The sequence below is a fragment of the Pseudomonas sp. GL-RE-26 genome (assembly GCF_019956275.1).
GTDB classification, from domain to species: Bacteria; Pseudomonadota; Gammaproteobacteria; order Pseudomonadales; family Pseudomonadaceae; genus Aquipseudomonas; species Aquipseudomonas grandcourensis.
Genome location: NZ_JAHBDI010000001.1, coordinates 113,195 through 170,865 on the forward strand (window position 1 = coordinate 113,195; position 57,671 = coordinate 170,865).

The following is a 57,671-nucleotide window of genomic DNA, read 5'->3' on the forward strand; positions in this document are numbered from 1 at the left end:
AAAGCCTCGCGGCCTTTACGGGGGCAAATTACCGGTCTCCGGGGGTGTTGGACTACGTCAACTTCTTGCGGGCAACACAGATGTGTACCAACGACGTGCGAGGGATGGCGGTGGCCTTCGAACGTGCCGTCTTCAATGTTGCGTTCAACAACAGAGATGATCATCCCAAGAACTTTGCCTACATCATGTCGCAAGACGGTCAGTGGAGACTGTCGCCGGCTTACGACGTGACCTTCTGCGAGGGGCCAAGTGGGTATCACCAGATGGATGTGATGGGGGAAGCCCTGTCGATTTCCCGCACGCAAATGCTTCGACTTGCCGAGGAAGCCGAGGTGCCCCCGGACGCTGCAGGAAGAGTGATTGACGGCATTTGTGATGTAGCGAGCCGGTTTGCAACCATCGCCGAGAATCTATACCCACGCGCTATTACTCAAGACACTTTGCGCACGGTCCAAGACCGCATCGACCAGAACGTGGCTCGGCTACACCACATTCACGCGGGCAGCGGTCGTCGGTGAAGATCGGGAGGAGCTTACGGGACTCAACCCTCAGCAATTGCAACCGATCATTCGTCGACTCGAGGGCCTCGGTCTGATCGAAGGATCAAATTTGACTTCTCGCGCTAACCCCCTCCTGAAAGCCAAACGGTTGCTTCATGGGCAAACAAAATGTCTTTGGCTCGATGGTCAATATAGGTGGTACTCATTTTGCGCTGGGCGATCTGCTGGTCGAGGAAACGCTCCAGGGCGTCACGGCGGTGATCGTCGCGTTCGGCGCGCTGTTTGCTCAGGCCTGGCTCAAGCAGCGCCGGATGCGCCTGCAGGTGCTCGCGCAAAGGGTCAAAGCCGCTCAGTTCGAGCAGCTTGGCGCTGCCCTTGCGCACACCGTTGCGCAGGGTGGTAAACGAGGTTGCGAAGGTGGCCGGCACGGTCCCGAACAGCGACTGCAAGATCTTGCCTATGGCCTGCTCGCTCACTTCCCTCTGTGTGGCGCTTTCGGCATGAGTCAGCAGCACCACTAGGTGGCGCTCCAGATCCGGGCGACGGCGCTTGAGTTCGCACAAGAAGGTCGTTTCGATTTGTTCGAGCGTGGCAGTACACAAGTTGTGCACGAACAAAATCACATCGGCATTGGCCAGGCCCAACCACGCGAGTCGGTCATCCTCATCGCAGGCGTCGATCCCCGGGGTATCCAGATAGAAGCGTCCTTCATGCTCCAACGCCAGTAATCGCGTGGTTGCCCGTATCGCCTTGGTTTCAAAGACTTCCGTTTCGACATGCCCGGTCAGGCCGTTGAGCAGTGCGCTCTTGCCAGCATTCATCAGTCCTCATACGGCAATCCGCGGCGCCAGGCCAAGGCTTTTCGCCTCTTCCAGCTCCGTGCGCAGGCGGCAGAAGTCAGGGTGTTGCTGGGTAAGCTGGATCAGCAAGTCGTCGTCCGACACCTTTCGCTCCATGTATTGGATCCCGTTTGCTGCATAGCATGGCGATGAGGCGGCTAAGTAGCAACTGGCTACTAGTCGGCCAAGCGCAGGCTCTGCATGGGGCAATCATGCCACTGGTACCCGAATAGCCCAGAAGCGAATGGAGTGTACGTGCTCCATACGATGCACGAAGGATTACGGTGTCACGTCTGTTAGAGGACTGGTCAAGCCTCCAGCATCCTAGGGGTGAGCTGCCGACTTTCTGGCAGCGCTTTGAAAAGCGTCGGAGTGAGGTCTGAATTCAGCTTGGCAAGCTACACCTGCGATCCTAATTGCACAGGAGGTATCACTCGGTTGCTCACGCACTTGGGCAGAGGAGAGCATCTTCGACCTACCTTCATTCCGCGGTGTTTGGGAACAGCAGCGGGTGAGTTTTTGAGAGGGGGACTGTTGGACCTCAGGCTGGGGGCATCGTTTTCAAACCATCCAAAGCATGCCCTCAGATATGCCCCCGAGTGTAGCAATCCACTGGAAGTGGATGGATCTCCATAGTCTATGAAAAGGCAGAAATGATCAGCTGAACAGCCTGCCCGGCGACGCCTAGAGACTCTCAGGGTCGCCAAAGAACATTTTGACTTGGCTCTATGGCGGTGGTTTAAGGCCGAAAAAACTTAGCGATGCCCCCACTTTTGCCCCCACTCGGACCCAGAACACGAGCGACCGAAACGGGGGGGCTGACTGAGCCCGAAAACTCTTGAGTAGTCACTAAGATCACGGCGAGAAAGTCAGATCTGACAGGCACCCATAAAAAAGCGGGTGACTGTCAGATCCAGCAGGGCTCACTGCATCAAATTCCTAGCGCGTCGAAGGGTAAAATGCTGATGTTTTTTTACCGGGCGGCAAGTATTCAGTTAATCCCTGGAACCACATCACTTCAACAAAGTCACCGCGGATAACCAAGTCCTCTTTACGCAATCCTGTCAGAAATGCATCTTTACTATCTTTGGCAGACAGAATGGCGAATCCCTTTGCTGCATCTCTGAACGACAGGGTGAATTTTGGCTTTTCAGTCAAACCGGTAGAGGATTTTATCTTGCCGTTTTTAAGGGTGAAGTAGCGACCCACTCCGTCATGCGTTTGGATTTGAAAGACCAGCTCCTTGCCTTTAACGTATTTTGCACAGTCAGGACTTTTTTTGATTGTTCTCTGTAATAGCTTGGTCAACGCCCATAACAAAAATTTAAACTTCAGCATGGTGAGCTTGCTCCGCAAGGGGGGACTCGTTGAGGAATTGAATGGCGTGTTTGAGAAAACGCTCAGGGTATTGGAATTGAGCACCATGACCGGCATCCGGGTACAAGAACAGTTGGGCGTTCGGGATGTTCTGAGCCATGTACCAGGAATTGACCGTTGGAACCATAACGTCATTCATACCGTTCAGAATGAGCGTCGGCTGTTTGATCTCGCGCAGATGATTGAAAGGATCGTTCGGGTCCAGCTTTGGCAAATAGTACATATTCGCTTCGATCTGGGCCTGTATCACTTCAGGAGAGCTGGGTGGGTCCTGGTCGACACGCTGATGGCGGCGCTCCCAGAAATCACGTCCGGCCTGCTGCGCCGCCGCGGATCGACCGAAGAACAGAAACAGAAAGTCTTCGAGGGTCGGAACGGGGCGCGGTGCAGCTTCCAGCACTCCAGGGTCTGAATCCGGATTACCGCCACGAGGTCCAGTGCCGAGCAGCATGAGCTTGCGCACGAGGTCGGGATGGCGTCGTGTCAGGTCCTGGGCTTGAAAACCACCGAGTGAGAAACCTAAAACATCGACCTTGGACAGGCCTAGTGCGCGGATCACCGCAGCAGCGTCGTCGGCCATATGTTCGATCCGGTTACGCGGTTTGCCGGAAGAAGAGGCAATTCCACGACCGTTGTAGAGGATGACCTCGCGCCCCGCAGCCAAGCCATCCGTCATGAGTGGATCCCAATGATCCATACCGCCGCGGAAATGTTGAAGAAAGAACAGAGGGGGCTGGCCTGTCGTATTGTTGCCCCAGCGGCGATAGGCAAATTTATCCCCGTCGACTTCCACGAAGCGAGTGGGGGCGGTGAAATGGGTGTCGGTCATTGGCGTCTTCCAGAGTGGTTATTGTGGCGATCGATGCGAGCGAGCCTCGGGCTCAGGCCCGTGCGCGCATGCGCCGCGTACGGAACGTGCCCCAGCCGCTTTTCATCACTGATTTTGAAAACGCCCACAACCCACTTTCGTTGGGGCGCGGATCACCGCCATTGGCGATTCGTTTGAGCTGCAGCGTGTACCAGAAGATTTCCATGACGCCCATCTGATCGATTTGCTTGATGCCTGTGGTGATCGGCCGTACACGTTGCGAACTGTCCCGCCCTTGCAGTAGGGCCGCCGGTGCCTCGGGATCAATGGCCAATAAGCGCGCGAGGCCAATGACATCGAGCGCTTCGCAACGCAGCGCAGCGTTCATGGCGGCGGCACTGCGAAAACCGCCAGTGACCATCAAAGGCACCTTGATCGAGGCGCGCACCTTTTCAGCAAACTCAAGAAAGTAAGCCTCACGTGCTACGGTGGACGCTTTTTTCGTCTCCTGGAGCCCGCCGCTCATGGCTGGAGCCTCATAGGTGCCCCCCGAAATCTCAATCAGGTCGATGCCAGCTTCGGCAAGTGCATGAATCGTCGCCATCGATTCCTCTTCGGTGAAGCCTCCGCGCTGGAAATCTGCTGAGTTCAACTTGATGCCGACGGGAAATTCGGCACCGACCTGGCGGCGAATCTCGGCGTAAACAGCCAACACGAAACGTCGACGTTTTTCCGGGCTGCCACCCCATTCATCCGTACGCCGATTGTGGTGTGGCGAGAGGAACTGATTGATCAGATAACCGTGTGCGCCGTGGATTTGCACGCCGCTGAAGCCGGCCTCCTTGCAGATGGCCGCGCTGCGTCCAAAGCGCCTGATGATGTCTTCGATCTCGGCCGTGGTGGCTTCGCGTGGGGTCTCGAAGAGCGCGGCCATGTCCTCGCGAAAGGGGACGGCCGATGGCGCGAGGTTGCTGGCATTCAAGCCTTTGGTCGACTGCTTGCCGGGGTGATTGAGCTGCACCCAGATCGCCGCTCCCTGCTCGGTTGCCGCACGGGCCCACTGGCGGAGCACAGGCAGGTCCGCTTCATCTTCGATTACCACGTTGCCTGGTTCACCGAGCGCACGCCGGTCGATCATCACATTTCCGGTGATGAGCAAACCAATGCCGGAGGCGGACCAGCGCCGGTACAACTCGACCAGTTTTAACGTCGGGTGATTGTTGTAGGTACCCAACGTTTCGCTCATGGACGCCTTGGCGAGGCGGTTGCGAAAAACGCTGCCGTTCGGGAGTTGTAAAGGCTGGTTCAGCAGATTTTCTTCAGGCGAGGCGGCGGTCATGGTGAGTTCTCAATAAGGGCTGTTTCATGATTGAAGGGTGTGCAGCGGGATGGAGTCCGATACCCGCCGGGATTGAGTGTTTTTCAATGGGATGTACGACATGGCATGCTCGGTCAGCGCGGTAATCGTCAGGCTTGGATTAACCCCGAGATTGGCGCTGAGCATCGAGCCGTCGCAAACCAGCAAGTTCTGATAGCCGAAGACCCGGTTCTGTACGTCCATCACGCCGCGCTCCGGCGAGTCCGCCATCGCACAGCCGCCCATGCAGTGGGCCGTGGTCGGGATGTTGAACAAGATCTCGGACAGAAAGGTGGTGGGTATGCCACCGAGCGCTTTTGCGCCCTTTTCGGCAAACGCGTTCGCCTCTGGAATGAAGGTCGGGATGGGACCACCCTCGCTGGCGAGCTGTTTTGCGAATGGCCAAAACCAGCGACGCTTGAGCCGCATGTCGAGAGACGCATCCACTGCCTGCATCACCAGCAACAACATGGTCTGACGGGCGAAACCGGCGGGGTTGTGCACGAGCAATGCTTGCAGCGGATGTTTGAGCAGCGTCCACAGCCAGGTCAATATTCGCCTCCACCCCGGGCGTCCGCCGCACAGCAAGGTCATCATGAGGCCAATGGCGTCCGAGCCTTCCGGGTAGCGCACGACTCCGATATGTGTGCGCTCATCGAGATAGATGCTGCCACCCCCCGCCAGTCCCGGCGACATGCTCTTGTCCGCGGCCGGGAAGCGTACGCCAATAAGGGATTCGGCATTGGTGCGCACACGTTTTCCGAGGTCGTCGCTGATGCGCGGCAGCGACCCTTTTTGCTTGAGCCGGAACAACAATTCCATTGTGCCCAACGACGACGCGGCGAAGACCACGCCGCGGCAGCGAAAGCTGCGGCGCTGCTTATCGAACCAGGTGGTCGAGCACTCAGTGAGGACTTCATAGCCGTCACTGCCGTCCTCCTTGCCGTTGATCGGCCGCACGTCCACCACCCTGGTTTCGGCAAAAACCTGGGCGCCACGTTTTTCTGCGAGATAAAGGTAATTCTTGTCGAGTGTGTTCTTGGCGTTGTGCTTGCAACCCATCATGCAGCCACCGCAACCGGTGCAAGTCCCGCGCGCCGGGCCTTCACCATTGAAGTAGGGATCCGGGTAGCTCTTGCCGCCTGCTTCTCCGTCGGGAGCGAAGAAGGCCCCTACGCGGGGGGCGTGAAACGTATGGCCCACGCCTTGCAAATCTGCCATTTTCTTGAGGCGTAGATCAGCCTCGCCCATGATCTTGCTCTCGGTCACGCCCAGCATCTTCTCCGCTGTGGCGTAGTACTGCGGCATGATTCGTTTCCAGTCCGCCAGGCCGGCCCAGGAACCCTCATTCCATACGCTATCGCGCGGTGTCAGCAAGGCGTTGGCATAGGTGATGGATCCGCCACCGACTGCGTTGCCGCTGACGATCATCACGTGACGGAACAGGCGCATGTTGTAGAAACCGAACATCTTCAGCCCGGGTCGCCACATCCAGCGCCGCGCGTCCCAGTTGGATTTTGGAAAGTCCTCGGCCGTCCAGCGTCGGCCCATCTCCATTACGCCAACGCGGTAGCCCTTTTCTGTCAGCCGGAAGGCGGACACGCTGCCACCGAATCCGGAGCCGATCACGATGTAGTCGAAATCGAAAGATGGATTCATTGCGTGCTGCTCAGGCAAGCACTGCGTAGAGGCGTGAAAAAACTGGTCATGCCGGTCTCCTTATTTTTGTAATGGTGCTGCGGGCACTGGTTGCAGGAGTGATTCTTTCAGGATGACTATACCATTCGTATATTCTCATAGCTATACGAACAGTATAGTATTATTAAGCTGTAGACGTAGACGCAGGAAGGGGCAAATCAGAAACGATAGGTTATCTGTGTACCTATAATGTGCGCGCTGTTGTCGTATTTTGCGCTGTAGCCGGGCTGTACGCCGGTTGTATTTGCCTGGCTGACGGAGGTGGTTGATTCCCATAGATAGCCGTAAGCCAAATCGATGGTCAGGTCGGTGTTGGGAGAGAACCCTATACCCAGCGTCACAGCTTTTCGGTCGCCCACGGGGAGTCGGACGTTTCGATCGGCGTTGCGGGCAGGTGATGGATCGTAGGCGAAGCCGCTGCGCAACAGCCATTGCGGGGAAAGTTGGTAAGAGGCCCCAATAGCCATCGACCAGGTGTCATGTAATTTAAAGTCATCTCCGAAGCTGTTAAATCCCAATTGCTGGCCCAACGGCGGTACTCCACTATTAACGGCTTCGATCCTCTGAACGCGGCTCCATCGGGTCCAGGTCGCGCCCAGGTAGCCAGTCCAGCGCTCGTCAAAGTGATGGGTAAACGATGTGTCCAGCGACTCTGGCAACGTGATGTCTATTTTATTGCTGTATTTGCCATCGAGACCGAAAGCACTTGGCGAGTTGCTCACCTGCGTATGGCCGTTGACGTGAAAATCAAGTTTTGAATGATAGGTGATGCCCCACGTGGTGGAATCATTCAGGTCGATCATCAGGCCGAAATTATAGCCAACGGCGTTATCGTTACCCTTGATAGTGATCTTCGTGTCGGTGCCCCCATTGAGCTGCCCTGTGGCCAAGTAGGTTTGCATATTGTTTTCGATACGGTTCAATGTCAGCCCGCCTCCGACAGAGACATGATCACTGATGCGATAAGCAACGGCGGAGTTCAGGGTTTTAACTTGAACCTTGCTATAGGAGCCATGGTAGCGTCCCTGGAACGAACTTTCGTAATCGTTCACAAGGCCATAGAGCGCGTACAAGCCCAAGCCGAAAGTGAAGCGTTCGTCAATCGGTATGGATAAATAGCCAAAAGGGATTGTCGTCAGGGGTACGGAATCTCCTTTGTTGGTGCCTGGCGCCTCGCCATGAGCGTTTTTAATATCGCTATTGACCTTGAACAACGCGAACCCTCCGCTCACTTCCCTGCGCTTTATCTTGCTCAGGCCGGCCGGATTTCCATAGACAGTACTCGCATCCAGAGCAGCGGACGAGCGCCCGGCATAAGCAGTTCCGGCGTTGCTGACGCTTTGCTCGTTAATAGATAAACCATTGGCTAAAGATAAAGTTGCCTGCCCACAGATAGCCAATGACAGAGTGGTTATGAACAACGCTCTGCTTGACTTGAGTATCAGGGTGGACCCTGTCTCAAGATGACGTTTCAAACGCAGTACTGATTTCTGGGAAGGGCGAAGCGCAGAAAGATATTCATGGTTCATCTGGCGGTACCTGTTGTTGTTGTTGTTGTTGTTGTCGGGATGAATAGAAATTGTGGGCGGCCGTATACATCAACAGTGCCGGCCGGGCTGGAGTAGGGAGTGTTAATTGGATCTTGCAGACTCGTAGTTGTTTTTTAGTTGCAAAGCCCTCTCTGGAATATCACAGGCTCAGACGATTGCCCTATTTATATATCTTGGGGTTGCAAGTTGCGTTGATGGAAAGAAGAGCCTTGCCTGGCAGGCAAGTACCCTCGGGCCAGACGCGGGTACAAGGCTGCAAGCAACTCGCTGATAAAGAGGCAATGACGGATGCCGGGCGGGCAAGTCCCCCTCGATCCGCATGGCGCGAGGGAAGGGGGAAAGGCCGGCAGTCCTAGGGCTTGTATTCGAGTACTTTGCACACTCGAGTGAAGGCTGGCCGATCCCCTTGCAACAGCTTTGCATGACCTTCGCGAAGGGCGCGAGTTGGCGTGATCTGGCGCAGGACTAATGCAATGAAGGTTTCCATGTCGCATTGTATTTTGACGTCGATGGGCTCTTCGCTCGGCCCGGAGCGTGCCAACAGGTTCCCGTCGTTGACTCGAATATGGAAGACTTCCGCCCCCACCTGGAACTCGTACAACTCCTGCAAACCGGCGCTCGCTGCCGAATCGTTCGAGCCTGTCAGGCACAGGGCTATGAGCTCCGCACGAGCACTGGACGGATCGATGCGTTCGTCGATCGGCAGGCTCAACCCCCAGAATCCCAGCGCGATCACCGGCTTGCGTAGTTGCTCGCCCAAGTCCGTCAGTTCGTAAGCGGGCGTGGCGGAAGGTGTGTGCAGGGTGACTTGTTGAATGACGCCGTTCTGCACCAGCATGGCCAGGCGTTCGGACAGTCGGTTTGTACCCATTGCAGGCAGGATCGCGAGCAGATCCTTGAAACGCTTCGGACCTAACAGGAGTTCGCGAATCAAGAGCAGCGTCCAGCGATCTCCGAGTACGTCGAGCGACCGGGCTAAGGGGCAGAGTTGACCGTAGGTTTTGTTTGTCATGGCGCATTGTACAAAATTCCGCTCAGTTGAAATACAGTGAAAAGCCACTGCTGCCTCAAGTCGAAGGAATTGGGCGATGCTCCAGGCCCTTGGACGGCTGATCTCACGGTCGCTTTCATGTATCGCTCACTGAACAGGTTGAGTCATTCTTATTGATTTCACTATACCGTTCGCTTTGTGGTTGCGCTATATAAAACGTATAGTTGTGTCGTGAGCCTGTCCGTTATCGCGCAATGCGTTGGACGACCCAGCGGGTCAGAGCCGCAGGCGCGAGACGTGTAGCGAACGACAGGAATCCGGCTTGCATGCCGACTGTCCAGTGGGTCTTGTGGATTCGTCGTTTCGACGTCGCGCAAGCCCACACGGTCGATGCGACGTCGTGCGACGTGAGCCGGATACCCAGCGATCTGGCGCTGGGGATACGACCGTAGTCATCAGCCATTGCGGTCTTTACGAAGCTCGGCCAGATATCGCTCACGCGAATGCCGAACTTTCCCCATTCGAGGTCGAGTCCTTCGGTGAATCCGCGCACGGCGAACTTGCTCGCCGAGTAGGTTGCAAGTTCAGGCTGTCCGTAGATTGCGGTGGCAGAGGCCATATTGATGACATGAGAGCAGGGCGTGCCTCGCAGGTACCGGAAGGCGCTGTGACAGCCGGTGATCATTCCCTGAACGTTCACGTCAAGCATTGCCTGGTGTCTGGTCAACGGTACAGCTTCAAATTGCCCGGCGGCGAGAATCCCGGCGTTATTGAGCAACACGTCAAGCCGCTGGCCGCTATGTGCCCAGAAATCCACAAGCGCTTGCTTCCAGGCTTGGGGATCGCTCACGTCGAGCGCACCGCAGACGGCGTTGCCCTCTCCCAGGGTCGCGGCGACCGCGGCGACACCCTCTGAATCGATATCGTATAGCCCCACGAACCAACCGCGCCGCGCAAACAACTCAGCGCAGGCGCGACCGATTCCCGAAGCCGCGCCTGTGACGAAGATGGCTGGTCTCCATTCAGGAAGAAGGGATTCAGTCGGGTTTCTGGCTGTTTGATTGCTCTGTACCACAGTGATGTGCGGTTTCATTTCAGAGATTCCCTTCAGAAGCTGAGCATTGAGGTTTTGTGTACAGGTCAGTGCATATTGCGAGAGTAATATAACGGTGTTATGTTTTGCAATAACAGTGTTATCTGTCTCTCTGGCTGATCTGATGACTGGTCAGGAGGTGGAAATACTGATGGGAGCGCTTGCTCTCTACGTTTGTCACCGGAGGATCCAATAGATGACGAAGATGCATACACCGCCCGAGTACCTTGATATGGAGTCCCGTGGCTCTGTGTTGATTGCGCGGCTGGATGGAGGTCCACACGGGCTGATGGGGTTGGACATGGCCAATGAGCTTGCGGCGCTATTGGACAAGCTGGAGTCCGATACCGCGGTAACAGCGGTGGTGCTCACCGGAACTCATCCTGAGCGTTTCATCGGTCATGCAGACGTTCGTTGGCTGCAGGAAGGTGGAAAGAGTATCCCGTCGGTCGGGCGCAGTACGGCCTCGGCGATCGCTCGAACCGCCAAGACCGTTCGCGGTATTGCGCCATTGGCGTCAGCTGCGTCTCTGACACCGCTGGATGGCGGGATGCAACTCGACAAGCTGCACGACACTTTTTTACGGATGAACCGCAGTGGTGTCATTTTCGTCGCCGCGCTGAATGGATCTGCGCTGGGACTTGGCAGCGAGCTCGCGCTAGCGTGTGACGTCCGCCTGATGGCGGATGGCGATTTCTTCATCGGGCAGCCCGAGGTGCTTCTTGGAATCCTTCCCGGTGGCGGAGGCACTCAGCGATTACCACGACTGGTCGGCGCCCATCGCGCGCTGATGCTGATGCTTGAAGGTCGGCCGGTGTCGCCACAGAAGGCGCTCGAAATAGGATACATCGACGAAGTGGTTGCTTCAGATGCGCTGCTTGATCGTGCCGTCAAGCTGGCCGGGCATCTGGGTTCCCGACCCAAAGGGGCGATTGAGGCAGTCAAGCGAGCCGTGTACTTCGGCGGGTCAGCCACCCTCGACGAGGGGCTGCATATGGAGCGTACCGAATTCATCAAGATCTCGCCGACCGAGACTGCGCAATCGCTCATGGTTGAATACCTTGAGCGCACCGATCGGGACGGCAACGTGCCGTTCTACAACCCGGCCATTTTCGAGCAAACCCTTGAGCAAGGCTCCTTGCCCCTGCAAAACGGGGGAGGGAGGAAATGAATCAAATGTCACCGCTTACCTACCCGTTCACTCGCCAGGATGTTCGCTTTGACTCGGGCGAAACCTATTGTTCAGCCTGGCTCTACCTGCCGGTCGGCGTAGAGAAACCGCCGATTGTAGTGCTCGGACACGGACTTGGTGCGGTTCGCGAGATGCGCCTCGACGCCTTTTCCGAGCGATTCGCTGCTGCGGGAATCGCTACATTGGCCTTCACCTACCGTTATTTCGGAGACAGCGGTGGTCGGCCCAGACAATTGATGTCTGTGAAGCGGCAACTGGCTGATTGGGATGCCGCGCTGGACTTCGTCAAAGGTTGCGCAGATGTCGATGGGCGGCGGGTTGCCGTATGGGGAAGCTCGTTTGGGGGAGGGCATGCAATCACGGTGGCCAGCCGACACCCCGAGTTACTGGCGGCTATCAGCCAGTGCCCCTTTACCGACGGTCTTGCTTCAGCTGCCGCGCTGGGTGTGAAGGGTTCGCTGCAGGTAACGCCGGTGCTCCTGCGTGATTTTGCAGCCAGGCTACTGGGTCGCCCGCCCGTGATGGTGCCAATCGCTGCCGTTCCCGGTCAGCCAGCCTTGATGAATGCGCATGATGCCCTGCCGGGTTATCTGGCCTTGGTGCCGAAGGGGATGGTGTTCGTCAATCACGTCGCCGCACGGGTGCTCCCGGAAATCATGGCTTATCGACCCGGACGCTCCGCCTCCAAGGTGAAGCTCCCCATCCTGTTTTGCGTCAGCACCACTGACACCGTCACGCCACCGGAACAGACGATCGCCTTGGTGCGCAAGGCGCCGCATGGAGAAACCAAACTCTACGCGGCGGGGCATTTCGAGTTCTATATGGGCGACGCGTTCGAAGAACTGGTGAAGGATCAGACTCAATTTCTGACGAAACATCTACTCGGCTCTTCAGCCAATTGATTCAAGCGTTTCCGTCACTTTCAGAGAGAACAACAATAATGTGCTTTTCCAAACTTTCAGATTTGCGCGCGGTGACAGAGCCTGATGGTCTGTGCATCGCTGACGACAGCAGCAACCTGACTAACCGGCAGTTCCATTCCAGAGTCCTCGCGGCAGCGGGAGTATTCGCGGACAGGGGGGTGGGCGTTGGAGACGTCGTTGCTATCATGTTGCCCAACCAGGTGGAGTTTGTGGTGGCGATGTTCGCCGCCTGGCGTCTGGGGGCGGCGGTCACGCCGATCAATCCTGGGCTGACCAGCAAGGAAGCCACTCATCAACTGGTTGATTCGGGGGCGAAGCTGCTCATCAACGCCAGCGGCGAAGTCATAGTCCCGAATCTGCAGTCTCTGCCTGTCGCCACTCTGGAAATGGGGGCGTCCTACACCGGTGTACCCTTTGAAGAGCCTGGCGCACTGGCATTGTTGATCTACACCAGTGGCACTACCGGCCTGCCGAAGGGCGTGATGCTCGATCACGCCAATATTGAAGCCATGTCGGAAATGGGACGAAACTCACTCAAGGTCACGGCAGCAGACCACTGTTTATTGATACTGCCACTCTTTCACGTAAACGGCATTGTGGTGAGCACTCTTGTCCCGCTATCAAGCGGTGGTCGGGTTTCGATTCGCAAGCGATTCAACGTCGACACGTTTTTTGAGGATGTCGAGTGGCTTCGACCCACGTACTTCTCTGCAGTGCCAACCATCTACGCAATGCTTAACGCGTTACCTCGTGAGGTAAAACCTTATACCTCCAGTCTTCGGTATGGCATCTGCGGCGCGGCGCCTGCATCGGCGCAACTACTGAAAAAATTTGAAGCTCGCTTCGGTTTTCCGCTGCTTGAGGGATATGGCCTGTCCGAAGGCACGTGCGCTTCGACCATCAACCCCTTCGACGGCCTACGCAAGGTCGGTACGGTCGGGCTGCCCTTCATCGGGCAACGCATTGCAATCGCCGACCCGAGCGGTGTGCATTTGCCGCAGGGCGCCACTGGCGAGGTACTGGTTCAAGGTCCTAACGTCATGCGCGGTTACCTTGGGAAGCCCGAGGAAACAGCGAAGACCATCGTCGATGGCTGGCTGCACACTGGCGACATTGGCCGGATCGACGAAGACGGTTATCTGGCCATTGTCGGGCGCCTTAAAGAGATGATCATTCGCGGAGGCGAGAACATCTATCCGAAGGAGATCGAGGATGTGTTGTTCGAATTTTCGGGGGTTCTTGAAGCAGCAGTGATTGGTGTCCCTCACGAGACCCTTGGCGAAATTGTTGTTGCCTACGTCGCGTTTCGTACGGGATTCGCCGGTACCCAGGAGGGCTTGAATGAGCACTGCACTGACCGGCTGACGCGTTATAAACGACCTTCCACGATCAACATCATCGACAGCCTGCCAAAGAATGCCGTGGGCAAAGTCGACAAGTTGAGACTGCGCAAGATGTGGACCGAACCTGTCGATTGACAGGTAATTACCTGATGGACTTTAGGCGAAAAGCAACCGGCACGTAGAAGGGGACACATCATGAAAAACGCAGACTTCGACTGGCTGGTGATCGGATCGGGATTTGGCGGCAGCGTCTCGGCGCTGCGCCTCGTGGAGAAAGGCTATCGCGTCGGGGTACTTGAGCGCGGCCGTCGCTATCGCGACGAAGACCTTCCCAAGTCGGCCTGGCAGTTCAACAAGTATCTGTGGGCACCCGCATTGGGTTTGAAGGGCATCATGCGCATGTCGCTGTTTCGCCATGTCTTTTTTCCCAGCCAGTCGGGTGTCGGTGGCGGTAGCACCGTGTATGGCGGTGTGTTGTACCGCGCCAAGCCAGAGTTCTTCAAAAACGTGCAGTGGCGCGCGCTCGGTCACTGGGACAGGCTATTGCAGCCTCACTACGATACGGCCGAGCGCATGCTTGGGGTAAAGACGGTGCCATTCGACTCGACGAACCAGCAATTGGCCCGGGAGATGGCGCAACACTTCGCAACCGAAGACACATTCACCCGAGCACCCACCGGAGTGTTCTTTGGCGAACCGGGCAAAACCGTCAAGGACCCCTATTTCGGTGGGGAAGGGCCTGACCGTACCGGGTGTATACGTTGCGGCGCCTGTATGGTGGGATGCCGCGTCGGTGCCGTGAACTCGCTGGTGAAAAACTACCTGTGGTTCGCAGAGAAACGCGGCGTGCAGATATTGGCAGAGCGCGAGGTTGTTGATGTGAACCCAATCGGGGCAGCCGATGGCAGTGACGGCTACCGTGTGACCACCCAGCGCCCTGGCGCCTGGTTCGCCCGTGATCGCCATACTTACACCGCCCGCGGAGTGATCTTCGCCGGCGGGGCTCTCGGTACCAACGAATTACTGGCCAACTGCAAACACGGCGGCTCGTTGCCCCGGGTCAGCGATCGTCTTGGTGAACTGGTGCGCACCAACAGCGAATCGGTTCTGAACGTGCGCCTGCCCGAGGACCGCAAAACCTGGAACGATGTCACCGCCAGCAGCAGTGTGCACGTCGATCAGGATACCCACATCGAGTTTCTCACCTATGGTCGCAACGCGGACTTCCTGAGCTTGCTTTGCACGCTATTGGTCGGGAAGGGTAACCGCGTGACGCGGCCGTTGAAGTGGCTGGGGAATATCGTGTTGCACCCGGTGCGATGGCTCAAGTCAATGTGGCCAAGGGGCTGGAGCCGACACATGGTGATGCTGCTGGTGATGCAGACATTGGACAATGCGATTGCACTGCGTCCCAGGAAGCGTTGGCTGGGCCGCGGCTATCGCCTCGTCACCGAGCAGAACCGCAAAAAGCCAAATCCGACGTATATCGAGATGGGTAATCAGGCCGCTCAGTGGTTGGCCAGGCACACGGGCGGTATCGCCCAGAGCAACGTACTGGAAGCGCTGGGCAACATTCCGACAACAGCCCATGTGCTGGGAGGCGCCGTGATCGGCGCCGATGCCCAACGCGGCGTGATTGATCAGAACCTTCACGTTTTCGGTTACCACAACATGTTGGTGTGTGACGGCGCTGCGATGCCTGCAAATCCCGGGGTTAATCCTGCGCTGACCATCACGGCACTTGCCGAGTACGCCATGGCGCAGATTCCACAGGCCCGCAATAACGAAGGTGTTCATGAGCGAGGTGAAGCGGTCGCTACGAAACCGTCCAGTGGCGTGCCCGGCCAACCTGATAATCAGCGCGTGGCCTCGATACAGATCCCTATCCTGTTGCACATATGAGCACTGAGCCGCAAAGCATACGAGCATCTGTCATGACCGGTCCCTTCTCTGCATGAGCGAACCGGTTGACCCAACCTCTGAACATGCCGAGTGGCTGCGTACTTGAACTGAAATACTGTTCGCACCGCGTGACTGCATGGTTGCGCGGTTTTTTCAAGGTTCTAGCGCAGTTGCCGACCCGGCAATGACGCCAGCAGTGGAAGATTCCACTTTTTCGCGCTTCGCTCCCAAGCCGACAACAATGTTGTTACACGTCGCTACCAGGATCTGCGAAGCAGGATTTTCCATACCTGAGAAGTGGCCAGCGAGTTCGAGCATGATGAATCCATGCGCGGCACTCCACAGCTGTGGCGCGATGAGAGCAGGATCGATTTTGCGAACGCATTTGGCATCAACCAAGCGAGCGCACGCGTCGATCAGAATCGCGTATGTCGCCTTGAAGGCTTCCGATTGCCCATTTGCAATCGATGTCATGGTACCTCGTGAGGGGCTATATCTGCCGTCAATCGAAAGACCAAACATCAAGTCGTACAGATGGGGATTGCTTCGTGCAAGGTCTCGGCAAGCCAGGAGCATCGCACATAAGTCGGTTATCGGATCATCCGTGATTGGCACACGCTTGAAGACTGCAGCCAACCGCTTGAATCCCTCGTCAGCGACTGCTTGTAGAAGTTCCGGCACTCCGCCGAAGTGTGTGTAAACCCCCATCGTCGACAGGCCGGCTTCGCTCGCTACCGAACGGGCCTTGACTTCGGACGGGCCGCTGGTCGCAAGCACACGGATGGTTGCCTCGACGAGGCGGGTGGGGGCATTAGGGAGTGAGTTATCAGTGGTCATGTTGCAATACTGCCATAACGGCGTTATGTTTATCAAATAACAGCGTTATAGATCTGCAAGCGCTCAATCATGAGGATTCAGACAATGCGTACGCTCAAAACAGGTGTCTTTGGACTCACCCTGGCAGCAGCAATCATGTCATCGGCACTGTGGGCAGACGACAATTCGCCGGTTGGCCTGTGGCAAAACATCGACGATGTCAGTGGCAAGCCGAGGGCGTTGATTCGAATCACCGAATCCAATGGCACTCTGAAGGGCATTATCGAAAAAGCGTTTCCCGCTCTCAAAGAAAATCAGAATCCGAGGTGCGAGAAATGTGAAGGCGTGAACAAGAATGTGCCGATTGTAGGCCTGACCGTTCTGACCGGTTTGCGAAAGGATGGCGAAGAGTACACCGGTGGCCAAATCCTAGATCCGGATAACGGCAAGGTCTATAGCAGTAAAGTCTACCTGACCGACAACGGCAAAAAGCTCAGCGTGCGCGGCTACATTGGCGTGCCGGTATTAGGGCGCTCACAAACCTGGGTACGCCAGGAATAAGGAAGCACGATGAAAGCATTCATTATCGAACGCTATGGAAAAAAGGCTGCGTTACGGGCGACCGAAATACCAGAACCTGAATTGGGCAAGGATGATGTTTTTGTCCAGATCCATGCGGCGGGTGTAAATCCTCTGGATTTAAAAATCCGAGACGGTGAGTTCAAAATGATTTTGCCGTATCGCATGCCGCTTATTCTGGGTAATGATTTGGCTGGGGTCGTCGTACGGGTCGGCTCAGGCGTGCAGCAATTCAAGGCCGGTGATGAGGTCTATGCACGGCCCGATGACAATCGAATCGGTGCATTCGCCGAATTCATTGCGATCGATCAAGGCTCGCTGGCGATCAAGCCGAAAGGTCTCACCATGGAAGAAGCGGCTTCGATCCCTCTGGTTGGTTTGACCGCGTGGCAGGCGCTGGTCGAAAAAGCGAACCTGAAGAAAGGTCAAAAGGTGCTTATCCATGCGGGCTCCGGTGGCGTGGGAACACTGGCCATTCAGCTGGCCAAACACCTGGGGGCGACCGTCGCGACGACCACAAGCACGGCGAATGTCGAATGGGTGAAGCGTCTCGGTGCGGATATCGTGATCGATTACCGCAAAGACGATTTCGAAAAGATCCTGCACGACTACGATGTGGTCTTGAACAGCCTCGGCACAGAGACTCTCGAAAAATCGTTACGCATCCTGAAGCCGGGTGGAAAGCTCATCTCAATCTCTGGACCACCGGATGTGGACTTTGCGAAAAGCGCTGGATTGTCCGGGTTCCTGAAACTGGTCATGCGTCTGTTGAGTTATGGGATCAGGAAAAAAGCCAAGCGTCGTGGTGTCAGCTATTCATTTCTTTATATGAGAGCCAGCGGTGAGCAATTGCGCAAGATTACCGCGCTCATCGATTCCCGGGCCATACGCCCGGTGGTGGATCGGGTTTTTCCATTCGAATCGACCCCGGATGCCTTGGCTTATGTTGAAACCGGCCGGGCAAAAGGCAAGGTCATCGTCAAGGTAAAGTAACGAGACGACGTCCATGTTCGAAAACTTCGAAACGCACCGAATTACCGCAGGTGATGTAGAAATTGCCTGTGTTGCAGCGGGTACAGGCGAACCCATACTGATGCTCCATGGTTTTCCGCAGACCATGGCACTCTGGGCGCGTATCGCACCTGGGCTGGTCGCGCGTGGCTATCGGGTTGTCTGTGCTGATTTGCGTGGGTATGGCGCATCGTCTAAGCCGCCGGCTCAACCGGATCTGTCGAACTACGGATTTCGCGCCATGGCTGCGGATCAGGCCGAATTGATGTGTGTGCTCGGGCATGAACGGTTCCATCTTGTTGGACACGACCGTGGTGCGCGCACTGCATACCGGATGACACTGGATTATCCAGACAAGGTGGCGAGCGTCACGCTAATGGACATCGTTCCTACGGCTGTGATGCTGACAGATCTGCGCAAGGACGTAGCCCACAGTTACTGGCACTGGTTTTTCCTTTCTCAGCCCGCACCCTTCCCGGAGCGCATGATTGAGGCAGATCCCGATTTCTTCTTCGAGAGTTGCCTGTTCGGCTGGGGTGCCGCAGGGCCGGAGGATTTCGATGCAGACCAACTGGCGGCGTATCGGAAAGCCTGGCGTGATCCGGCGACGATCGCTGGGTTTTGCAACGATTATCGCGCCACGCTCACTGTGGATCTGGAGGACGATTTGTCAGGCTCCGGACGACGTATCACCGCGCCCGCGCTGATTCTCTATGGCGCCTCGGGTGCGATGGCCAAGCAATATGATTTACCCGCCACTTGGGTGGATCGCTGCACAGTGATGGAGGCCTCTGCGATAGTGGGCGGACATTTTTTTGCTGATTCCCGGCCAGACGAGGTCGTTGAGCGAGTCGCCGCATTTTTGGCAAGCCATCCCTTGCAGTCTTGCTGAAAACTTCCCTGCTCGGGATTGCCGCTGAGGCAACGACTACGTGGACTGCGACGGTGACAGTGTCGCGAGAGTTTTTTCGCGGCAGACCTCCAGAATCTCATCCGTCAGTGGGGAATCATCCGGGCAAGCCCGCGACAACACGACTGCGCCGATCACATGGGCAAGCATGTCGATCATCTGTGCTCGTACTGTGTGCGGATCCACGTCGCCCAGCGAATCCCCAGGCTCAAGGGCTGCCAGCAAGCTTTCGATCCCGTCGGCAAACGTTGCCTTGATCTCCTCTGACTGACGCGCAGCGTCCCCGCAGAGGGCTGCCATCGTGCAGCCAACGTTGCGGCCATCACGGTGAGCCCGTGACATGTAAATATTGACGAACTCGGTGACGTCGAGGCCTGCGCTATTGACCAGACTCTGCGAAAGCCCGTTCGCCGCTGCTTCAGCCATCAAATCGGCTTTGGAGCGAAAGTGCTTGTAGAACCCGCCATGGGTGAACCCGGCAGCGGCCATCAGTTCCGCCACCCCCACACCGTCATAGCCGCGTTCACGAAACAGGGCGGAGGCCGTCTCGACGATGTGCGCTCGATTCGCTTGTGCCTGCGCTTTGGTGACTCTCATACCCACATGCCTCTTTTGAATCTGCTGACTGTCAGGCGGTCAATATACATTGATGTCAATCATAATCAAAGTTATTGACGGATAAGATTATGATCGACATCATAACGGCTCGCTAACTTTGGAAGGGCTCAGGCCATGAACGCCGCCCACCTGAAAGCGCCGATTGTATGGCGATGCACACTCACAACAACGACCATCAGTCAACGTGGGAGAAACAAGGCATGACCGAAAAAACTTTATTTGAGCCCTACACCCTCGGCTCCCTGGCGCTCTCCAACCGGGTGGTCCTGGCGCCGCTGACGCGCAACCGCGCCGGCGCGGGCTTCGTTCCAAGCGAGTTCGCTGCAACGTATTACAGCCAGCGGGCGTCGGCCGGCCTGCAGATTTCCGAGGCCACACAGATTTCTCAGCAGGGGCAGGGCTACCAGGATACGCCCGGCATCTACTCGCAAGCGCAGATCGACGCTTGGCGTGAGGTCACCGATGCCGTCCATGCGAAGAACGGGAAAATTTTCCTGCAGTTGTGGCACGTCGGACGAGTTTCGCATGTTGATCTACAGGAGAACGGCGCCGCTCCGGTGGCGCCCTCGGCCATTCGGGCCGCAACCAAGACGTTCGTCAACAACAGCTTTGTCGACGTTTCCGAGCCTCGGGCGCTGGCGCTCGACGAACTGCCCGGGATCGTCAACGATTTCCGCCAGGCCGCAGCAAACGCTATTGCCGCAGGCTTCGATGGCGTCGAGATCCATGGCGCCAATGGCTATCTGCTGGACCAGTTCGTCAAGGACGGTGCCAACGTACGCACCGATGCCTACGGCGGGTCGATCGAAAATCGCGCTCGGCTGCTGCTGGAGGTGACGGCAGCAGTGGTGGGTGAGATCGGCGCCGAGCGCACCGGCATTCGTATCTCGCCGGTTTCGCCCACCAATGGTGTCTCGAGCAGCGATCCACAGGGGCAGTTCGACTACCTCGTCGATCAGCTCGACGCCTTGGGCATCGTCTATCTCCATGTCGTCGAGGGCGCGACCGGCGGGCCGCGCGAGGTCGCACCGTTCGACTTTGATTCCCTGCGCCGGCGATTCAGGAACACCTACATCGCCAACAACGGTTATGACCTGGATCTCGCTACCTCCCGGCTCACCGAAGGCAAGGCAGACCTCTTCGCGTTCGGGCGCCCATTCATTGCCAACCCCGATCTGGTGGAACGTCTGAAAACCGCAGCGCCGTTGGCGTCGTTCGATCCGACCACGCTGTTCGGTGGTGGTGCTGCGGGATACATCGACTATCCGGCCCTCGGCGACGCCAGTGCCCTGTAACACTGGCGCGGTGTCGACTTTGAACGTTGCATGCCCGACATGGGTTCACCTGATCAAGAGAGCAAATACATGACTACCCATCCCGCAGTCCTGATTACCGGCGCTTCCTCCGGCATCGGCGCCACCTATGCCGAGCGCTTGGCACGTCGCGGCCACGATCTGGTGCTGGTTGCCCGCGACAAAGTCAGGCTGGAGACGCTTGCGGCTCGCCTGCGTGAGGAACACAGCGTCGCTGTCGATATCCTCCAGGCCGATCTCACCCAGCCCGGCGACTTGGCCGTCGTCGAGACGCGCCTGCGCGATGATTCGCGCATCGGCATCCTCATTAACAACGCCGGGGCAGCCCAGTCTGGCAGCTTCATCGAGCAGACGACCGACGATGTCGCTCGACTCATCGCGCTCAACACAACCTCGTTGGTGCGACTCGCCAGCGCTATCGCCCCTCGGCTTGCGCAGGCTGGTGAAGGCGCGATCGTCAATATCGGCTCAGTGGTTGGTTTGGCGCCGGAGTTCGGCATGTCGGTCTATGGCGCCACCAAGGCCTTTGTGTTGTTCCTATCCCAGGGGCTGAGTCTGGAACTCGCGCCCAAAGGCGTCTATGTCCAGGCTGTGCTTCCTGCCGGTACCCGCACGGAGATTTGGGGGCGTGCGGGCATCGACATCAATGCGCTGCCGGAACTGATGGAGGTGGGTGAGCTGGTGGATGCCGCGCTGGTGGGCTTCGATCGGCGTGAGCTTGTGACCATCCCGCCACTGCATGACGCCAGTCGCTGGACCGCTCTGGATGCCGCGCGACAAGCGCTCATTTCAGACATTAGACAAGCGCATGTAGCAGAGCGGTATCGCACGCCCTCGTAAGTATTCCGACGACGCGCAGGGGTAGGGGCGTCATCACTTTCAATCGACATAAAGCAGACCGGGACCTCCCCAGATCAGGACTCCCGGTCCACATCAGACGCACGGAGTAAACAATGACCCATTCCGACACTCACCTTGGATCGGGTACGTCCTACGTAACTGCCGTGAACCGCTCGATCAATGTCGCAGGGACCGTGTTTGCCTACCGTGACCTGGGGCCTCGCAGCGCAGTGCCGCTGATTCTTCTTAACCATTGGGGGGCGGTATTGGACAACTTCGACCCGCTGATCATCGATGGTCTTGCCAGTAAGCATCGCGTCATCGCCACTGACTACCGGGGCATCGGCGCATCGGGAGGAACAGCGCCCCTGACCATTGATGAAATGGCGCGGGATGCTATAGCCCTGATCCACGGGCTGGGCTTGGAGAAGGTTGATCTAATCGGTTTTTCCCTTGGCGGATTCGTGGCACAGGACATCGTGCTCAAAGCCCCCGACCTGGTACGCAAGCTCATTCTGGCGGGTACGGGGCCGGCGGGCGGCAAAGACATTGACAAGGTAGGGGCGGCATCCTGGCCCTTGATGATCAAGGGGTTACTGACGCTGCGGGATCCGAAGTTCTATCTGTTCTTCACAGCCTCGACCAATGGTCGCCAAGCCGCGAAGGCCTTCTTGAAACGACTGAAGGAGCGCAAAACGGATCGGGACAAGGGACCCACACCAAGTGCCTTCTCGCGACAGTTGAAGGCGATCAAGGCGTGGGGGCGGCAGGCACCCCAGGATCTCGGCAGTATCCGGATCCCGGTTCTGATCGCCAATGGTGATAACGACATCATGGTGCCGACAGTGAACTCTACTGATATGGCCCGCCGCATCCCGAACTCGCAACTGATCATTTATGAAGATGCCGGACATGGTGCGATTTTCCAGAATCACGCCAATTTCGTAGCGCAGGCGCTGGCTTTTCTCGATCCCGAACATCCTGACAAAACGTTACCTGACCTGCACTAGTTTTTCAGTTGCGCGAGGCGTTGGTGCCTTCAGTTGATTTCGACCCGCAGGGTCATTGAGGAGAATATGATGTCGTTCAAAGCACTGCTCGCAACAAAGACAGACGATAAGATTTCGGCCAGCGTAGTTGATATGCATGAGCGAGATCTCATGCCTGGCGACGTTACCGTCAAGGTCGACTATTCAACCGTTAACTACAAGGATGCGCTGGCGCTGAGTGGATACGCCGACGTCATCAAGCAGTTTCCATTGATTGCCGGGATCGATTTTGCCGGCACCGTCGAAGCCTCGGCTTACCCCGGCATCAGTGTGGGGGATCGCGTAGTCGCCAATGGTTGGGGGTTGAGCCAGACCCATCACGGCGGATTTGCTCAGAAGGCACGTGTAAAAGGCGAGTGGCTGGTCAAGCTTCCGGACGTATTCTCGACCAAGGACGCAATGGCTATCGGCACGGCAGGCTACACGGCGATGCTGTCGGTACTGGCGCTGGAACATGGCGGTCTCACACCGGCTCGCGGTGACGTCCTCGTCACTGGCGCCAATGGCGGAGTCGGCTCGATCGCGATTGCGATTCTCTCCGGTCTCGGCTATCGCGTGGTCGCATCGACCGGGCGCGTTGAGGAGCAAGATTATCTGACCCGTCTAGGTGCGGCGCAGATCATCGATCGCCGAACGCTCTCTGCCCAGGGAACACCGATAGCGACTGAAAAATGGGCTGGTGCTGTGGACTCGGTCGGCAGTCATACGCTAGCGAACGTATTGGCGCAGACCCGGTATCGCGGTGTGGTGACGACCTGCGGTCTGGCTCAGGGTATGGATCTTCCAGGGTCGGTGTTGCCCTTCATCCTGCGTAATATAACCCTTGCTGGCATCGACTCCGTCAATGCCCCGTACGAGTCCCGAATCCAGGCCTGGACGCGCCTGGCAAGCGATCTCGATCTGAGCAAACTCGCGCGCACGACGCAGGTGGTGGGTCTGGCGGAGGTGCCCGCGGTGATCGGCCGAATGTTCGAAGGCAAAGTCCAGGGCCGCGTAGTGGTCGACGTCAACGCGTGACCATGAGCTCCATCAAGTGGAGGCAGACCGCGTTTTCACGCGGTCTGATGGATGGCGCTCTTTTTATTGGTTCAGTGGCTGATCTTCTTGAATCTTCGTTCCGATGCATCGATCAAAGACGCCGGTCAGGCCATCATCATCGCCGTAGTACGAGTGTATGCAGGCATCGATCCACTCTTGGCGATCAGCCAGGCTCCAATCGATCGTATATCCCGTATTGAGGATGATCCATTCAAAGAGGATCCGCTGGGTCCGGCCATTACCCTCCCTGAAGGGGGGCGCAACATTGATCGTGCCGTAGGACTCGGCTATGGACGCAACAAGCAAGTGGCGGGGGTACCCTTCAAACCAACCCGCATTCGCAATCTTGGAAAGTTCCTTTCCGATTTCCTTCTCGATGAACTCCGGGCTACAGAATCTAGTGTCGCCTTTGCTGATTGCGAGTGTGCGGATCTTTCCAGCCCACTCGTAAACTTCAGCAAACAAAGTGCGGTGGATCCGCTTCAGGGTAGCTACGTTGTAAGGGGGGTCGACGAACTCCAGTCGCGCCAAGGCGACTTCGTTGAGATAGCGCTCAGCCTCATCAAGGTCATCGGCGTCATGCAGGTCGAGCAGGTTTACTAGAACCTCGGTGCCCGGATAGCAATCCGGGGCTTGGTCAGTGCCGTATTTGTCGTGACTCAAACTTTGACGTGCCGCACAGCTTTAAGGGCAGCTTCTCGGGTAGGGAGTTTGATGTCGCCATCATTTGGAGAAGGCACGAAACCTTCCAGGCGCAGGCTGGCGGCGAAATTGGCCTTGCGGTGCTTGGCGAACCACGCCTTCTTGGTCTGCAGACTCAGCTTTTCCATTTTCGGCACCCCAATGTCAGTGCCTGGCAAGTATAGCTGATTGAGTCCCTGATCAGGGGCTACCAAGTCAGCATCGCATACTGATATGAACCACTCAACCCAGTCGATGTTCATGAGCAATCCACCGTTACTGCCGCCCAAGCCTCATCGCGCGCAAGGTCCTCCACTGCGGCGATAAAGGTGTACTCGGTATGTCTGAATGTACCGGAGGAAGCTGGATTTGATCGGAGGTGCCCGGAGGATAAACCCCCTGTATTTATTGGCTTGTGCGGCTGAAGTGCTCGGTTATGTGAGACTGTCCGGATCCCCACCGTTGCGCTGAAAGCCTCAGGCCGGTCTATCGACTCGCAGAGAGTCCGGTCGGAGCTATCCTCATCAATAGCGTGCTTGGCCTTAGGCTGGGGGCATCCTTTTCAAACCATCCAAAGCATGCTCTCAAATATGCCCCCGAATGTAGCAAACCACTGGAAGTGGATGGATCTCCATGGTCTATCAAAAGGCAGAAATGATCAGGCTGAACAGCCTGCCCGGCGACGCCTAGAGACTCTCAGGGTCCCCGAAGAACATCTGAATCCGCGACCGCAACCAGCGCTCCCCCGGATCATTATCCTGCGACCCGCGCCAGGCCATATGCAGTTCGAAGCTGCGCACCGGCAACGGTGGATCTTCGGCCCGCACACCGCCCGCGGCGGTCAGTGCATCAGCAGTGTAATCGGGCACCGTAGCCACGATGTCAGTGCCCGCGAGCAGGGTACTCAACCCGTTGAACTGCGGCACGGCGAGCACCACATGACGCTTGCGCCCGAGCTTTTCCAGTTCTTCATCGATGAAGCCGCTGAGGTCGCCGGCGAACGACACCAGAGCATGGGGGCGAGCGCAGTAATCATCCAGGCTCAACGGCCCCGGCATGGTGTCGGCACGCAACAGCTTCGGTTGGCTGCGGCGCAGTACCTTGCGCTTGGCGTTGGCCGGCAGGTCGGTGGTGTAGCTGACACCGATGGATATCTCACCGGATGCCAGCAACCCCGGCATCAGGATGTAGTTGACCCGGCGCACCACCAGCACAATCCCCGGCGATTCGGCACGCAGGCGCTTGAGCAGCATTGGCAGCAAGGCGAACTCGACGTCGTCCGAAAGGCCGATGCGGAACACGGCGGTACTTGTGGCAGGATCGAACTCGGCCGCACGGCTGACGGCGGTGGAAATCGAATCCAGCGCCGGCGAGAGCAGGGCGAAGATCTCGACCGCCCTGGCGGACGGCTCCATGCTGCGGCCGGTACGCACGAACAAAGGGTCATCGAACAGGCCGCGCAGGCGCGAGAGCGCCGCACTGATGGCGGGCTGGCCGAGGAACAGTTTTTCCGCAGCACGGGTCACGCTGCGTTCGTGCATCAATGTTTCGAAAACGATCAACAGGTTCAGGTCGACACGACGCAGGTCATTACGATTCATCTGGAGTCCTGGCAGAGTCAGCAAGCTTGACGTGGGCGGCCATATGAGAACAATGGCCAGCAGGAATATTACGGGGAAAGGCTGGTACTCTGCACCGAGTAATTCAGTTTTTCCTACACAGGCTGCTTCGGTTTCTTACGACATTTGACGATGTTGCCGCCGCTGCGGAATCAATGACAGGCATGTCGACTATTAATAGCCACAGATAGTGTTGGGTTGAAAGCCCAGCTAGAGTTCAAGGCATTAGAGGTTCATTTGGCGAGGTTTGCGATGTCCCGCACGATCCGTTTTCACAAGTTTGGTCCAGCCGAGGTGCTCAAATGCGAAGAGCATGCGACGGCTCTGCCTGCGCCGGGCGAAGTGCAGGTGCGCGTCGAGGCGATTGGCATCAGCTGGTATGACACTCTCTGGCGCCAGAACCTGGCCCCGTCCCATGCCCGTCTGCCTTCAGGCCTGGGCCAGGAGATGGCCGGTATCGTCACCGCTGTCGGCGATGGCGTCGATGACCTGGCGGTCGGTGACAAGGTCGCCAGCTTTCCGGCCCAAAGCCCGAACGACTACCCGGTCTACGGCGAGCAGATCGTTTTGCCGCGCTCGGCAGTCACCCGTTATCCGGATGTGCTCAGCCCGATTGAAGCCAGCGTGCACTACACGCCGTTGTTGATCGCCTATTTCGCCTATGCGGATCTGGCACGGGTCAAGCCCGGCCAATTCGCCCTGGTGACTGACGCGAGTCATTGCGCCGGACCTTCGTTCGTACAACTGGGCAAGGCCTTGGGTGTTCGAGTGATCGCCGCGACCAAGACCGCGGAGGAACGTGAATACCTGCTGTCGCTGGGTGCCGATAAAGTGATCGTCACCGAGGAAGAAGATCTGCTGATGCGGATCAACAAGATCACCGATAACCGTGGCGTGGACGTGGTGTTCGATGGTTTGGGCGGTCCGCAGATGTCGTTGCTGGGCGATGTGCTGGCACCTCGCGGCAGCCTGGTGCTGTACGGCCTGCAAGGTGGCAACCAGACGCCTTTCCCGGCCTGCGCAGCGTTCCAGAAGAACATTCAGTTCTTCGTGCACTGCATCGGCAACTTCACGGGCAAGCCGGAACTGGGCATCACCCAGGACCAGGCCGCACTGCAACGCGCCTTGCGCGACATCAATCAGCTGACCGCCGACCGCGTTCTGCTGCCGCTCAAGACTCGGGTCTTCCCGTTTGCCGAGTTTGTCGAAGCACACCGCTACATGGACGAATGCCCATGTCGCGAACGGGTCGCGCTGCTGGTCGAACCGGCCTAACACTCACCCAACAGCCCTCCCAAGAGTCCGTGCCCGCACGGACTCTTTCGTTTGCGCCCCGAAATCCGTCGATCCGCAGGCCGGTCCAGCAACTGAACTGGTTTTTGCCCGTAATCTGTAGCTTCTAATCAGCCACTAAGCCCTGATAATTGAATGATTACTTTCATCTCAAGGAATGAGTCATGGCTGGGTGTCAGGCTGAAACTTTTCACTGTGCGCCATCGGTGCAAATCTCCAAATTAGTTGGTTGTTGTTTAGTTGCCAAAAAGACAGCGACAACTTCCTTCCTTATTTCTTGTATTAAGTGTCTGTGGGACTTTGTCGGATATTTCCTAGGACTTCGACTTCAAGCGAGCAAACCCTTTCCAGCCGGGCGCTACAGCCTCGCCATTGTCGTCAAATCGAGGGGGTGTTGCGATCGTTTCAAATGATTTCAAGAAAATTCAAGTGTTAGCATTTGGCAATAAAGTCCATGACTCCATTCGTGCAGACAGTCCAACGGGATTTGCTGTCTGCACGATATTGAACTTACGAGTATCAGGTAAATAAAGATGACCAGCATCCATGACCAAGCGATGAACTATGTCTATCAACAAGTGCTGCAGCGATTGCTGGGTTTTTTCTCCCGTGCCGAACGCACTGCATTGCAATTGTTGATTCAGCGCCTGGCAGTAGCGGCCGGGGGCATGGAGCGCATTGGCGATTACAAGGTGTTGGCGATCCAGTCCGGGGCCCGTGACAACTGCTACACCCTGGCGCTGTTGCGTGCTGCGCAGTTGACCATCGCCACGCGGACGCCGGCGACATTTCAGTTGCGCATCGCCTCGTTGCGATTGAACGGGGCAAGTGGCGCAGCCGTGGAAAACATGCACCGGACCAACAGCGCATTGTTTGTCTATGACGATCCCCGGGTCGAGGTGTTGATGGTTGATGATCGGGAAGTCTTGCCGTTCAACCACCTGACGCCGATCTCCGACGCCGGTCGCGAGTCTAGCCGCCTGAACCTGTTGATGATCGGCCATCGACGGGAATGGCGCGACGGGTTCGACCTGTGGGATGACGGTTATCTGGCCACGGGAGAGTTCTATGGACAAATCGCCCGCTGGGACGCTGGTGTCGACGCCTTGCTCATCAGCGACACGCCGCGTCAGCAGAAGCAGTTCATCGAGGGATTGAAACGTGCCGCCACCAAGGCCGGGCTCCAGTTTTCCCACACGGGTGAGCCCGGTTATGCGGGGTTGTTTACATTGCTCGATGAGCTGGGCAGCGACTGTTATCACGGGTTCTACGCCGATTACGGCCAGGCCCCATGGCGTCCGCAAGAGCGTTTTGAGACCTGTCGTCGTACGGCCTGCATCGACATTCACGACCTGCTGGTCAGCAACCTGGAAGAGCGCTGGCCATTGCTGACTGAATTTCTCGGCTTCCAGCCAGACGAACTGTCCGCGCAGATCAGCGACAACGAATTCGTCAGTCCATCGATCACCGCGCACGTCCGAGGGTTGCATGCGTGCTTCGTGCAGAATCGCAATTACGAATCCGGTGTTGCGCAATACCTGCAACGTGCCTTGGTGATGATGCGTCGCAAGCGTTTGCCCGAGCGCTTGTGCGAGCAGGCCATCGAGCAATTCGGCAATCCGGCGATACTGACCGAATTGCGCGCCCGGGCGGCGGCCGAGGCGCAAAAGAACCTGGGCCTGAGCGAAGCACAACTGGTGTGCCTGCTGTTTGCGCCCTTTATCGAAAAAGGTGCGGGGCTCGAGCGATTTCTGCGTCAGTGCCATCCGGGCATGCTGGTGGCCATGCCCGAGTTGCACAAGGCCATGCAGGGGCATCCGGTGGCCGAACAAATCATGCAATGGATGATTGATGTCAGCGGACTGCCCGTCAGCCTGATCGGCCAGCTTTACCGCATGGAGTGGACGCCCGCAGGCGATGGCGGGGCGCCTGAAGCCATCATCCAAAGGGCCGCATCGCAAAATACGCCGGACGATCCTGACGCCGGCATGACGTCGGTGGATGAATGGTCAGCGGGTCACTGAGCGTGGGCGGATTTTCAGCCAGCGTGGTTGGCCTTCGCCCATGAAAGGTCCACGAGAAACGGATTTCGCCTATCAGGCGGTTTATCGATACCTGGTCAGCCTGATCAACGAGTCTGAAGGGGATTCGCGCATCCGCCTGCCGTCGCTGCGGCATCTGGCGGAGCGTCTCAATGTGTCGATCTCGACCATTCAATACGCCTATTCGCTGCTGGAGAAAGAAGGGCGGGTCTATTCGGTGGCCAAGTCCGGTTACTACGCGTTGCCGGTGTCTTCAATCAACCCACAGGACAGCGGCAGCGACCTGCTGGAGGCGGTCTATGTGAATGCCAGGCGTCCGGGGATGCTGGTGCTGAGCGCCGATGAACCGGCGTTGTTGCAGCCACTCGACAGTCCTTTGTTGCTGCTGGAGCGGGAGTTGTTGCGCCAGTACCCCCGCCAGCCGCAGTCGCCTTCGCAGCCTTGCGGCGAACTCGAACTGCGCACCGCCCTGGCAGCACGCTACACCACGTCTCCCATGCGTTACTGGCACGCCGATGATGTCTACATCGGCGCCGACCTTCGCGGTGTACTGGAAATCCTGATCGCCGTGCTGGGCTTGAAAGACGCCACGGTGGTGGTCGAATCGCCGTGCGACTGGACGATCCTGCGTTTGTTTCAAGCCGCTTGCGTGCGGGTGATTGAACTGCCCGTGCAAGCCGATGGTGGCCTGGATCCGGAACGGCTCAACATGCTGCTGGATACCGAGCCGGTAAGGCTGGTGATGCTGTCCTCGGCCCTGAACATGCCCCGTGGCAGCCTGGCGCCTGACGAAAACAGGCAGGCCATCGCCCGGCTGTTGGCCGCGCATGACAGTTGGGTGCTGGAAAACGACTGTTATGGCGAACTCGGATTCGACCTCGGCTGCGTGCGCTTTCGAGACTTGCTGGACCCTGAACGGCTGATGGTGTTTTCCACGTTCGAGAAAATCATCGGGCCTGAAGCACCCTATGGTTATCTGCTTTCCAGGCATTTGAGCGCTGAGCTGCAACGGCACTTTCTACTGCGTTCCTTTCGTCTTTCACCGATTCGCCAGAAAGCCATCGCCCGCTTGTACAGCAGCGGTCGCATCGATCAACACCTGCTGGTGCTGCGCCGGCTGCTCAAGGAGCGCAAGTGTCAAATGACCCTGTTGTTGCAGGAGCGATTGGGTGATGCCTTGCATTTCGTCGAACCAGAAGGTGGCGCAACGATCTGGGTGCGCTCGTTGCGTCGGGTCAATGTCCGTCGTGTGTTCCAGCGCCTGCTGGCGCATCAGGTGGTCATCGCGCCGGGCGAGCTGTTCAGCCTCCACGGACTGTACGGGCAGCATTTGCGCCTGAGTCATACCTTCGGCGGCGATCACAACCTGGCGGCCGCGCTGGGACTGCTGGGGGATGCGCTGCGCCTGGAATCAATCGAGTGAGTGAGTGAGACAAAAAATAACAACCTCCACTGTATTGGATCGATCTCATCGCGTTGCGGTCAAACTGCCAGTAAACTGCGACCCAATTCCTGAACCACTCTATTCCAGAGGTTTTGCATGACACTCAGTCCTTTTGCGGGTAAACCGGCACCGGCACAATTGTTGGTCGACATCCCGCGACTGGTAACGGCCTATTACACCGGCCAGCATGATGCCGCGATTTCGACCCAGCGCGTTGCCTTTGGCACGTCCGGGCACCGGGGCAGCTCGTTCGACTTGAGTTTCAACGAATGGCACGTGCTGGCGATCAGTCAGGCGATCTGCCTGTACCGCGAAGCTCAAGGCATCGATGGCCCGCTGTTTGTCGGCATCGACACCCACGCGCTGTCCACGCCGGCCGGCGCCAGCGCCCTCGAAGTACTGGCGGCCAACGGCGTGACCGTGATGATCGCCGAGGGTGACGAGTATACGCCGACACCGGCCATTTCCCATGCGATTCTCTGCTACAACCGCGGTCGCACCAGCGGCCTGGCAGACGGCATTGTCATCACGCCGTCCCACAACCCGCCGCAAAGCGGTGGCTACAAGTACAACCCAACCAACGGTGGTCCGGCCGATACCCACATCACCAAGTGGATCGAAGCCAAGGCCAACGAACTGCTGGCCAACAAGCTCGCCGGCGTCAAGCGCATCAGCTACGAGCAGGCACTGAAGGCCAGCACCACCCATCGTCACGATTACCTCAACACCTATGTCGCCGACCTGATCAACGTGATCGACTTCGACGCCATCCGCGACGCCAAGCTGCGCCTGGGTGTCGATCCGTTGGGTGGAGCGGGGGTGCGCTACTGGTCGGCGATCGCCGAGCATTACCGCCTGGACCTGGACGTGGTGAACAAAGAGGTCGACCCGACCTTCCGTTTCATGACCGTCGACTGGGACGGCCAGATCCGCATGGACCCATCGTCCAGCCACGCCATGCAAGGCCTGATCGGCTTGAAAGAGCGCTTCGACGTGGCATTTGCCTGCGACCCGGACCACGACCGCCATGGCATCGTCACGCCGTCTGGTGGTTTGCTGGCGCCGAACAACTACCTCGCCGTGGCCATCGACTACCTGTTCCAGAATCGTCCGCAATGGCGCGCCGATGCCGCCGTGGGTAAAACCGTGGTCAGCAGCGGCCTGATCGATCGCGTGGCCAAGCGCCTGGATCGCCGCCTGTACGAAGTGCCGGTCGGTTTCAAATGGTTTGCCGATGGCCTGTTCGATGGATCCCTCGGTTTCGGCGGCGAAGAAAGCGCCGGTGCCTCGTTCCTGCGCAAGGACGGCGGCGTCTGGAGCACCGACAAGGACGGTTTGATTCCGGCCCTGCTGGCCGCCGAGATGACCGCGCGGACCGGTCGCGACCCGAGCCAGGCGTACCGTGCCTTGACCGATGAACTGGGTGAGCCGTTCTCGGTGCGGGTCGATGCCAAGGCCAATCCGGAGCAGAAAGCGCTGTTGAGCAAGCTGTCGCCGCAACAGGTCACCTCGACCCAACTGGCAGGCGAGCCGATCCAGAGCATCCTCAGCCACGCACCGGGCAATGACCAGGCCATTGGCGGCCTCAAGGTCATGACCGAGAACGGCTGGTTCGCGGCGCGCCCATCGGGCACGGAAGACATCTACAAGATCTACGCCGAAAGCTTTGTCAGCGACGACCACCTCAAGCAACTGGTGGCCGAGGCGCAAACACTGGTGGATGGTGCCATTTCCGCGAAGTGATCGCGGGCACTGTGGTGAGTGAGAACTGTGGCGAGGGAGCTTGCTCCCGCTCGACTGCGAAGCAGTCGTAAATCCAGACGATGCGGTGTTTCATGAAACCGCGTTTGCCGGTTTCAGGGTCGCTTCGCACCCCAGCGGGAGCAAGCTCCCTCGCCACAAATGATTCACATGTAAAAAGGGGCGACCATTCACGGTCGCCCCTTTTTTTGTGCCGTCCGGCAATTACCGAATCAAGCCAGATCCACCAGAACAATCTCGCTGTCCTCGATGGCAGTCACTCGCAAAACCTGCTCATCAGCAACCGCGACACCATCTCGAGCTTGTGCACGCAAGCCATTGACTTCAATGACCCCAGTGGCCGGCACCAGGTACGCACGACGCCCCTTGTCCAGCGGGTATTCGGCAGACTCGCCGGCCTTCAGGTTGGCCGCTACCAGCCGGGCATCGGCGCGAATGCGCAGGCTCTGATCGTCGCCATCCTTGCCGCTGGCCAGGGTGACAAAACCTTCGCGGTTGCCCTTCGGGAACGGCTTGGCGCCCCAGGACGGGGCCAGGCCGGACTCGTTCGGGATGATCCAGATCTGGAAAATCCTGGTCGGCGTCGCTTCCAGGTTGTACTCGCTGTGGGCGATCCCGGTACCGGCACTCATGACCTGGACGTCACCGGCTTCGGTGCGGCCCTTGTTGCCAAGGTTGTCCTGGTGGGTAATGGCGCCTTCACGGACATAGGTGATGATTTCCATGTCCCGGTGCGGGTGTTGCGGGAAACCGGTGCCGGGAGCGATCACGTCGTCGTTCCAGACTCGCAGGTTGCCCCAGTTCATGCGCTTGGGATCGTAGTATTCGGCGAACGAGAAATGGTGGTGAGCATCCAACCAGCCGTGGTGAGCGCCGCCGAGGGAGTTGAAAGGTCTGAGTTCAAGCATGATCGTCTCCAGAAAAGGTTCGTCATGGGGCCAGGTGCCTGAGCCACGAAGCGAGACCGGTGAGTGATGACGGCCATCATCCAACAGGCAACAATCGATAAAAAGCGTAAAAAATGCAGCATTCCCATCGAATGGATTGATATAAAACGAACTCGAAAGTTTCTCATCCAGCTTTCACTTCATCGCATAAGCCAATGAGTCATAAGCAATTGACTAGAACTCGACGGCAAATGCAGACACCATAGCGCTCAACAGCCTCACACCCTGGAGTCAGTCCGCGTGCCGCAACACACCCCCGATCTTCCGCCTGAACTTCGCCCCCTGGCCGAGATGCCGCTGGTCAAGCGATTGCTCGCCCGATTCTTCGGCTACAGCCTGACCCGCCTGCACGCACAGCATCGTGCGTCGTGGTTGCATGGCCAGGCCGACGGATTTCGCAGCGGTCACAGCGCCGGGGTCGATTACGGCTACAAGGAAGGCAAGCTCGAAGGCCTGGAGGAGGGTCGGCAGGTCCTGCTGATCCGCGACTCGCGCAGCACTGAACACCGACCGCCGAATGTCGATGACCTGCTGTTCGACGACTGGCGCCTGCCGTTGAGCGCCGAGTTGAAGAAGCGCATGAAGGCCGATGTCGTCCGGTTGTTGCCGGCCCATGCCCAACCCAGTGCCGCACAGTGGAAAATGATCTTCAGCGACACACCGTCCACCTCGGTGATCGCGGGTGCCGGTGCAGGCAAATCAACCACCCTGGTGCTGCGTATCTTACTGTTGACCCATTACCTGGGCTTCGAACTGAGTTCGATGACGGTGGTGACCTTCACTCGTGAATCGCGCAAGGACTTCATCAACAAGCTGATCGAACTGTTTGCGCTCTGGGGCCGCGCGATCAGTTTCAAGGAGGCGCGGGATCTGGTGCGCACCTTTCACTCGCGGATCCTGCCGATGGTGCGCAGCCTTCCGGGTTTCGAGCGCCTGCAGGCTTTCGAGAACCTCAGCCTGCGGGCCGCACAGGGTGATAATGAGGCCGATAGCAATCCGTTCGATCTACGGATCAACGACGCTCAACGCCAGCAGCTCAACGCCTGCTATCACCGTCTGCACAGTGACGATGAGCATTTTCGCGAGCTGATCAAGCCATTGTCCCGGCATGCCCTGCAACTCAAGGAGCTGGAGCGCGATCACCCGGATGTGCAGAAACGCATGGGCGTGACCGAACTGGCGGCCAAACGCGATGAAGAACTGTGCGATGCCATCGAGGACCTATGGTTTCGCGCAGGTGCCTGGCCCATCAAGGGCATCGAACCGAATCGCCAGTCGTTCGATATCAACGGTTCGACGTTCCATTGTCACGGCTACATCCCGTCCCTGGATGCCTGGGTGGTACTCGGGTTCGATCCTCGGGAAAACCCGCAGGTCACGCGACCGAACGCCAAGCTGACGGTGCGCGCAGAGTGGGCAGTAAAGCGCACCCTGTTTCAAGCTTTCTGTCGTAAGCCTTTGATATGGCTTGATAGTTACGAGTCATCAAAGCGCGTTTTGGCCTCGCTTGCCGGCGATGCCAGTGCCGGGCCGGGCTTCGATTACAAGGTCAAGGGCGAGCTCGCTTCCGCACCGCTGCTCGATTGTTTTGTCGCCGCCGCCGGGTTCATCGAAAACCTCGGGCTGGACGTGCCGGGCGCCGTGGCTCAGATGAGTTTCGCCAAGGACGATCCCGACCGATTCTTCTTCGAAGCCTTGAGCCTTTACTGGCGGGCGCTGGAAGATCACTTGCTGGATCAGAAGCCGCCGATCATGACCTACAACCGGATGTTCGCCTTGTTCAGCGAGCATTCGCCGGAGAACCTCAAGCTGCTCGGCGATGAGCTGCTGCGGCCGCTGTCACACCTGATGATCGACGAATTCCAGGATGTCTCGCCGCAAATCGTCTCCTGGATCAGGGCCAGCCTGGCAGAGATCCGCAGTCGCGGACCGGCCATGCACGTAGGGCGCGGAGCCCAGCGTTCCTCGCTGCTCTGTGTGGGCGATGACTGGCAGTCCATCTATGGTTGGCGCGGCAGTTCGCCGACCTACTTCATGGAGTTCAACAAGGAGTTCCCGTCGCCGAGCACCACCAAGGTCATGCTCAGCGACAACTACCGCAGCCACCAGCACATCATCGATGCCGCCGAGCACATCGTGCGTGCAGCACCGGCGATTGCCGGGAAAAAAGCCAAGGCCAGCGGTGAACCCAAGGCATTGCTGCCGGTGAACGTCCTCGATCGTGATGACCAGGGCATGGCCCAACGCCTGATGGAGCATTACCGCAAGGGTGATTCGATCTTGATGCTTTATCGAAGAAGTAGCGATAAGGCATTGATAGAACAACATATTCAGCCAGTACTTAATGCTGATTCGAGCTTGCCGTATGAGGCTCGCAGGCTCAAGCAACTGACCTATCACAGCGCCAAGGGCCTCCAGGCCGATGCAGTGTTTTTGCTAGGCGATTGCCAGCACCTGACCAGCTCGCCTTACAAGAATCAGGTTTACCGGATGGCGGGCCTGGGCAAGGCCGGTGACAGCGAACCCTACGACAACGCCCAGAAGGACGAGATCCTGCGGCTGGCGTACGTGGGTATAACCCGCGCCGTCAGCCATTGCTACTGGTACGTCGACGCCCAAGACACCCAGGCCGCGAACATGCCCAAGGCCTCCGACCGGATCGGCAAGGGCAAGGCGTTCTTTGTCGACCATCGACAGGGCAAGGCTTCTGCTTGAGCCCAATATTTCGACAAGATGGGCATTCGCCAGATGGCGAACATGCAGAGTTCAACCTGGTACTCCCAATGCGGCCTTGACGCGAGCAAGCTCGCTCCCACTGGAATTGGTGCTGGTCGAGATTTATGAACAACACCGGATACTGTGGGAGAGAGCCTGCTCGCGAAGGCGTCAGCCTGGGCAAACATGTTCAGTATCAGAAACAGGTCAGGACGCCTTCGATGCTTTAACCAACGTAACCACTCACCGACGCATCTGTTTTGATCCCGGCGACAATGATTCGAGCATCGCTCTGCACAGCGACACTGGTCGTCACATTGGGTGTGTCTGCCGCGTTCGGGTCACTTAAACCCGTGGGAGTGAAGGTGGTGTCTACGCGGCCATCTTCAGTGATTCGGCCGACTATGCATAAGCGTTGATCTATTTCCCCTGCAACCACGATCGATCCTTTCGAGTCAATGTCTGCCGAGTTCCACTGCAAGCTCCGAAAGGGGAACTGGGTAATGAATTCATTGCCGTTATTAAAGGTGTTGTCCGAAGTTCCGTTACTGAGTGTCCTTGTCACCCATCCTCGCTGAGGGCTCTTTGTCACTGTGCCGACAGCAATCAGTTTGTTATCGGGTTGTGCAAGCACTTTACTGAGCCTGATCGCACCTTCGGGGGACTCAAATGTTTTGATACCTCCTGTTCCAAACGTCGGGTCGATCTTGCCATTGGAGGTGAATCCGGCCAGAAAGGCATGACTGGATGTATATCCGGCCAACACGATTGTGCCGTCAGTCTGTGTTACCGCGCCGACCGTTGTCGTGTTTTCGTTATTGTGCCGAAAGTAGACGTAGCCTCGCCCATCAAGGTCTTTGTCCAGCTCACCATTGAGTGTCAATTGAATCAACAAGCCCCAATTGCGGTAAGGCCCCGGGGAGCTGTTGTTGACGGCAAACAGGATTTTCCCGGCCTTCGCTTCGGCGTCGTTCAGGGGAATCGGGACACTCGATTCAACAGGCAATGTAGGTGGCGCTTCTTCAAACCTGAAGGTGCCAAACACCAGATTCGGTGTTCCATTGCTATTGAAAAGCGCCGCAGCAGGGTAGTGGGGACCTAGCGAGGATTGTCGTACATCTCCCGTTACCAGAATGCTGCCGTTGTCGATTATGGTCAGGGCTCTTACAGTGGGGAGGGTTGTATCTGCGCCAAAGCGCCCTGTCGCATAACCTGTTCCGTCTGGTCCGAATGATCTGTCCAGCAATCCTGTCTTGTCGAGGCGAAACAGTGTGAATGCGCTGGAACCATTGCTGATGGCGCCGATGATTTTTCCTTGATTAGCGCCTTCAGCTTTCAAGACAGCGATGGCTTCTACTTTTGTACCTTGCAATAAGATAGTGCCGTTTTGATTGTCGCCAAAACCGGGGTCCAGGCTGCCGGATTGATCCAATGTTCGAGCAGCATCTTGAGTCGTCATGACTTCACTCCATCCGATGAATTTGCATGCCGTGGCACGGCAGTGCTCATTCAGCCCGCCCATCGATACCCTGTAAACGCTCAGAAGTGACAGTTGACGCATGACCATTTTTGCGGGGGGGGATACCACCAGTTCGCCCACAAAAAAGCCCACCTGACGTGTAATGCTGTTCACTTAAGGACGAACACTGTATCTGTGGCGAGGGAGCTTGCTCCCGCTGGGGCGCGAAGCGGCCCTAAAATGGGACTGCTGCGCAGTCCAGCGGGAGCAAGCTCCCTCGCCACAGGTTACTTATTGCTCGCTCTATCTCTTAAATGAACGGTATTGCACCTGACGTGGGCTTTTTTGTGGACGTTCAGCCTTCAGGCATAACTCCTGAGGGCTTGTGGTGGTACGAAGGCTTCAAGTTCATCCTCCACCGCTTCGATTATCAGTTCTACATCCGCAGCATTCATGACGGTGGCGCACGGAATACCGGCAATGGCGATCATGGTCTCGCCAGTGGCACGATCAAAAAGACGGGCAATCATGCTGCCCGGCGCGTCCATGCTCGCCTCGAAACCCATGGGATGAAAATGCCAGCGCATCAGCTGGCAGGCGTTTGGAAACGTAACCTTACTGAACCCTATATTCATGTGTTGCCCGCCTTCATTATCGAGCGCGTCCGTTAGCTCATGGTAGGAGGGAAGAACCTTCATTGGTTCAACCAGTGACAGTTTTTAAAAGTAGCATCCGGATGTGAAAATAATGTGGAGTTTTCAGGTCGTTTGGCGATTGCCGCTGTTTTTTTTGATCCGGCTCACGCTTATCGGCCGATTGCGGGCGCCCGCCATCATCGGTTTAGTCGTTGAAGACAACGCACAAGTTGGGCAAGCTCGGTGTTTTCCCGCAGAGATGTTCAATGCACGCCGATGATGATGGCCCGCTGCAAACCCAGGCCACGGGCGAGACGGTCATGCGCTATCACTTGCGCTGGAAGCACCGGGATCTGGATGGCGTCATGACGCTTTATCACCCCGAAGTCCAGTACAACGATTTCTTCCAGAACAAGGTCATGGGCCTGGCCGAGTTGCGCGAGTATGTGCGCAGCAGCATGCCCCGGGATCCGGATGAAGCGCTGGAGCATTCCGACCGCATTCGACTGGACGGCAACACGGCGTTCATTCAGTACCGCATCACCCTGCGCGGCGGTGAAGGGCTGGTGTCGTTTCGCGCCAGCGAAGCGATTACCGTCAAGGACGGGCTGATCTGGCGGGTCAATGAATATGCGTCATTGGTGCACGAGCAACCCGGCAGCAAAACGTCCGGCAATCAGCGCCCGGCGGTCAGCCGGCTCGGCCTGTCGCCGCGCCAATTGAGCTTTATGGCCGATGACCTGCAGCAGTATTTCCAGGGTCAACAGCCTTATCTGGACCCGGAGCTCGATCTGCAACGGGTGGCGAAGGAGTGTGGCTACAGCCGCAACCAGATTTCCTACCTGTTGAATCAGGTGCTGGGCCAGAGCTTCTACCGCTACGTCAACCAGGCGCGCCTGCAACATTTGCTCGCAGCGCTGGATGCCGCGACGCCGCCAGTGCGCATCGATGAGCTGGCCTTCGCTGCCGGATTCAATTCGCTGTCGGCGTTCTACAGCTGTTTCCGCCAGCACACCGGCCAGTCGCCCAAGGCCTACGTCAAACAAATTTCTTTGCGTGCACGCGCGCAAGACAGCGCCTGAGCCCACGCACTAGGATCGATGCCATCGAAGTTTGAGTGGCGGAGTCTTGCATGCCGGCGTGGCGCACTATCAGTTTGTGGATGGACCAGCTCGACGAGCCTCTGTTGGCGCGTCCTGCGCTGGAGCGGGACCTGGATGTCGACGTGGCGATCATCGGCGCGGGCTACACCGGGCTCTGGACCGCGTACTACCTCAAGCAGCACAAACCAGACCTGAACATCGCGATTGTCGAGGCGCAAACCGCCGGTTTCGGCGCGTCGGGGCGCAATGGTGGCTGGCTGATGGGCAATTTGCTGGGTGAAGATCGCCTGTTGGCCAACCTGTCGGCCGAAGATCGCCGTGCCTCCTACGATTTGTTGCACAGCATTCCGGATGAGGTGGAGATTGTCCTCGAACGCGAGGGGATCGACTGCGATTACCGTAAAGGCGGGGTGCTGTATTGCGCGGCGCGCTATCCGGAGCAGGAGGCCAGCCTGCGTCACTACCTGGACGATCTCCACCGGCAGGGCCTCAACGACAGCCACTATCGCTGGCTGACCCCGGAACAACTGGCGCAACAGATCCGCATCGCCAAACCCTACGGCGGCATCTACGCGCCGCACGTGGCGACCATCCACCCGGCCAGGCTGGTACGGGGGCTGGCCCGGGCGGTGGAGCGCCTGGGCGTCAGAATCTATGAAAACAGCCCGGTCACCCATTGGCAGTCCGGCAGCCTGCGCACGGCGAAAGCTTCGGTGCGTAGTCGCTGGGTGGTGCCGGCGGTAGAGGGCTATTCCGTCACGCTGCCGCCATTGGGGCGTTTCCAGATGCCGGTGCAGAGCCTGATCGTCGCGACCGAGCCCTTGTCGGCGGCCACCTGGGACGAAATCGGCCTGAGTCGTGGCCAGGCGTTCAGCGAGGCCAGTCGCCAGGTCACCTACGGTCAGCGCACCGCTGACAACCGACTGATCTTCGGCGCCCGTGGTGGCTACCAGTTCGCCGGCAAGCTGCGGCACGACTTCGACCTGACCACTGACGAAATACAGCTGCGGCGCTACCTGTTCGGCGAACTGTTCCCGCAGTTGAAGAACGTGCAGATCACCCATTCCTGGGGCGGCAACCTGGGCATGTCCCGGCATTTCCAGCCGCACATGCTTTGCGACCGGGCCAATGGCATTGCGCTGTCTGGCGGTTATGGCGGGGAGGGCGTTGGTGCCAGCAACCTGGGGGGCCGCACGCTGGCCGACCTGATCCTGGGACGCGACACCGATCTGGTGCGCCAGCCGTGGGTCATTCCCCAGCGTGGTCTCGATGCATTGCGGGCCTGGGAGCCGGAGCCGATCCGCTGGCTCGGCTACAACGCGATCATCCGCAGCTTTGTCCATGAGGACCAGACCCTCGCCAACCCGGCCACTGCGCCCTGGCGGCGCAAGCTGGCCAGCGGGGTGGCCGGTTTCATGGAAGGTTTCATGCACTAAACGGCACGCTCCTCATCTACAGGCTATATCGACAGGTATTCCCATGAGCATCACGCAATTCAAGAACACCGCAACCCTGAAACTGGAAGAATCCAATCCGGTCGCCGTGCCCCTGGGCACCCCGGTGGCTGTGGCGTCGACCACCAGCGTCGAACGCGACGACGGCGTCGAGACGGGCGTCTGGGAATGTACCCCCGGGCGCTGGCGTCGGCAGATCGTCGCCCAGGAATTCTGCCACTTCATCCAGGGCCGCTGCACCTTCACCCCGGACGGCGGCGAGCCCCTGCACATAGAAGCCGGCGACGCACTGATGTTGCCGGCCAACAGCCTCGGCATTTGGGACATCCAGGAAACCGTGCGCAAGACCTATGTCCTGATTTTTTGAATTTTCAATTCTTTGAAATTTGAAAGCTGATCCTTTGATTGCCTGCCAACAAAAAAAACCCTACAGGAATCGACCCATGCTGCGAAAGACACTGATTCTGGCCCCGCTGATGCTGGTTGCATCGATCAGCCAGGCCGCCGAAACCGTGAAGATCTACAACTGGTCGGATTACATCGCGCCAGACACCACGAAAAACTTCCAGAAAGAAACCGGCTTCGACGTTACCTATGACGTCTATGACAGCAACGAAACCCTCGATGGCAAGTTGATGACCGGCAAATCCGGCTACGACGTGGTGTTCCCGTCCAACCACTTCATGGCCCGGCAAATTGAAGGCGGCGCGCTGAAGAAACTCGACAAGAGTCAGCTGCCGAACTGGAAGAACCTCAACCCTGTGTTGCTCAAGGCGTTGCAGACCAATGATCCGGGCAACGAGCGCGGCTTCCCGTACCTGTGGGGCAGCACCGGCATCGGCTACAACATTGCCAAGGTCAAGGCCGTGCTGGGGGACAACGCCCCGGTGGACTCCTGGGACCTGATCTTCAAGCCCGAGAACATGCAGAAGTTGCAGAAGTGCGGGGTGGCCATCCTCGACAACGGCCCGGAGCTGCTGCCGGCGGCGTTGAACTACCTCGGGCTGCCCCATCACAGCAAGAACCCGGAAGACTACAAGAAGGCCGAAGCCCTGCTGATGAAAGTGCGGCCATATGTCAGCTATTTCCACTCGTCCAAGTACACCAGTGACCTGGCCAATGGCGATATCTGCGTCGCGGTCGGCTTCTCCGGTGACATCCTGCAGGCGGAAAACCGCGCCAGGGAAGCCAAGAACGGCATCGACATCGGCTACTCGATTCCCAAGGAAGGCGCAGCGATCTGGTTCGACATGGTTGCCATGCCGGTCGATGCCCCGGATGAAAAGGCCGGTTACGCCTTTATGAACTACCTGCTGCGCCCGGACGTCATGGCCGGCATCAGCAATTATGTGCATTACGCCAATGGCAATGAACAGGCCGACAGCCTGATCGATCCAGCCATCAAGAACGACACCAAGGTTTACCCAAACCCGGAAATGATGGGCAAGTTGTTTGCCCTGGAAGCCATGCCGTTGAATATCGACCGGATTCGCACGCGAGTGTGGAACAAGATTCGCACCGGCAGCTGAAACCTGGTCAGGCGAACGGGACAGGACGTCCCGTTGCCATCGTCATCAGCCGACCGGCTCGGCTGCGCAACTCATCTGGCCTGAGCCGGGTATCTGGAAAAACACCTCATCGCCGATTTGCCAGAAGCTGTAGCTGCCCTTGTAATCCTTGCCCGTGTATTGGTTTCCTGAATTGTTCGGCACCTGGTTCAGCGTCACCGAGGAGTTGGCCCATTTGAGGAACACCACGCCCGGTTCGACCGTAAAGAAGGTGGCGGCAACCAATGCATTAAACCCTGCGCAACGATAAGCCAACGGGCCTTCCGTGAGCCTGCTTGGGTCCTTGGTTCTCGCAATGGCCGAACCCTGGCGCAGTTGGAACGCACGCTCGGCATAACTTCGCACGACGCAGGCCTTGGCTTGAGTCCCGCCACCACACTGGTTACGGGACTCAAGCCAGAACCGCTGGTCAATCTCGACTTTATTCGGGCGCGGCACTGAGTGTTCGTCGGTGAGCGCCAGGAGATAAAGACGATTGAGCTCCAGATCCATGCGCGCCAGTTGAGCGTCGTGACAGACAAGCTTTTCGGCGGATGCCTGGGGAGTGGCGCAATCGAAACTGGTTTTGTACGTTGGCAAGGGCTTTGGCTTGGGTTTTGCCTTTGTGGCGGCATCACACAGGCTCGCCGTCATGCACGTGCTGACGGCGAGCACAGAGGCCAGAAGTGGCATGACCATTTTCATTTCGGCGTCACCTGAGTCTTTGCGTGATGCCCGTATTGCAACGCCTGTGTCGAAGCGTTGCACAGTCATTCGGTCGCACGGGGTCTATCGAGTGTAAAGCAGTGCTCGAAACCTGCCACATCGTGCCAGGAGAAACGTCAGTCTTCTTCGCGAATCGTCGCTACTTCATCGGCCCTGACTTTCACCATCACACCGGAAATATCCTCAAACTCAAAGAACCCGTCCTTGGTTTTGGTCTTCGGCATGTCCTTGGTCAGGTATTGAGTGCCGTTCTGCAGCGTCACCACCGTTGGCGTCGAGCAACCGGCCAGCGCCAGCAAGGCCGCTACAGCCAGGGGCAGGCCCAATGTCTTGATGTCCATGATCACCTCCCGTAGGTTAAGGCAGCGCCATCAGCCCGAGGCTGTCACTGCACCTGTATGGCGGTTGGTGCCGCCAGGGGGCGGAAAGTTCTACTGCCTTGGGAAAATTCTGTACAGCGCCGCCATTTATCCTTTTCCGATTGCGCCACGCGGCGTGGAACTGGTATCTGTATGCATAACCAGTATCCATCGCCATGGCCCTTTTTCCAGTGACCGCAAATCCCCTCGACGATCCGTTCTATTACTTGAACAACTTCATGCAAGTGCTTGATTGGCTTGATCAGCGCTTTGCCGATGTGCTGAGCGTCGACGAGCTGCGTTTCATTAATGAGTTTAAGCGGTTGCCCCGTGAATCGCAGGCACTGCTGGTCAGAATGGTCATGCGCAAGGGCGTTCATTTCAGGGCGAGCAAACTGCATTACGAGGAAATCGGCGATACCGGCAGCGCCGTCGGGCCGCTGTTAGCGCTTGGCTGGGTCGATGAGCGAATACCGTTGACAGTCGACGCTCTGTTCGAGGTGCTGCTCAAGGGTGAAATCCTCCAGGCCTTTGGCCCGGCAATCGATCACCCCAAAGGCAAGAAAGCCGATTGGCTGCCGGCGCTGTGCGAGCAGTTTCCCCAGGTACAAAGCTTCAACGACTGGTGCCCGGCCCTGGACGAGCGCCTGTTCAGCCTGACCATCATGCAATTGTGCGATCGCCTGCGCCTGATGTTTTTCGGCAACCTGTATCAGGACTGGTCGGAGTTCGTGTTGGCTGACCTCGGTATCTACACCTACGAAAAAGTCGAATTCTGCGCCGAGTCCCGCGGTTTGCGCAGCCGCGAAGACGTGGATGCCTGCGTCCTCTTGCACGCGTACCAGCAACAATTCGAGGCCGGTGAAACGCTGGAAGAGGTGGCGGAGCGGATCAAGGGACTGGCGCTGGATAATCCGTGGTTGCAACGCCGGCGCGGCAAGCTGCTGTTCCAGATGGCCCAGTACTGCGAGCGCATCGCGGATTTCTCCATGGCCCTGAACCTGTACCGCGAATGCGCTTATCCCGGCGCGCGGGCGCGACTGATTCGCGTGCTGGAACGCAGCGGTCAGTTTGAACAGGCCATGGACCTGGCCGAGAAGGCCGAGCAGGCGCCGGAAAGCGCCGCCGAACACCAGCAGTTGCTCCGCGTGCTGCCACGCCTGCGGCGCAAGCTCGGCGGGCCGCCCATCAAGCGGGCTGCGCCTCGGGAAATGCAGCGCCTGGACCTGCAATTGCCCAGGACTGACCCGGCGTTATCGGTGGAGTTCTACGTTCAGGCGCATCTGGCACAGGATTCGGCGCCGGTGCACTACGTGGAAAACAGCCTGGTCAATTCACTGTTTGGCCTGCTGTGTTGGCCAGCGATTTTCGCGCCGTTGCCGGGGGCGTTTTTTCACCCGTTCCAGCGCGGGCCGGTAGATCTGCTCAGCGAAGACTTCCAGGTCCGCCGGGCCGAACTGTTTCAGGCGTGCCTGGCCGAACTCGACGACGGGCGCTACCGGCAGACCATCCGCGAACGTTATGCCGCCAAGTGGGGCGTGCAGTCGCCGTTCGTGTTCTGGAGCGTGCTCAGCGAAGAGTTGCTGGAGCAAGCCCTCGATTGCCTTCCGGCCGAACACCTCAAGCACTGGTTCAACCGCCTCTTGCTGGACATCAAGGCCAATCGCGCCGGCATGCCGGACCTGATCCAGTTCTGGCCGCAGCAAAAGACCTACCGCATGATCGAAGTCAAAGGCCCGGGCGATCGCCTGCAGGACAACCAGTTGCGCTGGCTGGAGTTCTGCCACGAACACCAGATGCCCATCGCCGTGTGCTACGTGCAATGGGCGGAGCAGGACGATTGAGCTACAGCATTGCGGTGCGGGCGCTGTGCGAGTTCACCGCCAAGGTCGGCGACCTCGACCTGCGCTTCACACCGTCACCGACCGCGCTGGAAGGTATCGTCGGCCACCGTACGGTGGCCTCGCGGCGCAGCGAGGGCTACCAAAGCGAAGTCGCCCTCGAGGGCCATTATCAGACCTTGACGGTCAAGGGCAGGGCGGATGGCTATGACCCCGAGAAAAACTGTCTGGAAGAGGTCAAGACCTACCGCGGCGACTTGGGCAAACAACCGGCCAACCACCGCCAGTTGCATTGGGCCCAGGTGAAAATCTACGGCTGGTTGATGTGCCGCAAACTGGAACTGGCACGGATCAACTTGGCTCTGGTGTATTTCGACATCGTCAGCGAAAAGGAAACCTGCCTGGTCGAACCTTTCGACGCCATCGAGCTGCAACAATTCTTCGAGCGGCATTGCGCGCTGTTCCTGCAATGGGCCGAGCAGGAAGTCGCCCATCGAGAAGGGCGCAATCGGGCGGCGCAGGGCCTGGCCTTTCCCCATGCCGGTTTTCGACCGGGGCAACGCCATCTGGCCGAGTCGGTGTTCAAGGCCATCAGCACGGGGCGCTGCCTGATGGCCCAGGCGCCCACGGGCATCGGCAAGACCCTGGGCACCTTGTTCCCCATGCTCAAGGCCCTGGCGCCGCAGCAACTGGACAAAGTGTTCTTCCTCACGGCGAAAACACCGGGACGGCAACTGGCCCTGGACGCCGCGCAAGTGATTCTAACCAGCGCCGATGCGCCGCCGTTGCGGGTGCTGGAGATGATCGCCCGGGACAAGGCCTGTGAACATCCGGACAAAGCCTGCCACGGCGAGTCCTGCCCACTGGCTCGGGGGTTCTACGATCGCCTGCCCGCCGCACGGCAGGCGGCCAGCCAACTGAGCCTGTTGAACCAGAGCGCCTTGCGCGAGGTTGCCCTGGACCACGACGTCTGCCCGTATTACCTGAGCCAGGAGATGGCGCGTTGGGCCGACGTGGTGGTTGCCGACTACAACTATTACTTCGATTTCAGCGCGTTGCTGTTCGGCCTGGCCCAGGCCAACAACTGGAAGGTCGCGGTGCTGGTCGACGAAGCCCACAACCTGGTGGAACGCGGCCGGCAGATGTACAGCGCCAGCCTCGATCAGGCGACCTTCAATGGCGTGCGCAAAACCGCGCCCGAAGTGCTGAAAAAACCGATGCAGCGGGTCAACCGCGAGTGGAATGCCCTGCATAACGCGCAAACCGGCGCCTATCAGGCCTATGACAAGGCACCGGAAAAGCTGCTTCAGGCACTGTCATCGTGCAGCGCCAGCATCGGTGACTACCTCAACGATCACCCACAAGGCCTGGATAGCGCACTGCAGGGGTTCTACTTCGACATGCTGCACTTTTGCCGGGTCGCCGAACTGTTCGATGAGCAGTTCCTGTTCGACATCAGCAAGCGCGACCTCGAGCGCCAGCGCAATCTCTCGCAACTGTGCCTGCGCAATGTGGTCCCCGCCGGGTTCATCCGCCCGCGCCTGACCGCCGCGCGTAGCACGGTGCTGTTTTCCGCGACTCTCAGCCCCCGGCACTATTACGCCGATTTACTGGGGACACCGGCGGACACGGTGTGCATCGACGTTGAGTCACCGTTTCACGCCGATCAACTGCAAGTGCACATCGTTGACCAGATCTCCACGCGGTTCGTACATCGCCAGGCGTCTCTGGAACCGATCGTGGACTTGATCGCCAGACAGTTCTGCGAGCGCCCCGGCAATTACCTGGCGTTTTTCAGCAGTTTCGAATATTTGCAGCAGGTGGCGCAGTTGCTGGCCGAAAAACATCCGCACATCAACCTGTGGTCGCAGTCCCGTGGCATGGGCGAGGCGCAGCGTCAGCAGTTTCTCGATCAGTTTCACGCCGACGGCCAGGGTGTCGGCTTTGCGGTGCTGGGTGGGGTCTTTGGTGAAGGCATCGATTTGCCCGGCGCCCGATTGATCGGCGCGTTTATCGCCACGTTGGGGCTGGCGCAGCTCAATCCGGTGAACGAGCAACTGAAACGGCGCATGGCCGCGATTTTCGGTGCCGGTTATGACTACACCTACCTTTATCCCGGTGTGCAGAAAGTGGTACAGGCCGCTGGACGGGTGATCCGTACGCAACAGGATCAAGGGGTGGTGATGTTGATCGACGACCGTTTTGGCGAGAGCAAGGTCAGGCAGTTGCTGCCGCGTTGGTGGGCCATGGCAGGCAATTGTTCGTAGCATCACAGCATCGGGCGCCCTGTGGGAGCGAGCAAGCTCGCTCCCACAGGGATCTTCGTTATTGCTGAGGGCGGGTCAGGCCTTGAGATGGCGCAAGCTGCGCTCCATCCGCGCAATGCCTTCTTCCAGCAGCGACCGTGGGCAGCCGAAGTTCAGGCGTACGAACTGCTTGCAGTCATCGCCGAAGTCCAGGCCGGCGCTCAAACCGACCTTGGCCTGCTCAATGAAGAACTGCTGCGGGTCGTCCAGCCCCAGTGCCGTGCAATCGAGCCACGCCAGGTAGGTGCTTTGCGGCAGGTTCATGGTGACGCCCGGCAGGCGGGTGCGCACGGCCTCGGCCAGGAAGTCGCGATTGCCTTGCAGGTAGACCTTCAGCTCGGCCAGCCATGGCGCGGCTTCGCTGTAGGCGATCCGGGTGGCTTCCATGCCCAGCGGATTGACGCTGTCGACCATGCCGCAACGGGCGTGGTTGACCTTCTCGCGCAGATGGCGGTCCTGGATGATCATGAACGAGGTCTTCAGGCCGGCAATGTTGTAGGCCTTGCTTGCCGACATCAGCGTGATGGTGCGCTGGGCGACTTGCGGGCTCAGGGTCGCCATCGGAATGTGCTGGCGACCGTCGAAGCACAACTCGGCGTGGATCTCGTCGGAAATGATCCAGGCATCATGCTCAAGGCAAATATCGGCAATGGCTTGCAGCTCTGCGCGGGGAAAGGCCTTGCCCAGCGGGTTGTGCGGGTTGCTCAGCAGCAGTGCGCCACCACCTTGCAGCGACTGGCTCAGGGTATCCAGCGGCGTGGTGTAGGTGCCGTCGGCTTGCGCATCGAAATTCAACTCGACCTTGTTCAGGCCCCAATGCCCGGGCGCATGGCGCAGCGGCGGGTAGTTCGGCACCTGCACAACGACATTCTGTGGCGCCTGCACCAGTGCCTTCAACGCCATGTTGAAACCGGACTCGACGCCCGGCAGGAAAATCAACTCCTGGGGCTCTACGCGCCAGGCGTACTTGTTCCAGAGATCGGCAACGATCGCCTCGCGCAGGTCATCCTGGGCCACGCTGTAGCCGACCATCGGGTGTTCCAGTCGCTTTTGCAGGGCCTGGATGATCACCGGTGGCGCGGCGAAGTCCATGTCGGCGACCCACATCGGCAACACGTCGGCCGGGTAGCGGCTCCACTTGGTACTGCCGGTGTTGTGGCGGTCGAACACCTGATCAAAATCGAAAGTCATGCGCAAATCTCATAAAGGCCGGGTTAAACATGGCTGCCATGATAAGCGTCAATCCCTGTAGGAGCGAGCCTGCTCGCGAAGCGTAGTGTCAGTCGACACTCATGCCGGATTTGTCGGCCTCTTCGCGAGCAAGCTCGCTCCCACAGGTTGTGTGCCTTGGGCGCCCACCGGAAATCGTCCGACGGTCGGCTGTCATGGTGAATTCGACAGCATTGACTACAGTTTGTAGTGTCGGCAGCCAGACTGCCCCGACCGTGGTTGTTCAAAAAAGCCCGGCCATGTACCGGGCTCCACCTGATCAGGAGTGCACGATGGATCTCAGCCGTCGTCAGTTCTTCAAGGTCGCCGGTATCGGCCTTGCAGGCTCTAGCCTGGGCGCGTTGGGCATGGCCCCGACGGTTGCCTTTGCCGAACAGGTGCGTCACTTCAAGCTCGCCCACACCCATGAAACCCGCAACACCTGCCCGTATTGCTCGGTCGGTTGCGGCGTGATCATGTACAGCCAGGGCGATACGGCGAAGAACGTCGCACAAAACATCATCCACATCGAAGGCGACGCCGACCACCCGGTAAACCGTGGCACCCTTTGCCCCAAAGGCGCAGGCCTGCTGGACTTCATTCACAGCCCCGGCCGCCTGCAATACCCGCAGGTGCGCAAACCCGGCAGCACCGAATGGACCCGCGTCTCCTGGGATGAAGCCCTCGATCGCATCGCCGACCTGATGAAGGCCGACCGCGACGCCAACTTCATCGAGAAGAACGCCCAGGGCCAAACGGTGAACCGCTGGCTGACCACCGGGTTCCTCGCGGCGTCGGCGGCGTCCAACGAAGCCGGCTACATCACCCACAAGGTGGTGCGCAGTCTCGGCATGCTGGGGTTTGATAACCAGGCGCGTGTCTGACACGGCCCGACGGTGGCAAGTCTTGCCCCGACGTACGGCCGTGGTGCCATGACCAACACCTGGACTGATATCGCCAACGCGAATCTGGTTCTGGTGATGGGCGGCAACGCAGCAGAAGCGCACCCGTGCGGCTTCAAATGGGTGACCGAAGCCAAGGCGCACAACAAGGCGCGGCTGATCGTGATCGATCCGCGTTTTACCCGGACCGCCTCGGTGGCCGACTATTACGCGCCAATCCGTACCGGCACCGACATTGCCTTCATGGGCGGGCTGATCAATTACCTGCTGACCGAGGACAAGATCCAGCACGAATACGTGCGCAACTACACCGACGTGTCGTTCATCGTCAGAGCCGGCTATGGCTTCGAGGACGGGATTTTCAGCGGCTACGACGCGGCCAAGCGCCTCTACACCGATAAATCTGGCTGGGGCTATGAGCTCGGTGAAGACGGTTTTGCCAAAGTCGACCCAACCCTGCAGAACCCACGCTGCGTCTATCAATTGATGAAGCAGCATTACAGCCGCTACAACATTGACCTGGCGAGCCAGATCTGCGGCATGCCGGTCGATGCCATGCAGAAAATCTGGGAGGAGATCGCCACTTGCTCGACGCCGGGCAAGACCATGACCATCCTCTATGCCCTGGGCTGGACCCAGCACTCGACTGGCGCGCAGATGATCCGCAGCGCGGCGATGGTGCAACTGCTGCTGGGTAACGTCGGCATGCCGGGCGGGGGCGTGAACGCCTTGCGCGGGCACTCCAACATCCAGGGGCTGACCGACCTGGGCTTATTGTCCAACTCACTGCCGGGCTACCTCTCGCTACCCGGCGATGCCGAGCAGGACTACAACGCCTACATCGTCAAGCGCACGCAAAAACCGTTACGCCCGGGGCAACTGTCCTACTGGCAGAACTACGGCAAATTCCACGTCAGCCTGATGAAAGCCTGGTACGGCGCCAACGCCACGGCCGAGAACAACTGGGCCTACGACTACCTGCCGAAACTGGACATTCCCCAATACGACATCCTCAAGGTGTTCGACCTGATGGGCCAGGGCAAGGTCAATGGCTACCTGTGCCAGGGCTTCAACCCTATCGCGGCGCTGCCGGACAAAAACCGGGTGATGCTCGCGTTGGCGAAGTTGAAGTGGCTGGTGGTGATGGATCCGCTGGCCACCGAGACCTCGGAGTTCTGGCATAAGGTCGGGCCGTACAATGACGTGAACAGCGCCGACATCCAGACCGAAGTCATTCGCCTGCCCACCACCTGTTTTGCCGAGGAGGACGGTTCGCTGGTCAACAGCAGTCGCTGGTTGCAATGGCACTGGAAGGGCGCGGATGGTCCTGGCGAAGCGCGCACCGACATACGGATCATGAGCGAACTGTTCCTGCGTCTGCGCCAACGTTACCAGGCTAATGGCGGCAAATACCCCGATCCGATGCTCAAATTGTCTTGGGCGTACAAAATCCCCGACGAGCCTTCGCCTGAAGAGCTGGCCAAGGAAATCAACGGCTACGCCACCACGGACTTCACCGACGCGACGGGCGCGGCAATCAAGGGCAATTCACAATTGGCCGGGTTTGGCCAACTCAAGGATGACGGCAGCACCGCGTCCGGCTGCTGGATTTTCTGCGGCAGCTGGACCGAACTGGGCAACCAGATGGCCCGCCGCGACAACAACGATCCGTTCGGTATGCACCAGCATCAAGGCTGGGCCTGGGCCTGGCCGGCCAACCGGCGGATCCTCTACAACCGCGCCTCGGCGGACCTGCAAGGCAAGTCGTGGGATCCGAAAAAACGCCTGGTGTGGTGGAACGGTAAAACCTGGGGCGGCACCGATGTGCCGGACTACAAGGCCGACGTGCCGCCGGAAGCAGGGATGAATCCGTTCATCATGAACCCCGAGGGCGTGGCGCGATTCTTCGCCGTCGACAAGATGAACGAAGGCCCGTTCCCCGAACACTACGAGCCGTTCGAGACGCCGATCGGCATCAACCCGCTGCACCCGCAAAACAAGAAAGCCACCAGCAACCCGGCGGCGCGGATCTTCGATTCGGTGTGGGATTCCCTCGGCGTGGCCAAGGATTACCCGTACGCCGCCACCAGTTACCGGCTGACCGAGCATTTCCACTTCTGGAGCAAGCATTGCAAGCTCAACGCGATTGCCCAGCCGGAGCAGTTCGTGGAAATCGGCGAAGTGCTGGCCAAGGAAAAAGGCATCGTCGCTGGCGACCGGGTACGGGTCAGCAGCAAGCGTGGCTTCATTGAAGCGGTGGCGGTGGTGACCAAGCGGATTCGTCCGCTGCAGGTCAACAATCAGGTGGTGCACCAGATCGGCATTCCGTTGCACTGGGGCTTCACCGGCCTCACGCGCCACGGTTACCTGACCAACACCCTGGTGCCGTTCCTCGGCGATGGCAACACTCAGACCCCGGAATCCAAGTCATTCCTGGTCAACGTGGAGAAAGTCTAAATGGCCAGCCAAGACATCATTGCCCGCTCGGCCACCACCACACCCGCGCCCTCGGTGCGCGGCATGGAGGAAGTCGCCAAGCTGATCGACACCACCAAATGCATCGGCTGCAAGGCCTGCCAGGTCGCCTGTTCTGAATGGAACGAACTGCGGGACGAAGTCGGTCACAACCACGGCACCTACGACAACCCGCAAGACCTCACCGCAGAAACCTGGACGTTGATGCGCTTCACCGAGCATGAAACCGACGCCGGCAACCTGGAGTGGCTGATTCGCAAGGACGGCTGCATGCACTGCGCCGAGCCCGGTTGTCTGGCGGCATGCCCCAGCCCGGGGGCGATCATCAAGCACGCCAATGGCATCGTCGATTTCGATCAGGATCATTGCATCGGTTGCGGCTATTGCATCACAGGGTGTCCGTTCAACATTCCACGGATCTCGCAAAAGGATCACAAAGCCTACAAATGCACCTTGTGTTCGGACCGGGTGGCGGTAGGGCTGGAACCGGCCTGCGTGAAAACCTGCCCGACCGGCGCCATCGTGTTCGGCTCCAAGGACGACATGAAAGAACACGCGGCCGAGCGCATCGTCGACCTCAAGAGCCGGGGCTTTGAAAACGCCGGCCTGTACGACCCCGAAGGCGTCGGCGGCACCCACGTGATGTACGTGCTGCACCACGCCGACACGCCAAGGTTGTACGCCGGCTTGCCCGATCACCCGGCGATCAGCCCGTTGGTGGGACTGTGGAAAGGCATCAGCAAACCCCTGGCGCTGCTGGCCATGGGCGCAGCGGTGCTGGCAGGGTTCTTCCACTACGTGCGCGTCGGCCCGCAAATCGTCGAAGAGGATGAACATCCGGACCCACCGGACAACGCCGTGCATGAAGTCGATCCGTCGGTGCACACCTTCGATCCCCGTGGGGAGGGCAGGCCATGAGCAACAAGACGATCCTGCGCTACACCAGCAACCAGCGCACCAATCACTGGCTGGTGGCGATTCTGTTCCTCATGGCCGGGCTGTCCGGGCTGGCGCTGTTCCACCCGGCGCTGTTCTGGCTCAGCAACCTGTTCGGCGGCGGGCCATGGACACGCATCCTGCACCCGTTCATGGGCGTGCTGATGTTCCTGCTGTTCCTCGGCCTGGTCATTCGCTTCTGGCGCGCCAACTACTTCATCGCCAATGACCGCCTGTGGCTCAAGCGCATCGATAGGGTGATGAAAAATGAAGAGGAGGGCGTCCCGCCCATCGGCAAGTACAACCCCGGGCAGAAGTTGCTGTTCTGGACTTTACTGCTGTGCATGCTGGTGCTGTTGTTCAGCGGGCTGGTGATCTGGCGTGCGTACTTCAGCGAGTATTTCGGCATCACCGCGATACGCTGGGCGATGTTACTGCATGCGTTGGCCGCTTTTGTGCTGATCCTGAGCATCATCGTGCACATCTATGCCGGCATCTGGATCAAGGGCTCGGTCAGCGCCATGTTGCACGGCTGGGTCAGCCGCGGCTGGGCCAGGAAACACCACGAACTCTGGTATCGCCAAGTGACTCAAGATGAGACCCGCGACGAAGCACCCAAGCGACCGATCACCAAAAAGGGCTGACATTTGCCAACCATCCTCGAACCTGGAGAAATCGAAGCGGCGGCCAGTTCGCCGCCGTTTCTTTACATGCCACCGCATGACCTGTTCAGCCTGCGCGCCCAGCGTCTGGAAACCCTGGCCAAAGGGCACCCGCTGGCCGACTACCTGCGCCTGATCGCCGGGTTGTGCCGGGTGCAGCAACAGGTGCTGGACGACCCGCCGCAAAGTGAACCCCTCGACCGACAACGCATCGAATTGTGCCAGCAACACGGCTTGCCGCCGTTCGCGGCCGACAGCCTGGCGCGCGAAGACGATTGGCAGCTTTACCTCGATGCCTTGTTGCAGCGCTATAGCGCACCGCCGCAATCCGTCGTGGCCGATGCCGTGGACAGCTTGCGCCTGGCCGGTACCGGACAACGTCGTGCCTGGGCAGTGGCGCTGGTCAGCGGCCAGTATTCGCTGGTACCGGCCGCGCTGGTACCGTTCCTCGGTGCGGCGTTGCAAACAGCCTGGAGCCACTGGCTGTTGAGTACGCCGAACCTTGCGCTGACCGCTGGCGACAGCCTCAGCCAATGCCCGGCCTGTGGCTCGCCGGCCATGGCCGGGGTCATCCGTCATCGCGGCAAGCACAACGGTTTGCGTTATCTGGTCTGTTCGCTGTGCGCCTGCGAGTGGCATGTGGTGCGGGTCAAGTGCGTGTATTGCGAGCAGAGCAAGGGCCTGGAATACCTCAGCCTTGAAGATGATCGCCATGCCGCCAACCAGGCGCCGTTGCGCGCCGAAATCTGCCCCGGTTGCAACAGCTATCTGAAGTTGCTCTATCTGGAGAACGATGCGGACGCCGAAGCGTTGTCGGCCGACCTGTCCAGTCTGATGCTCGACATGCGCCTGACTCAGGACGGTTATCAGCGTCTGGCACCGAATCTGTTGCTGGCGCCGGGAGACGAGTAACCGCAGCGTCTACACTCTGGCGCGAGGGTCATTCGTATTCAGGAGCGCCAGATGTCTGCACGCAGTGCCAGCCAACCCCTGCGTCTACCTTCCATCGACAGTCTGTTGCGTCACCCGGCGTGCCAGCCGTTGGCCGAGCGCTATGGGCGCGACGCCTTGTTGACCACCTTGCGGCTATTGCTGGATGAACTGCGCGAAGGGGTACGGCAGGGTTTGCTCGAAGCTGTTGAAGTCAGCCCTGAGGTACTGGCGGGCAGGGTCGGCGAGCGCTTGGCAATCCAGCATCGCAGCCATGTGCGTCGGGTGTTCAACCTCACCGGCACGGTCTTGCACACTAACCTCGGCCGGGCACTGTTGCCCGAAGAAGCGATCGAGGCGGTGCAAATGGCCGCGCGCTATCCGCTCAACCTCGAATTCGACCTGCGTAGCGGCAAGCGCGGAGATCGCGACGACCTGATCGAAGGCTTGATCCGCGAACTGACCGGCGCCGAAGCGGTGACCGTGGTCAACAACAATGCCGCAGCCGTCCTCTTGACCCTCAACAGCCTCGGTGCGCGCAAGGAAGGGATTATCTCCCGGGGCGAACTGATTGAAATCGGCGGTGCTTTCCGTATTCCCGACATCATGGCCCGCGCCGGGGTGAAGCTGATTGAGGTCGGCACCACCAACCGCACCCATGTCCGCGACTACGAGGCGGCCATCGGTCCGCGCAGCGGCTTGATCATGCGCGTGCATGCAAGCAACTACAGCATTCAAGGCTTCACAACGAGCGTGCCGACCGCCGAACTGGCGCAACTGGCCCACCTGCACGGTTTGCCGCTGCTCGAAGACCTCGGCAGCGGCAGCCTGCTGGACTTGACCCGCTGGGGTTTGCCGGCAGAGCCGACGGTGCGCCAGGCCCTGCTGGATGGTGCGGACATCGTCACCTTCAGTGGCGACAAACTGCTCGGCGGACCACAGGCCGGGTTGATTGTCGGGCGCAAGGATCTGATCGCCAGGATCAAGAAAAACCCGCTCAAACGGGCGCTGCGGGTCGACAAAATGACTCTGGCCGCCCTGGAAGCGGTGCTGGGTTTGTACCGCAACCCTGATCGCCTCGCCGAGCGTTTGCCAAGCCTGCGTTTGTTGACTCGGCCACAGGCCGAGATTCTCGCCCAGGCCGAGCGTTTGCGACCGGCGCTGGCCCAGGTGCTGGGTGATGGCTGGAGCGTCAGCGCCATGCCGGCGCTGGGCATGATCGGCAGTGGCAGCCAACCGGTGGCGCGGCTGGCCAGCGCCGCGCTGTGTCTGCGCCCGCTGACGTCCAAGCGCTTGCGCGGGCGATCCCTGTTGACGCTGGAAGAAGCCTTTCGCGCCTTGCCGATTGCGGTCCTCGGGCGCATCGACGACGACGCCCTGTGGCTGGACCTGCGGCAACTGGACGACGAACCGGCATGGCTGGCGCAACTCGATCAATTACAGGTGGAGGGCCGGGCAGGGTGATTGTCGGCACCGCAGGGCACATCGACCATGGCAAGACGGCGCTGCTCCAGGCGCTGACCGGTCAGGCGGGTGACCGGCGCCGCGAAGAGCGCGAGCGCGGCATGACCATCGACCTCGGCTACCTGTATGCCGCGCTGGAGGCGGACGCGCCGCTGACCGGATTCATCGACGTTCCCGGCCATGAGCGCTTCACCCACAACATGCTGGCCGGGGCGCAGGGCATCGATCTGGTGTTGCTGGTGGTGGCCGCCGATGACGGGGTGATGCCGCAGACTCGCGAGCACCTGGCGATTGTCCAGTTGCTGGGTATCCCCCGGGCATTGGTGGCGATCAGTAAGTGCGACCGGGTCGACAGCGCCCGAGTACAGGACGTGCGCGAGCAGATCCGTACCTTGCTGGCGCCCGGACCCTATGCCGATGCACCGCTGATTGTGCTGTCGAGCGTGACCGGCGAGGGCATCGAAACCCTGCGCCAACAATTGCTGCAAGCCCAGCGTGAAGTACAGCAACGCAGCACCGAAGGTGGTTTTCGCCTGGCGATCGATCGGGCCTTCAGCGTGGCCGGGGCCGGTATCGTGGTGACCGGCACGGCGCTGTCCGGCCAGGTCGCGGTGGGCGATACCCTGCTGTTGGGACCACAAGGCAAACCGGTGCGCATTCGCGGCCTGCACGCGCAAAACCAGGCCGCCGACCATGCTTTTTCCGGCCAGCGCGTGGCACTGAATCTGAGTGCCGAACGGCTGGCCCTGGAACACATCCATCGCGGCCACTGGTTACTCGCCGAAGGCCTGTATGCGCCCACCCAGCGCCTGGATATCGACATGCAGTTGCTGGCCGGCGAACCCCGGGCCTTCGAGCACTTTCAACCGGTGCACGTGCACCTCGGCACCCAGGACGTCACCGGGCGAGTCGCCTTGCTGGAAGGTACCAGCCTGGTACCCGGAGAACGGATGTTTGCGCAACTGCTGCTCAACACAGCGGTGCATGCGGTGAAAGGCGACCCGCTGATCCTGCGCGACCAGAGTGCCCAACGTACGCTGGGTGGTGGCCGGGTGCTCGATCCGTTTGCACCCACCCGGCAACGCCGAAGCCCCGAACGTCTGGCTCAACTGGGTGCGCTGGCGAGCAGTGCCGGGCTGGAAGATGTTTTGCCGGCATTGCTGGCCCATAGCGACACAGGGCTTGATCCGCAGCGCCTGGAGCGGCAGTTCAACCGACCGCGCAGCAGTTGGCTGTTGCCCGCTGACGTGCGCCTGATCGACACCCGCCAAGGCGCGTTGCTGTTCAGTGCCAGCCGTTGGGAAGCCTTGAAGGCAGCAGTACTGGAGCACCTCGCACGTTTTCATCAGCAAGAACCGGATCAGATGGGGCCGGACCGGGATCGCCTGCGCCGATTTGCCGGTAGCACTCTGGA

Annotated in this window: 48 protein-coding genes (2 of these 48 running past the window's edge); 29 read left to right on the forward strand and 19 right to left on the reverse strand. The window is 58.9% G+C overall.

What is annotated here, in order from left to right; all coding sequences use genetic code 11:
* Positions 1-518, forward strand: the final stretch of a protein-coding gene (locus KGB07_RS00540; protein WP_223464111.1) for a type II toxin-antitoxin system HipA family toxin. It extends 769 nt beyond the left edge of the window; only the last 518 of its 1,287 coding nucleotides appear in the window; its start codon lies off the left edge, out of view; its stop codon occupies positions 516-518.
* Positions 519-622: 104 nt separating this feature from the next.
* On the opposite strand, the gene KGB07_RS00545 is transcribed toward KGB07_RS00540, so the two are convergent.
* The 8 genes from KGB07_RS00545 to KGB07_RS00580 all read right to left on the reverse strand — a co-directional run bounded on the left by KGB07_RS00545 (position 623) and on the right by KGB07_RS00580 (position 10,213).
* Complete coding sequence (locus KGB07_RS00545) at positions 623-1,321, reverse strand: GTPase (protein ID WP_223464119.1); 699 nt, start codon at positions 1,319-1,321, stop codon at positions 623-625.
* A 957-nt stretch (positions 1,322-2,278) separates the two neighbouring features.
* Entirely contained in the window at positions 2,279-2,677 is a 399-nt protein-coding gene (locus KGB07_RS00550) for a hypothetical protein (RefSeq protein WP_046043287.1), read from the reverse strand.
* Positions 2,664-3,545, reverse strand: coding sequence for an alpha/beta fold hydrolase (locus KGB07_RS00555; protein WP_046043288.1), 882 nt, complete (start codon positions 3,543-3,545; stop codon positions 2,664-2,666). Before KGB07_RS00555 ends, KGB07_RS00550 begins: the two co-directional genes overlap by 14 nt.
* Positions 3,546-3,597: 52 nt before the next feature.
* Positions 3,598-4,863 carry an NADH:flavin oxidoreductase/NADH oxidase family protein gene (locus KGB07_RS00560; RefSeq protein WP_223464121.1) on the reverse strand — a complete coding sequence of 422 codons (1,266 nt, stop codon included), beginning with the start codon at positions 4,861-4,863 and terminating at the stop codon, positions 3,598-3,600.
* 24 nt (positions 4,864-4,887) lie between these two features.
* Positions 4,888-6,540 carry a GMC oxidoreductase gene (locus KGB07_RS00565; protein WP_046043290.1) on the reverse strand — a complete coding sequence of 551 codons (1,653 nt, stop codon included), beginning with the start codon at positions 6,538-6,540 and terminating at the stop codon, positions 4,888-4,890.
* A 197-nt stretch (positions 6,541-6,737) separates the two neighbouring features.
* Entirely contained in the window at positions 6,738-8,108 is a 1,371-nt protein-coding gene (locus KGB07_RS00570) for an outer membrane protein transport protein (protein ID WP_223464122.1), read from the reverse strand.
* Between the two features lie 373 nt (positions 8,109-8,481).
* Positions 8,482-9,141, reverse strand: a complete 660-nt coding sequence (locus KGB07_RS00575; RefSeq protein WP_046043291.1) for a winged helix-turn-helix transcriptional regulator — start codon at positions 9,139-9,141, stop codon at positions 8,482-8,484.
* A 223-nt stretch (positions 9,142-9,364) separates the two neighbouring features.
* A complete protein-coding gene (locus tag KGB07_RS00580; protein WP_080925388.1) occupies positions 9,365-10,213 on the reverse strand; it encodes an SDR family oxidoreductase in 849 nt (282 codons plus the stop codon).
* 196 nt (positions 10,214-10,409) lie between these two features.
* On the opposite strand from KGB07_RS00580, the gene KGB07_RS00585 reads away from it, so the two are divergent.
* Genes KGB07_RS00585 through KGB07_RS00600 form a run of 4 tightly spaced genes read left to right on the forward strand, consistent with a single transcriptional unit; the run spans position 10,410 to position 15,573 of the window.
* On the forward strand, positions 10,410-11,384 hold the full coding sequence (locus tag KGB07_RS00585; protein WP_046043292.1) for an enoyl-CoA hydratase/isomerase family protein: 975 nt from the start codon (positions 10,410-10,412) through the stop codon (positions 11,382-11,384).
* Positions 11,381-12,307: an alpha/beta hydrolase gene (locus KGB07_RS00590; protein ID WP_046043294.1), complete on the forward strand. Its 927-nt coding sequence runs from the start codon at positions 11,381-11,383 to the stop codon at positions 12,305-12,307. Before KGB07_RS00585 ends, KGB07_RS00590 begins: the two co-directional genes overlap by 4 nt.
* Positions 12,308-12,345: 38 nt before the next feature.
* A complete protein-coding gene (locus tag KGB07_RS00595) occupies positions 12,346-13,806 on the forward strand; it encodes a class I adenylate-forming enzyme family protein (RefSeq protein WP_046043295.1) in 1,461 nt (486 codons plus the stop codon).
* Between the two features lie 60 nt (positions 13,807-13,866).
* On the forward strand, positions 13,867-15,573 hold the full coding sequence (locus KGB07_RS00600; RefSeq protein ID WP_223464123.1) for an FAD-dependent oxidoreductase: 1,707 nt from the start codon (positions 13,867-13,869) through the stop codon (positions 15,571-15,573).
* Positions 15,574-15,726: 153 nt separating this feature from the next.
* Here KGB07_RS00600 and KGB07_RS00605 read toward each other — a convergent pair whose 3' ends face one another.
* Entirely contained in the window at positions 15,727-16,410 is a 684-nt protein-coding gene (locus KGB07_RS00605; protein WP_046043296.1) for a TetR/AcrR family transcriptional regulator, read from the reverse strand.
* 84 nt (positions 16,411-16,494) lie between these two features.
* On the opposite strand from KGB07_RS00605, the gene KGB07_RS00610 reads away from it, so the two are divergent.
* From KGB07_RS00610 to KGB07_RS00620, 3 genes are read left to right on the forward strand one after another with little or no spacing between them, the layout of a single operon-like run.
* On the forward strand, positions 16,495-16,950 hold the full coding sequence (locus KGB07_RS00610; RefSeq protein WP_223464124.1) for a DUF2147 domain-containing protein: 456 nt from the start codon (positions 16,495-16,497) through the stop codon (positions 16,948-16,950).
* 9 nt (positions 16,951-16,959) lie between these two features.
* Positions 16,960-17,961 (forward strand): NADP-dependent oxidoreductase, encoded by a 1,002-nt coding sequence (locus KGB07_RS00615; RefSeq protein WP_046043299.1) that lies wholly within the window; start codon positions 16,960-16,962, stop codon positions 17,959-17,961.
* A gap of 13 nt (positions 17,962-17,974) precedes the next feature.
* Positions 17,975-18,871, forward strand: coding sequence for an alpha/beta fold hydrolase (locus KGB07_RS00620; protein ID WP_223464125.1), 897 nt, complete (start codon positions 17,975-17,977; stop codon positions 18,869-18,871).
* Positions 18,872-18,907: 36 nt separating this feature from the next.
* On the opposite strand, the gene KGB07_RS00625 is transcribed toward KGB07_RS00620, so the two are convergent.
* Positions 18,908-19,486, reverse strand: coding sequence for a TetR/AcrR family transcriptional regulator (locus tag KGB07_RS00625; RefSeq protein WP_046043302.1), 579 nt, complete (start codon positions 19,484-19,486; stop codon positions 18,908-18,910).
* Between the two features lie 221 nt (positions 19,487-19,707).
* Here KGB07_RS00625 and KGB07_RS00630 point away from each other — a divergent pair, with 221 nt between their 5' ends.
* From KGB07_RS00630 to KGB07_RS00645, 4 genes are all read left to right on the forward strand, one after another.
* A complete protein-coding gene (locus KGB07_RS00630) occupies positions 19,708-20,802 on the forward strand; it encodes an alkene reductase (protein ID WP_046043359.1) in 1,095 nt (364 codons plus the stop codon).
* Positions 20,803-20,871: 69 nt separating this feature from the next.
* Positions 20,872-21,660, forward strand: coding sequence for an SDR family NAD(P)-dependent oxidoreductase (locus KGB07_RS00635; RefSeq protein ID WP_046043303.1), 789 nt, complete (start codon positions 20,872-20,874; stop codon positions 21,658-21,660).
* Positions 21,661-21,773: 113 nt separating this feature from the next.
* Positions 21,774-22,670 carry an alpha/beta fold hydrolase gene (locus KGB07_RS00640; protein ID WP_223464127.1) on the forward strand — a complete coding sequence of 299 codons (897 nt, stop codon included), beginning with the start codon at positions 21,774-21,776 and terminating at the stop codon, positions 22,668-22,670.
* 69 nt (positions 22,671-22,739) lie between these two features.
* The gene (locus KGB07_RS00645) at positions 22,740-23,726 is read left to right on the forward strand and encodes an MDR family oxidoreductase (protein WP_046043361.1); all 987 of its coding nucleotides are present in this window, start codon (positions 22,740-22,742) and stop codon (positions 23,724-23,726) included.
* A 63-nt stretch (positions 23,727-23,789) separates the two neighbouring features.
* Here KGB07_RS00645 and KGB07_RS00650 read toward each other — a convergent pair whose 3' ends face one another.
* From KGB07_RS00650 to KGB07_RS00660, 3 genes are all read right to left on the reverse strand, one after another.
* The gene (locus KGB07_RS00650; protein WP_223464134.1) at positions 23,790-24,410 is read right to left on the reverse strand and encodes a Fic/DOC family protein; all 621 of its coding nucleotides are present in this window, start codon (positions 24,408-24,410) and stop codon (positions 23,790-23,792) included.
* Positions 24,407-24,577, reverse strand: coding sequence for a YhfG family protein (locus tag KGB07_RS00655; RefSeq protein WP_185754855.1), 171 nt, complete (start codon positions 24,575-24,577; stop codon positions 24,407-24,409). Before KGB07_RS00655 ends, KGB07_RS00650 begins: the two co-directional genes overlap by 4 nt.
* 537 nt (positions 24,578-25,114) lie before the next feature.
* Positions 25,115-26,029: a LysR family transcriptional regulator gene (locus tag KGB07_RS00660; RefSeq protein ID WP_046043308.1), complete on the reverse strand. Its 915-nt coding sequence runs from the start codon at positions 26,027-26,029 to the stop codon at positions 25,115-25,117.
* A gap of 270 nt (positions 26,030-26,299) precedes the next feature.
* Between KGB07_RS00660 and KGB07_RS00665 the strand changes: the two genes are divergently transcribed.
* From KGB07_RS00665 to pgm, 4 genes are all read left to right on the forward strand, one after another.
* Complete coding sequence (locus tag KGB07_RS00665; protein WP_046043310.1) at positions 26,300-27,322, forward strand: zinc-dependent alcohol dehydrogenase family protein; 1,023 nt, start codon at positions 26,300-26,302, stop codon at positions 27,320-27,322.
* Between the two features lie 551 nt (positions 27,323-27,873).
* The gene (locus KGB07_RS00670; RefSeq protein ID WP_223464136.1) at positions 27,874-29,364 is read left to right on the forward strand and encodes a hypothetical protein; all 1,491 of its coding nucleotides are present in this window, start codon (positions 27,874-27,876) and stop codon (positions 29,362-29,364) included.
* Between the two features lie 40 nt (positions 29,365-29,404).
* Entirely contained in the window at positions 29,405-30,805 is a 1,401-nt protein-coding gene (locus KGB07_RS00675) for a PLP-dependent aminotransferase family protein (protein WP_223464138.1), read from the forward strand.
* 117 nt (positions 30,806-30,922) lie between these two features.
* Entirely contained in the window at positions 30,923-32,569 is a 1,647-nt protein-coding gene (gene pgm, locus KGB07_RS00680; protein WP_223464140.1) for a phosphoglucomutase (alpha-D-glucose-1,6-bisphosphate-dependent), read from the forward strand.
* 230 nt (positions 32,570-32,799) lie between these two features.
* Here pgm and KGB07_RS00685 read toward each other — a convergent pair whose 3' ends face one another.
* Complete coding sequence (locus KGB07_RS00685; protein WP_046043314.1) at positions 32,800-33,495, reverse strand: pirin family protein; 696 nt, start codon at positions 33,493-33,495, stop codon at positions 32,800-32,802.
* A gap of 279 nt (positions 33,496-33,774) precedes the next feature.
* Here KGB07_RS00685 and KGB07_RS00690 point away from each other — a divergent pair, with 279 nt between their 5' ends.
* Positions 33,775-36,249 carry a UvrD-helicase domain-containing protein gene (locus tag KGB07_RS00690; protein ID WP_046043315.1) on the forward strand — a complete coding sequence of 825 codons (2,475 nt, stop codon included), beginning with the start codon at positions 33,775-33,777 and terminating at the stop codon, positions 36,247-36,249.
* A 226-nt stretch (positions 36,250-36,475) separates the two neighbouring features.
* Here the strand turns inward: KGB07_RS00690 and KGB07_RS00695 are convergent, their stop codons facing one another.
* Both KGB07_RS00695 and KGB07_RS00700 read right to left on the reverse strand, forming a co-directional pair.
* Positions 36,476-37,708, reverse strand: a complete 1,233-nt coding sequence (locus KGB07_RS00695; RefSeq protein ID WP_223464141.1) for a hypothetical protein — start codon at positions 37,706-37,708, stop codon at positions 36,476-36,478.
* Positions 37,709-38,070: 362 nt separating this feature from the next.
* Positions 38,071-38,343: a DUF1652 domain-containing protein gene (locus KGB07_RS00700; RefSeq protein WP_046043362.1), complete on the reverse strand. Its 273-nt coding sequence runs from the start codon at positions 38,341-38,343 to the stop codon at positions 38,071-38,073.
* Between the two features lie 266 nt (positions 38,344-38,609).
* Here KGB07_RS00700 and KGB07_RS00705 point away from each other — a divergent pair, with 266 nt between their 5' ends.
* From KGB07_RS00705 to KGB07_RS00720, 4 genes are all read left to right on the forward strand, one after another.
* The gene (locus KGB07_RS00705; protein ID WP_223464142.1) at positions 38,610-39,425 is read left to right on the forward strand and encodes a helix-turn-helix domain-containing protein; all 816 of its coding nucleotides are present in this window, start codon (positions 38,610-38,612) and stop codon (positions 39,423-39,425) included.
* Between the two features lie 50 nt (positions 39,426-39,475).
* The gene (locus tag KGB07_RS00710) at positions 39,476-40,882 is read left to right on the forward strand and encodes an NAD(P)/FAD-dependent oxidoreductase (RefSeq protein WP_223464143.1); all 1,407 of its coding nucleotides are present in this window, start codon (positions 39,476-39,478) and stop codon (positions 40,880-40,882) included.
* A 43-nt stretch (positions 40,883-40,925) separates the two neighbouring features.
* Positions 40,926-41,267: a cupin domain-containing protein gene (locus KGB07_RS00715; RefSeq protein ID WP_007983773.1), complete on the forward strand. Its 342-nt coding sequence runs from the start codon at positions 40,926-40,928 to the stop codon at positions 41,265-41,267.
* Positions 41,268-41,343: 76 nt separating this feature from the next.
* Positions 41,344-42,429 (forward strand): polyamine ABC transporter substrate-binding protein, encoded by a 1,086-nt coding sequence (locus KGB07_RS00720; RefSeq protein WP_223464145.1) that lies wholly within the window; start codon positions 41,344-41,346, stop codon positions 42,427-42,429.
* 45 nt (positions 42,430-42,474) lie between these two features.
* Here the strand turns inward: KGB07_RS00720 and KGB07_RS00725 are convergent, their stop codons facing one another.
* Positions 42,475-43,152, reverse strand: a complete 678-nt coding sequence (locus tag KGB07_RS00725) for an MliC family protein (RefSeq protein ID WP_046043322.1) — start codon at positions 43,150-43,152, stop codon at positions 42,475-42,477.
* A gap of 137 nt (positions 43,153-43,289) precedes the next feature.
* On the reverse strand, positions 43,290-43,514 hold the full coding sequence (locus KGB07_RS00730) for a YgdI/YgdR family lipoprotein (protein ID WP_223464147.1): 225 nt from the start codon (positions 43,512-43,514) through the stop codon (positions 43,290-43,292).
* A gap of 194 nt (positions 43,515-43,708) precedes the next feature.
* On the opposite strand from KGB07_RS00730, the gene KGB07_RS00735 reads away from it, so the two are divergent.
* Both KGB07_RS00735 and KGB07_RS00740 read left to right on the forward strand, forming a co-directional pair.
* The gene (locus KGB07_RS00735; protein WP_046043324.1) at positions 43,709-45,376 is read left to right on the forward strand and encodes a VRR-NUC domain-containing protein; all 1,668 of its coding nucleotides are present in this window, start codon (positions 43,709-43,711) and stop codon (positions 45,374-45,376) included.
* Positions 45,373-47,640, forward strand: coding sequence for an ATP-dependent DNA helicase (locus KGB07_RS00740; protein ID WP_223464148.1), 2,268 nt, complete (start codon positions 45,373-45,375; stop codon positions 47,638-47,640). The genes KGB07_RS00735 and KGB07_RS00740 overlap by 4 nt, the downstream gene beginning before the upstream one ends.
* A gap of 75 nt (positions 47,641-47,715) precedes the next feature.
* Here the strand turns inward: KGB07_RS00740 and KGB07_RS00745 are convergent, their stop codons facing one another.
* Positions 47,716-48,870, reverse strand: a complete 1,155-nt coding sequence (locus KGB07_RS00745) for a MalY/PatB family protein (protein WP_046043327.1) — start codon at positions 48,868-48,870, stop codon at positions 47,716-47,718.
* A 311-nt stretch (positions 48,871-49,181) separates the two neighbouring features.
* Between KGB07_RS00745 and fdnG the strand changes: the two genes are divergently transcribed.
* The 6 genes in view from fdnG to selB are tightly spaced (at most 51 nt apart) and all read left to right on the forward strand, a layout consistent with a single transcriptional unit that may run on beyond the window.
* Positions 49,182-52,247: a formate dehydrogenase-N subunit alpha gene (gene fdnG / locus KGB07_RS00750; RefSeq protein WP_223464150.1), complete on the forward strand. Its 3,066-nt coding sequence runs from the start codon at positions 49,182-49,184 to the stop codon at positions 52,245-52,247.
* The gene (fdxH, locus tag KGB07_RS00755; RefSeq protein WP_046043332.1) at positions 52,248-53,183 is read left to right on the forward strand and encodes a formate dehydrogenase subunit beta; all 936 of its coding nucleotides are present in this window, start codon (positions 52,248-52,250) and stop codon (positions 53,181-53,183) included.
* A complete protein-coding gene (locus KGB07_RS00760) occupies positions 53,180-53,845 on the forward strand; it encodes a formate dehydrogenase subunit gamma (RefSeq protein WP_223464152.1) in 666 nt (221 codons plus the stop codon). The genes fdxH and KGB07_RS00760 overlap by 4 nt, the downstream gene beginning before the upstream one ends.
* A gap of 3 nt (positions 53,846-53,848) precedes the next feature.
* On the forward strand, positions 53,849-54,775 hold the full coding sequence (gene fdhE / locus KGB07_RS00765) for a formate dehydrogenase accessory protein FdhE (protein ID WP_223464154.1): 927 nt from the start codon (positions 53,849-53,851) through the stop codon (positions 54,773-54,775).
* A 51-nt stretch (positions 54,776-54,826) separates the two neighbouring features.
* Positions 54,827-56,257: an L-seryl-tRNA(Sec) selenium transferase gene (gene selA / locus KGB07_RS00770; RefSeq protein ID WP_223464156.1), complete on the forward strand. Its 1,431-nt coding sequence runs from the start codon at positions 54,827-54,829 to the stop codon at positions 56,255-56,257.
* Positions 56,254-57,671: the 5' portion of a selenocysteine-specific translation elongation factor gene (selB, locus tag KGB07_RS00775; RefSeq protein WP_223464180.1), read on the forward strand. Its footprint extends 490 nt past the window's final position; only the first 1,418 of its 1,908 coding nucleotides appear in the window; its start codon is at positions 56,254-56,256; its stop codon lies off the right edge, out of view. Before selA ends, selB begins: the two co-directional genes overlap by 4 nt.

Coding starts and splice junctions, on each gene's coding strand:
- KGB07_RS00545 (WP_223464119.1), bottom strand. CDS start 1,321: ATGAATGCTGGCAAGAGCGCACTGCTCAACGGCCTGACCGGGCATGTC.
- KGB07_RS00550 (WP_046043287.1), bottom strand. CDS start 2,677: ATGCTGAAGTTTAAATTTTTGTTATGGGCGTTGACCAAGCTATTACAG.
- KGB07_RS00555 (WP_046043288.1), bottom strand. CDS start 3,545: ATGACCGACACCCATTTCACCGCCCCCACTCGCTTCGTGGAAGTCGAC.
- KGB07_RS00560 (WP_223464121.1), bottom strand. CDS start 4,863: ATGACCGCCGCCTCGCCTGAAGAAAATCTGCTGAACCAGCCTTTACAA.
- KGB07_RS00565 (WP_046043290.1), bottom strand. CDS start 6,540: ATGAATCCATCTTTCGATTTCGACTACATCGTGATCGGCTCCGGATTC.
- KGB07_RS00570 (WP_223464122.1), bottom strand. CDS start 8,108: ATGAACCATGAATATCTTTCTGCGCTTCGCCCTTCCCAGAAATCAGTA.
- KGB07_RS00575 (WP_046043291.1), bottom strand. CDS start 9,141: ATGACAAACAAAACCTACGGTCAACTCTGCCCCTTAGCCCGGTCGCTC.
- KGB07_RS00580 (WP_080925388.1), bottom strand. CDS start 10,213: ATGAAACCGCACATCACTGTGGTACAGAGCAATCAAACAGCCAGAAAC.
- KGB07_RS00585 (WP_046043292.1), top strand. CDS start 10,410: ATGACGAAGATGCATACACCGCCCGAGTACCTTGATATGGAGTCCCGT.
- KGB07_RS00590 (WP_046043294.1), top strand. CDS start 11,381: ATGAATCAAATGTCACCGCTTACCTACCCGTTCACTCGCCAGGATGTT.
- KGB07_RS00595 (WP_046043295.1), top strand. CDS start 12,346: ATGTGCTTTTCCAAACTTTCAGATTTGCGCGCGGTGACAGAGCCTGAT.
- KGB07_RS00600 (WP_223464123.1), top strand. CDS start 13,867: ATGAAAAACGCAGACTTCGACTGGCTGGTGATCGGATCGGGATTTGGC.
- KGB07_RS00605 (WP_046043296.1), bottom strand. CDS start 16,410: ATGACCACTGATAACTCACTCCCTAATGCCCCCACCCGCCTCGTCGAG.
- KGB07_RS00610 (WP_223464124.1), top strand. CDS start 16,495: ATGCGTACGCTCAAAACAGGTGTCTTTGGACTCACCCTGGCAGCAGCA.
- KGB07_RS00615 (WP_046043299.1), top strand. CDS start 16,960: ATGAAAGCATTCATTATCGAACGCTATGGAAAAAAGGCTGCGTTACGG.
- KGB07_RS00620 (WP_223464125.1), top strand. CDS start 17,975: ATGTTCGAAAACTTCGAAACGCACCGAATTACCGCAGGTGATGTAGAA.
- KGB07_RS00625 (WP_046043302.1), bottom strand. CDS start 19,486: ATGAGAGTCACCAAAGCGCAGGCACAAGCGAATCGAGCGCACATCGTC.
- KGB07_RS00630 (WP_046043359.1), top strand. CDS start 19,708: ATGACCGAAAAAACTTTATTTGAGCCCTACACCCTCGGCTCCCTGGCG.
- KGB07_RS00635 (WP_046043303.1), top strand. CDS start 20,872: ATGACTACCCATCCCGCAGTCCTGATTACCGGCGCTTCCTCCGGCATC.
- KGB07_RS00640 (WP_223464127.1), top strand. CDS start 21,774: ATGACCCATTCCGACACTCACCTTGGATCGGGTACGTCCTACGTAACT.
- KGB07_RS00645 (WP_046043361.1), top strand. CDS start 22,740: ATGTCGTTCAAAGCACTGCTCGCAACAAAGACAGACGATAAGATTTCG.
- KGB07_RS00655 (WP_185754855.1), bottom strand. CDS start 24,577: ATGGAAAAGCTGAGTCTGCAGACCAAGAAGGCGTGGTTCGCCAAGCAC.
- KGB07_RS00660 (WP_046043308.1), bottom strand. CDS start 26,029: ATGAATCGTAATGACCTGCGTCGTGTCGACCTGAACCTGTTGATCGTT.
- KGB07_RS00665 (WP_046043310.1), top strand. CDS start 26,300: ATGTCCCGCACGATCCGTTTTCACAAGTTTGGTCCAGCCGAGGTGCTC.
- KGB07_RS00670 (WP_223464136.1), top strand. CDS start 27,874: ATGACCAGCATCCATGACCAAGCGATGAACTATGTCTATCAACAAGTG.
- KGB07_RS00675 (WP_223464138.1), top strand. CDS start 29,405: ATGAAAGGTCCACGAGAAACGGATTTCGCCTATCAGGCGGTTTATCGA.
- pgm (WP_223464140.1), top strand. CDS start 30,923: ATGACACTCAGTCCTTTTGCGGGTAAACCGGCACCGGCACAATTGTTG.
- KGB07_RS00685 (WP_046043314.1), bottom strand. CDS start 33,495: ATGCTTGAACTCAGACCTTTCAACTCCCTCGGCGGCGCTCACCACGGC.
- KGB07_RS00695 (WP_223464141.1), bottom strand. CDS start 37,708: ATGACGACTCAAGATGCTGCTCGAACATTGGATCAATCCGGCAGCCTG.
- KGB07_RS00700 (WP_046043362.1), bottom strand. CDS start 38,343: ATGAATATAGGGTTCAGTAAGGTTACGTTTCCAAACGCCTGCCAGCTG.
- KGB07_RS00705 (WP_223464142.1), top strand. CDS start 38,610: ATGCACGCCGATGATGATGGCCCGCTGCAAACCCAGGCCACGGGCGAG.
- KGB07_RS00710 (WP_223464143.1), top strand. CDS start 39,476: ATGCCGGCGTGGCGCACTATCAGTTTGTGGATGGACCAGCTCGACGAG.
- KGB07_RS00715 (WP_007983773.1), top strand. CDS start 40,926: ATGAGCATCACGCAATTCAAGAACACCGCAACCCTGAAACTGGAAGAA.
- KGB07_RS00720 (WP_223464145.1), top strand. CDS start 41,344: ATGCTGCGAAAGACACTGATTCTGGCCCCGCTGATGCTGGTTGCATCG.
- KGB07_RS00725 (WP_046043322.1), bottom strand. CDS start 43,152: ATGAAAATGGTCATGCCACTTCTGGCCTCTGTGCTCGCCGTCAGCACG.
- KGB07_RS00730 (WP_223464147.1), bottom strand. CDS start 43,514: ATGGACATCAAGACATTGGGCCTGCCCCTGGCTGTAGCGGCCTTGCTG.
- KGB07_RS00735 (WP_046043324.1), top strand. CDS start 43,709: ATGGCCCTTTTTCCAGTGACCGCAAATCCCCTCGACGATCCGTTCTAT.
- KGB07_RS00745 (WP_046043327.1), bottom strand. CDS start 48,870: ATGACTTTCGATTTTGATCAGGTGTTCGACCGCCACAACACCGGCAGT.
- fdxH (WP_046043332.1), top strand. CDS start 52,248: ATGGCCAGCCAAGACATCATTGCCCGCTCGGCCACCACCACACCCGCG.
- KGB07_RS00760 (WP_223464152.1), top strand. CDS start 53,180: ATGAGCAACAAGACGATCCTGCGCTACACCAGCAACCAGCGCACCAAT.
- selA (WP_223464156.1), top strand. CDS start 54,827: ATGTCTGCACGCAGTGCCAGCCAACCCCTGCGTCTACCTTCCATCGAC.